The sequence below is a fragment of the Alteromonas alvinellae genome (assembly GCF_902705805.1).
Genome location: NZ_CACSIH010000229.1, coordinates 1 through 57,671 on the forward strand (window position 1 = coordinate 1; position 57,671 = coordinate 57,671).

Annotated in this window: 56 protein-coding genes (1 of these 56 running past the window's edge); 22 read left to right on the forward strand and 34 right to left on the reverse strand. The window is 44.6% G+C overall.

The window, feature by feature from the left end; all coding sequences use genetic code 11:
• Positions 1 to 200 precede the first annotated feature (200 nt).
• Both ACX5KA_RS17925 and ACX5KA_RS17930 read right to left on the reverse strand, forming a co-directional pair.
• Complete coding sequence (locus ACX5KA_RS17925; protein WP_014949251.1) at positions 201 to 503, reverse strand: 4a-hydroxytetrahydrobiopterin dehydratase; 303 nt, start codon at positions 501 to 503, stop codon at positions 201 to 203.
• 190 nt (positions 504 to 693) lie between these two features.
• Positions 694 to 3,399, reverse strand: a complete 2,706-nt coding sequence (locus ACX5KA_RS17930) for a TonB-dependent receptor plug domain-containing protein (RefSeq protein WP_202942381.1) — start codon at positions 3,397 to 3,399, stop codon at positions 694 to 696.
• 420 nt (positions 3,400 to 3,819) lie between these two features.
• Here ACX5KA_RS17930 and ACX5KA_RS17935 point away from each other — a divergent pair, with 420 nt between their 5' ends.
• Positions 3,820 to 4,803 carry a mechanosensitive ion channel family protein gene (locus ACX5KA_RS17935; protein WP_039224154.1) on the forward strand — a complete coding sequence of 328 codons (984 nt, stop codon included), beginning with the start codon at positions 3,820 to 3,822 and terminating at the stop codon, positions 4,801 to 4,803.
• 17 nt (positions 4,804 to 4,820) lie between these two features.
• A complete protein-coding gene (locus tag ACX5KA_RS17940; protein ID WP_084081973.1) occupies positions 4,821 to 4,985 on the forward strand; it encodes an entericidin A/B family lipoprotein in 165 nt (54 codons plus the stop codon).
• Between the two features lie 185 nt (positions 4,986 to 5,170).
• On the opposite strand, the gene ACX5KA_RS17945 is transcribed toward ACX5KA_RS17940, so the two are convergent.
• Positions 5,171 to 5,620, reverse strand: coding sequence for a MaoC family dehydratase (locus ACX5KA_RS17945; protein ID WP_458731794.1), 450 nt, complete (start codon positions 5,618 to 5,620; stop codon positions 5,171 to 5,173).
• A 231-nt stretch (positions 5,621 to 5,851) separates the two neighbouring features.
• Here ACX5KA_RS17945 and ACX5KA_RS17950 point away from each other — a divergent pair, with 231 nt between their 5' ends.
• Positions 5,852 to 6,754, forward strand: a complete 903-nt coding sequence (locus ACX5KA_RS17950) for a LysR family transcriptional regulator (protein WP_039224054.1) — start codon at positions 5,852 to 5,854, stop codon at positions 6,752 to 6,754.
• 159 nt (positions 6,755 to 6,913) lie between these two features.
• Positions 6,914 to 7,306 (forward strand): DUF3718 domain-containing protein, encoded by a 393-nt coding sequence (locus ACX5KA_RS17955; RefSeq protein ID WP_039224051.1) that lies wholly within the window; start codon positions 6,914 to 6,916, stop codon positions 7,304 to 7,306.
• Positions 7,307 to 7,499: 193 nt separating this feature from the next.
• Here the strand turns inward: ACX5KA_RS17955 and ACX5KA_RS17960 are convergent, their stop codons facing one another.
• Positions 7,500 to 7,694: a hypothetical protein gene (locus ACX5KA_RS17960; protein ID WP_458731795.1), complete on the reverse strand. Its 195-nt coding sequence runs from the start codon at positions 7,692 to 7,694 to the stop codon at positions 7,500 to 7,502.
• 451 nt (positions 7,695 to 8,145) lie between these two features.
• Between ACX5KA_RS17960 and ACX5KA_RS17965 the strand changes: the two genes are divergently transcribed.
• The 4 genes from ACX5KA_RS17965 (at position 8,146) to ACX5KA_RS17980 (ending at position 10,333) form a co-directional block, all read left to right on the forward strand.
• Positions 8,146 to 8,544 carry a DUF3718 domain-containing protein gene (locus ACX5KA_RS17965; RefSeq protein WP_039224045.1) on the forward strand — a complete coding sequence of 133 codons (399 nt, stop codon included), beginning with the start codon at positions 8,146 to 8,148 and terminating at the stop codon, positions 8,542 to 8,544.
• Positions 8,545 to 8,754: 210 nt separating this feature from the next.
• Positions 8,755 to 9,195 (forward strand): hypothetical protein, encoded by a 441-nt coding sequence (locus ACX5KA_RS17970; RefSeq protein WP_458731796.1) that lies wholly within the window; start codon positions 8,755 to 8,757, stop codon positions 9,193 to 9,195.
• The gene (locus tag ACX5KA_RS17975; protein WP_458731797.1) at positions 9,146 to 9,376 is read left to right on the forward strand and encodes an outer membrane protein; all 231 of its coding nucleotides are present in this window, start codon (positions 9,146 to 9,148) and stop codon (positions 9,374 to 9,376) included. The genes ACX5KA_RS17970 and ACX5KA_RS17975 overlap by 50 nt, the downstream gene beginning before the upstream one ends.
• Positions 9,377 to 9,460: 84 nt before the next feature.
• Positions 9,461 to 10,333, forward strand: a complete 873-nt coding sequence (locus tag ACX5KA_RS17980) for an amidohydrolase family protein (RefSeq protein WP_458731798.1) — start codon at positions 9,461 to 9,463, stop codon at positions 10,331 to 10,333.
• 70 nt (positions 10,334 to 10,403) lie between these two features.
• Here ACX5KA_RS17980 and ACX5KA_RS17985 read toward each other — a convergent pair whose 3' ends face one another.
• Complete coding sequence (locus tag ACX5KA_RS17985) at positions 10,404 to 11,156, reverse strand: hypothetical protein (protein WP_458731799.1); 753 nt, start codon at positions 11,154 to 11,156, stop codon at positions 10,404 to 10,406.
• Positions 11,146 to 11,547: a winged helix-turn-helix domain-containing protein gene (locus tag ACX5KA_RS17990; protein ID WP_458731800.1), complete on the reverse strand. Its 402-nt coding sequence runs from the start codon at positions 11,545 to 11,547 to the stop codon at positions 11,146 to 11,148. Before ACX5KA_RS17990 ends, ACX5KA_RS17985 begins: the two co-directional genes overlap by 11 nt.
• A gap of 253 nt (positions 11,548 to 11,800) precedes the next feature.
• Between ACX5KA_RS17990 and ACX5KA_RS17995 the strand changes: the two genes are divergently transcribed.
• A complete protein-coding gene (locus ACX5KA_RS17995) occupies positions 11,801 to 12,199 on the forward strand; it encodes a DUF3718 domain-containing protein (RefSeq protein WP_039224031.1) in 399 nt (132 codons plus the stop codon).
• Between the two features lie 94 nt (positions 12,200 to 12,293).
• On the opposite strand, the gene ACX5KA_RS18000 is transcribed toward ACX5KA_RS17995, so the two are convergent.
• The 4 genes from ACX5KA_RS18000 to ACX5KA_RS18015 form a co-directional block, all read right to left on the reverse strand.
• The gene (locus tag ACX5KA_RS18000) at positions 12,294 to 13,178 is read right to left on the reverse strand and encodes an alpha/beta fold hydrolase (RefSeq protein ID WP_458731801.1); all 885 of its coding nucleotides are present in this window, start codon (positions 13,176 to 13,178) and stop codon (positions 12,294 to 12,296) included.
• 152 nt (positions 13,179 to 13,330) lie between these two features.
• Entirely contained in the window at positions 13,331 to 15,130 is a 1,800-nt protein-coding gene (locus ACX5KA_RS18005; RefSeq protein WP_039224025.1) for an acyl-CoA dehydrogenase C-terminal domain-containing protein, read from the reverse strand.
• 9 nt (positions 15,131 to 15,139) lie between these two features.
• Positions 15,140 to 16,321 carry an acetyl-CoA C-acyltransferase gene (locus ACX5KA_RS18010; protein ID WP_039224022.1) on the reverse strand — a complete coding sequence of 394 codons (1,182 nt, stop codon included), beginning with the start codon at positions 16,319 to 16,321 and terminating at the stop codon, positions 15,140 to 15,142.
• 160 nt (positions 16,322 to 16,481) lie between these two features.
• A complete protein-coding gene (locus ACX5KA_RS18015) occupies positions 16,482 to 18,605 on the reverse strand; it encodes a 3-hydroxyacyl-CoA dehydrogenase NAD-binding domain-containing protein (RefSeq protein ID WP_458731802.1) in 2,124 nt (707 codons plus the stop codon).
• Positions 18,606 to 18,850: 245 nt separating this feature from the next.
• On the opposite strand from ACX5KA_RS18015, the gene ACX5KA_RS18020 reads away from it, so the two are divergent.
• From ACX5KA_RS18020 to ACX5KA_RS18030, 3 genes are all read left to right on the forward strand, one after another.
• On the forward strand, positions 18,851 to 19,765 hold the full coding sequence (locus ACX5KA_RS18020; RefSeq protein ID WP_458731803.1) for a haloalkane dehalogenase: 915 nt from the start codon (positions 18,851 to 18,853) through the stop codon (positions 19,763 to 19,765).
• Positions 19,766 to 19,811: 46 nt separating this feature from the next.
• Entirely contained in the window at positions 19,812 to 20,576 is a 765-nt protein-coding gene (locus ACX5KA_RS18025) for an SDR family NAD(P)-dependent oxidoreductase (RefSeq protein WP_458731804.1), read from the forward strand.
• Positions 20,577 to 20,786: 210 nt separating this feature from the next.
• On the forward strand, positions 20,787 to 21,062 hold the full coding sequence (locus tag ACX5KA_RS18030) for a hypothetical protein (protein ID WP_039224011.1): 276 nt from the start codon (positions 20,787 to 20,789) through the stop codon (positions 21,060 to 21,062).
• A gap of 91 nt (positions 21,063 to 21,153) precedes the next feature.
• On the opposite strand, the gene ACX5KA_RS18035 is transcribed toward ACX5KA_RS18030, so the two are convergent.
• The 3 genes from ACX5KA_RS18035 to ACX5KA_RS18045 form a co-directional block, all read right to left on the reverse strand.
• On the reverse strand, positions 21,154 to 21,360 hold the full coding sequence (locus ACX5KA_RS18035) for a hypothetical protein (protein ID WP_458731805.1): 207 nt from the start codon (positions 21,358 to 21,360) through the stop codon (positions 21,154 to 21,156).
• 69 nt (positions 21,361 to 21,429) lie between these two features.
• Positions 21,430 to 21,795 carry a DUF4870 domain-containing protein gene (locus ACX5KA_RS18040; RefSeq protein WP_334047969.1) on the reverse strand — a complete coding sequence of 122 codons (366 nt, stop codon included), beginning with the start codon at positions 21,793 to 21,795 and terminating at the stop codon, positions 21,430 to 21,432.
• Between the two features lie 11 nt (positions 21,796 to 21,806).
• Positions 21,807 to 22,187 carry a gamma-glutamylcyclotransferase family protein gene (locus ACX5KA_RS18045; RefSeq protein ID WP_458731806.1) on the reverse strand — a complete coding sequence of 127 codons (381 nt, stop codon included), beginning with the start codon at positions 22,185 to 22,187 and terminating at the stop codon, positions 21,807 to 21,809.
• Positions 22,188 to 22,412: 225 nt separating this feature from the next.
• Between ACX5KA_RS18045 and ACX5KA_RS18050 the strand changes: the two genes are divergently transcribed.
• The 3 genes from ACX5KA_RS18050 to ACX5KA_RS18060 all read left to right on the forward strand — a co-directional run bounded on the left by ACX5KA_RS18050 (position 22,413) and on the right by ACX5KA_RS18060 (position 28,151).
• Complete coding sequence (locus ACX5KA_RS18050) at positions 22,413 to 24,233, forward strand: M2 family metallopeptidase (protein WP_458731807.1); 1,821 nt, start codon at positions 22,413 to 22,415, stop codon at positions 24,231 to 24,233.
• Between the two features lie 160 nt (positions 24,234 to 24,393).
• Complete coding sequence (locus tag ACX5KA_RS18055; protein ID WP_039224003.1) at positions 24,394 to 27,348, forward strand: ligand-binding sensor domain-containing diguanylate cyclase; 2,955 nt, start codon at positions 24,394 to 24,396, stop codon at positions 27,346 to 27,348.
• A 170-nt stretch (positions 27,349 to 27,518) separates the two neighbouring features.
• On the forward strand, positions 27,519 to 28,151 hold the full coding sequence (locus ACX5KA_RS18060) for an SDR family oxidoreductase (RefSeq protein ID WP_458731808.1): 633 nt from the start codon (positions 27,519 to 27,521) through the stop codon (positions 28,149 to 28,151).
• Between the two features lie 185 nt (positions 28,152 to 28,336).
• On the opposite strand, the gene ACX5KA_RS18065 is transcribed toward ACX5KA_RS18060, so the two are convergent.
• The 14 genes from ACX5KA_RS18065 to yceD all read right to left on the reverse strand — a co-directional run bounded on the left by ACX5KA_RS18065 (position 28,337) and on the right by yceD (position 39,838).
• Positions 28,337 to 28,894 (reverse strand): pyridoxamine 5'-phosphate oxidase family protein, encoded by a 558-nt coding sequence (locus ACX5KA_RS18065; protein WP_458731809.1) that lies wholly within the window; start codon positions 28,892 to 28,894, stop codon positions 28,337 to 28,339.
• 35 nt (positions 28,895 to 28,929) lie between these two features.
• On the reverse strand, positions 28,930 to 29,712 hold the full coding sequence (locus tag ACX5KA_RS18070; protein WP_458731810.1) for a TatD family hydrolase: 783 nt from the start codon (positions 29,710 to 29,712) through the stop codon (positions 28,930 to 28,932).
• 63 nt (positions 29,713 to 29,775) lie between these two features.
• Positions 29,776 to 30,663, reverse strand: a complete 888-nt coding sequence (gene holB, locus ACX5KA_RS18075; RefSeq protein ID WP_014979119.1) for a DNA polymerase III subunit delta' — start codon at positions 30,661 to 30,663, stop codon at positions 29,776 to 29,778.
• Positions 30,663 to 31,313, reverse strand: coding sequence for a dTMP kinase (gene tmk, locus ACX5KA_RS18080; RefSeq protein ID WP_014949218.1), 651 nt, complete (start codon positions 31,311 to 31,313; stop codon positions 30,663 to 30,665). The genes holB and tmk overlap by 1 nt, the downstream gene beginning before the upstream one ends.
• 59 nt (positions 31,314 to 31,372) lie before the next feature.
• Positions 31,373 to 32,392 (reverse strand): endolytic transglycosylase MltG, encoded by a 1,020-nt coding sequence (mltG, locus tag ACX5KA_RS18085; RefSeq protein ID WP_283616577.1) that lies wholly within the window; start codon positions 32,390 to 32,392, stop codon positions 31,373 to 31,375.
• Positions 32,393 to 32,505: 113 nt separating this feature from the next.
• Positions 32,506 to 33,357, reverse strand: coding sequence for an aminodeoxychorismate lyase (gene pabC / locus ACX5KA_RS18090; protein ID WP_458731811.1), 852 nt, complete (start codon positions 33,355 to 33,357; stop codon positions 32,506 to 32,508).
• 233 nt (positions 33,358 to 33,590) lie between these two features.
• A complete protein-coding gene (gene fabF / locus ACX5KA_RS18095) occupies positions 33,591 to 34,829 on the reverse strand; it encodes a beta-ketoacyl-ACP synthase II (protein WP_014949215.1) in 1,239 nt (412 codons plus the stop codon).
• Positions 34,830 to 34,909: 80 nt separating this feature from the next.
• Positions 34,910 to 35,149 (reverse strand): acyl carrier protein, encoded by a 240-nt coding sequence (acpP, locus tag ACX5KA_RS18100; protein ID WP_012518211.1) that lies wholly within the window; start codon positions 35,147 to 35,149, stop codon positions 34,910 to 34,912.
• Positions 35,150 to 35,348: 199 nt separating this feature from the next.
• Positions 35,349 to 36,089 carry a 3-oxoacyl-ACP reductase FabG gene (gene fabG, locus ACX5KA_RS18105; RefSeq protein ID WP_458731812.1) on the reverse strand — a complete coding sequence of 247 codons (741 nt, stop codon included), beginning with the start codon at positions 36,087 to 36,089 and terminating at the stop codon, positions 35,349 to 35,351.
• A 9-nt stretch (positions 36,090 to 36,098) separates the two neighbouring features.
• Positions 36,099 to 37,028: an ACP S-malonyltransferase gene (fabD, locus tag ACX5KA_RS18110; RefSeq protein WP_458731813.1), complete on the reverse strand. Its 930-nt coding sequence runs from the start codon at positions 37,026 to 37,028 to the stop codon at positions 36,099 to 36,101.
• A gap of 99 nt (positions 37,029 to 37,127) precedes the next feature.
• Positions 37,128 to 38,093 (reverse strand): beta-ketoacyl-ACP synthase III, encoded by a 966-nt coding sequence (locus ACX5KA_RS18115; RefSeq protein WP_014949212.1) that lies wholly within the window; start codon positions 38,091 to 38,093, stop codon positions 37,128 to 37,130.
• The gene (gene plsX, locus ACX5KA_RS18120) at positions 38,090 to 39,115 is read right to left on the reverse strand and encodes a phosphate acyltransferase PlsX (RefSeq protein ID WP_014976325.1); all 1,026 of its coding nucleotides are present in this window, start codon (positions 39,113 to 39,115) and stop codon (positions 38,090 to 38,092) included. Before plsX ends, ACX5KA_RS18115 begins: the two co-directional genes overlap by 4 nt.
• 15 nt (positions 39,116 to 39,130) lie before the next feature.
• Positions 39,131 to 39,301 carry a 50S ribosomal protein L32 gene (rpmF, locus tag ACX5KA_RS18125; protein ID WP_012518206.1) on the reverse strand — a complete coding sequence of 57 codons (171 nt, stop codon included), beginning with the start codon at positions 39,299 to 39,301 and terminating at the stop codon, positions 39,131 to 39,133.
• Positions 39,302 to 39,304: 3 nt separating this feature from the next.
• Positions 39,305 to 39,838, reverse strand: coding sequence for a 23S rRNA accumulation protein YceD (gene yceD / locus ACX5KA_RS18130; protein WP_014976324.1), 534 nt, complete (start codon positions 39,836 to 39,838; stop codon positions 39,305 to 39,307).
• A gap of 153 nt (positions 39,839 to 39,991) precedes the next feature.
• Here yceD and ACX5KA_RS18135 point away from each other — a divergent pair, with 153 nt between their 5' ends.
• The gene (locus tag ACX5KA_RS18135) at positions 39,992 to 40,612 is read left to right on the forward strand and encodes a Maf family protein (protein ID WP_458731814.1); all 621 of its coding nucleotides are present in this window, start codon (positions 39,992 to 39,994) and stop codon (positions 40,610 to 40,612) included.
• A gap of 51 nt (positions 40,613 to 40,663) precedes the next feature.
• On the opposite strand, the gene ACX5KA_RS18140 is transcribed toward ACX5KA_RS18135, so the two are convergent.
• Positions 40,664 to 41,371, reverse strand: coding sequence for an HAD-IA family hydrolase (locus ACX5KA_RS18140; protein WP_458731815.1), 708 nt, complete (start codon positions 41,369 to 41,371; stop codon positions 40,664 to 40,666).
• Between the two features lie 3 nt (positions 41,372 to 41,374).
• Entirely contained in the window at positions 41,375 to 42,316 is a 942-nt protein-coding gene (gene rluC / locus ACX5KA_RS18145) for a 23S rRNA pseudouridine(955/2504/2580) synthase RluC (protein ID WP_014979112.1), read from the reverse strand.
• Positions 42,317 to 43,157: 841 nt separating this feature from the next.
• Here rluC and rne point away from each other — a divergent pair.
• From rne to ACX5KA_RS18170, 5 genes are all read left to right on the forward strand, one after another.
• Positions 43,158 to 46,562 carry a ribonuclease E gene (gene rne / locus ACX5KA_RS18150; RefSeq protein WP_458731816.1) on the forward strand — a complete coding sequence of 1,135 codons (3,405 nt, stop codon included), beginning with the start codon at positions 43,158 to 43,160 and terminating at the stop codon, positions 46,560 to 46,562.
• Positions 46,563 to 46,668: 106 nt separating this feature from the next.
• Complete coding sequence (locus tag ACX5KA_RS18155; protein WP_458731817.1) at positions 46,669 to 47,811, forward strand: oxidoreductase family protein; 1,143 nt, start codon at positions 46,669 to 46,671, stop codon at positions 47,809 to 47,811.
• A 232-nt stretch (positions 47,812 to 48,043) separates the two neighbouring features.
• Positions 48,044 to 49,597: a sensor histidine kinase gene (locus ACX5KA_RS18160; protein ID WP_458731818.1), complete on the forward strand. Its 1,554-nt coding sequence runs from the start codon at positions 48,044 to 48,046 to the stop codon at positions 49,595 to 49,597.
• Between the two features lie 60 nt (positions 49,598 to 49,657).
• Positions 49,658 to 50,335, forward strand: coding sequence for a response regulator transcription factor (locus ACX5KA_RS18165; protein WP_039223954.1), 678 nt, complete (start codon positions 49,658 to 49,660; stop codon positions 50,333 to 50,335).
• 81 nt (positions 50,336 to 50,416) lie between these two features.
• Positions 50,417 to 51,244 carry a haloacid dehalogenase type II gene (locus ACX5KA_RS18170; RefSeq protein WP_458731819.1) on the forward strand — a complete coding sequence of 276 codons (828 nt, stop codon included), beginning with the start codon at positions 50,417 to 50,419 and terminating at the stop codon, positions 51,242 to 51,244.
• A 136-nt stretch (positions 51,245 to 51,380) separates the two neighbouring features.
• On the opposite strand, the gene ACX5KA_RS18175 is transcribed toward ACX5KA_RS18170, so the two are convergent.
• Positions 51,381 to 51,845 (reverse strand): GNAT family N-acetyltransferase, encoded by a 465-nt coding sequence (locus tag ACX5KA_RS18175; protein WP_458731820.1) that lies wholly within the window; start codon positions 51,843 to 51,845, stop codon positions 51,381 to 51,383.
• Positions 51,846 to 52,249: 404 nt separating this feature from the next.
• On the opposite strand from ACX5KA_RS18175, the gene ACX5KA_RS18180 reads away from it, so the two are divergent.
• On the forward strand, positions 52,250 to 54,574 hold the full coding sequence (locus ACX5KA_RS18180; RefSeq protein WP_458731821.1) for an FdhF/YdeP family oxidoreductase: 2,325 nt from the start codon (positions 52,250 to 52,252) through the stop codon (positions 54,572 to 54,574).
• Between the two features lie 61 nt (positions 54,575 to 54,635).
• On the opposite strand, the gene fdhD is transcribed toward ACX5KA_RS18180, so the two are convergent.
• From fdhD to ACX5KA_RS18200, 4 genes are all read right to left on the reverse strand, one after another.
• On the reverse strand, positions 54,636 to 55,415 hold the full coding sequence (gene fdhD / locus ACX5KA_RS18185; protein WP_458731822.1) for a formate dehydrogenase accessory sulfurtransferase FdhD: 780 nt from the start codon (positions 55,413 to 55,415) through the stop codon (positions 54,636 to 54,638).
• The gene (gene mobA, locus ACX5KA_RS18190) at positions 55,405 to 56,043 is read right to left on the reverse strand and encodes a molybdenum cofactor guanylyltransferase (RefSeq protein WP_458731823.1); all 639 of its coding nucleotides are present in this window, start codon (positions 56,041 to 56,043) and stop codon (positions 55,405 to 55,407) included. The genes fdhD and mobA overlap by 11 nt, the downstream gene beginning before the upstream one ends.
• A 412-nt stretch (positions 56,044 to 56,455) precedes the next feature.
• Positions 56,456 to 57,286, reverse strand: a complete 831-nt coding sequence (locus ACX5KA_RS18195; RefSeq protein ID WP_458731824.1) for a leishmanolysin-related zinc metalloendopeptidase — start codon at positions 57,284 to 57,286, stop codon at positions 56,456 to 56,458.
• A gap of 345 nt (positions 57,287 to 57,631) precedes the next feature.
• Positions 57,632 to 57,671: the 3' end of a DUF2058 domain-containing protein gene (locus ACX5KA_RS18200; protein WP_039223931.1), read on the reverse strand. It continues 512 nt past the right edge of the window; 40 of the gene's 552 nt are visible here — the last part of the coding sequence; its start codon lies beyond the right edge, outside the window; it ends in the stop codon at positions 57,632 to 57,634.

A 57,671-nucleotide genomic window follows, 5' to 3' on the forward strand; every position in this document is an offset into this window, starting at 1 on the left:
CAGAAAATTATTGATGCAAGCGCTTCATTTAATGCCTCGCTTCAACGTGGTGCGTATTATACATAGGGACTTTCGCAACACAAGTACCAGCATGCGAAATATTTCATTTTTCTGACTGTTAGCGGTTTAATTGACCAACATGAACAAAGTTAATACGAATTAACCGATTTTTAGCTCCCATTTACACACGTTGATTCAAGCTATTTAAATTTTTCCATTTTTTCAGCTAACGAAAAATCTAATTCTGTGAGCCCACCAGCGTCGTGCGTAGTCAATGTTACCTCTACCTTATTGTAAACATTGAACCACTCCGGATGATGTTTTAGCTTTTCCGCCCAAATCGCAATTTGAGACATCCACCCAAAAGCTCGGATAAAGCTCTTAAACATAAACGTCTTTTTGATAGTGTCTCCACTTTGCTCCCATGGTGTATCATCGGAAACCAATTCGTTGAGCGCTTTCAATTTTTCGTTAATTTCATTATCAGACAGCTTCGTCGCCATTCTTGTCTCCTTCAATCACTGATGATTACGTAAAAGTCTTACCTACTACGAGATACTTTAATCGATTGGTTTAACATTAGAAGAGACTGGAGACAAAATCACAAAGAGGAGTGGAGGCTAAGGTTTACAAAAAAGCCACCCTTCAAATTTTATAGTCAAAGGGTGGCTATACTTCTACCTTATTAATAGATTAGAACTCGATAGCTAAGCGCGCATAGATTTGACGACCTCGTGGATCGTGAACCTTAGAGTCAAACCCGCTGTTAGTGAATAGCTGTGGAGGCTCTTCGTCGAACATGTTAATTGCGCCTAACGTCAATACATAACTTTGTTCTGTATCATATAAGCCACCTAAGTCGATGTTGTATTGAGCATCTACCGTCAAGTGACTATCCACTTCGTAATAGCCACCTGAACAACCACCCACGTTTGCAGTACCGTCCGCGCAATTTTGATCATCGTCATACGATGAGATGTAGCGAAGGAATATATTGGCTGCATGAATATCGTTTTGCCAAGCCAGCCCCAAGTTCGCACGTAATTCAGGTGAAGACACTCCAATGTTATTGAAGTTACGGCGTCCAGCACCATCAATGTTTCCTGCCTGTGGGTCCATCAAGTCATACTTAGTGATGTAGGTCGCATTCAACGTAGGTGTAAAGTTACCGAAGTCTGTCTCTATTTTATAACTGGTTACAAAATCAAGACCCGATGTTTCCATAGAACTCGCGTTAACATATGTGTTATTTACTTGAAGAACAGGCCCAGTCAGCGGGTCTCCAGCACGGATAACGCGGTCTGGGTTAGTCGGGTCTTCATTTAGTACCGCCTGCGCGTTCTCTTGAATGATCAGGTCTTCAAACTCGAAATTCCAATAATCAACTTCAACAGAAAAGTCTCTGAAAGGCTCGTATGAGAAGCCAATATTATAGGCTGTCGACTCTTCGGGTTTTAGCTCTTCATTACCCGATGTTCTAACAGCTACAAATGCCGTAGCACCTTGAACGGGGTCAATAAGCTGTTGCAACGACGTTGCGCCACCTTGTGCTAAGAACACTGTTGGCGCTCTAAACGACGTAGATATCGAGCCCCGAAGTGAAAACTCATCAGTCGCACGCCACGAAATCGCTAACTTTGGATCCACCGTACTTCCAATGCTACCGCCGTAATCTTCATAACGAACCGCTAGCTGAACATCTAATTCGTCATTTATTGGTAATGCAAGTTCACCGAACGCCGCCCATACATCCTGGCTACCATCAATATCAGGGTTACCGATAACGAATGTGAAACTGTCTTGGTTAGCAAGGTCATCGTAATCTTGGCTAAGCTGGTTTTCACGATATTGAACACCCAATGCTAACGCCGCAAAGCCACCGCCCATTTCGAACACATCAAACGATGTAAACGCTTCGAAAACTTCGAGGTCAGCTTTAGAGTCAATCACTTCGGTTCCCGTAAAGGAGCTAACCACGTAATCAGAGTTAGGTGCCGTTGTGTAAGACGTTGCAAATGGGTTGAAGAATTCGCAATCCCCTACCCCTGGCGTTCCAGCGATAGGGTCACAATTAGAGCCACCTAGACCGTATAGCGCAAGCTGAAACTCGGTATTTAGTACGTCAGGAACCCTATATACAAAATCGTTAACCGCACGTGTATAGCTTACTTCCCAGAACCCAGTGTCTGTTACACCTTGTAAACTGGTGCTAAAGCGAAAGGTATCTGATTCGGTATTAGCTGGGTCACCAGGGAAGCCGTTACCTTCTGCACGGCCGAAGAAAGCGACAGGCTGACCAAATGGATTCTGCGGATGATAATCCGGAACAATTGGAGAGGTTAAAATTGGGAAGCTCGGTGCTCCACCACGTTCAGCACGGTTTCTCGCTAAACTGAATTCAGCCGACCATGTAATATCGTTATCGAACTCGTAGTCTGCACGTACATAAGCATTTGTTCGGCTCTCATCGGCAACATATGAATAGAATTTACCGAAATCAAAACCACAAAAACCAATTTCTAAACCTGGCACTGTACCACTTGGCGCAAGTAAATCGGGTGCGCCACCAAACTCCTCACATCCGTACGGGTCGATAATGGGCAGTGCCCCTGCACCTGGAATATTTAAGAAGAAAGAGCCTGGGTTACCCAGAGCACTTGTATCGTCTTGGGGACGACTTAGTCGTCTATCGCTGAGAAAAAGCGGCGAACGGTTGGTATAGCTTATCGCCGCTAGTACGCTTCCGTTATCTCCGGTTGCGCCCCATAAACCTTGTAAAATGTATTCTTTGTTGTCGCCATGCGCACCATCTTGATAGTCAAGGCTTACCATTGCTCCGTCATAATTGCGTTTGGTGATAAAGTTAACGACACCTGCAACGGCATCAGAACCATACAGAGCCGACGCACCATCTTTAACCACTTCCATACGATCAATGGCAATCATCGGTACAAGAGAACTGGTATCGACGAAGTTCAGGCCTTCGTTCGTTGGTTGCGCTGTAACGACCTGACGCTTGTTGTTAAGTAAAACCAGAGTAGACGCTACGCCTAAACCACGAAGGTTAATATTCGACGTACCCGCTGTTGCGTTTTGCGTAAAAGCATCTGGGTTGTTTTCAGCACCCGTGTTAATAGTGAGTGTTTGTGTAATATCCGCAATATTCTTTGCGCCAATCGCGTCGATAGCCACGCTATCTACCACGGCTAGTGGAGAAGGAGATTCGAAGTTTTCGCTACGGCGAACAAAACTACCGGTAACCAAAATGAGTTCTACGTCTTTCTTAGCTTCTTGCTCACTTTCAACGTCTGCTTCTTGGGCTGATGCGATATAAGGAGAGCAAAATAAAGCAGTACCGACCATTGCCGCCACTGCTGTCTTACGCGTTTTAAATTTCATAGTGTGATTCCAAATCTGGGCTTATCACTACCGGCATTACTACCCACACTTTCCGCTAGCGACAGGCTGTTCGATTTCGTGTTGTTATTGTTTGGAGGTGACAGAATGTCGACCTACATGATTGATACTATGCTCGAATTTTATCTTTGTAAATTTATTGTGAATAATATGTTTACATTAATTTTACACATGGTCAGACCAGATAGACTTAAGGCTACAGAACCCAATGCCTCAGTCACAGTTTCTAAAAAGCATAGTGAGAAGATGTTTCTCTGTGTGCGTAATTTATTCACTCTTGCGTTTTCAGCACTGACCACACTAAAAAACTTAATATATAAAAATCAGTAACTTGAGAATTTTATTTTACGGTTCAATTCTTGAATCAGCTTGGTTATAACTAAGTAAATGGTAATGAGGGTTATGGATTTTCCGAAGGTAGATGAGGTATATAAGCTGCTAAGTTCGAAGCTTGAAAGCTGGATAGAAGGTGCAATTACTCTCCTTCCTAATCTTGTCGTCGCCTTTCTCATTGCCATATTGTTCGGCGTTATAGCAAAGATGGTAGGTAACGTTGTTGGCAAGTTAATGCGGCGCACGTTTGAATCGCGTCAAATTGCCGGTCTGCTCACTTCAATTATCAAATCCATTGTCCTCTTGGCGGGCATATTTATAGCGCTAGATTTTGTCGGCCTCAAAGGCACAGTTACTTCATTGCTTGCAGGTGCAGGTATTGTTGGACTGGCCGTCGGTTTTGCTTTCCAGGATATGACAGAAAATTTCATAGCTGGGATAGCAATGGGGATTAGAAAGCCCTTCGAAATCGGCGATGTCATTGAGGCAGAGGGTGTGTTTGGAAATGTGAAAGAAATTAATCTTCGAAATACTCTCGTCGAGACCTTCTACGGGCAACTTGAAGTTATCCCTAACAAAATTTTATTCCGAAATATACTGACAAATTACTCCAGTTTAGGATATCGAAGGATAGAGATCCCTGTCGGGATTTCTTATGCAGACGATATTGAGACTGCAGCTAACGTCATTACCAACGCAATGAACGATAAAGATTACGTTATCAAAAAAGATGAAACTGCCGTGTATGCAGAATCATTTGGCGACTCTAGTATTAATTTATTGCTGTGGTTTTGGATCCGCTACCCGGGCGAGCCCGGTTTTATGATGGTTAGACACGACGCCATCAATACGATTAAAACGGTGCTTGAAGACAACGATATTCTTATCCCGTTCCCAATCAGGACGTTGGACTTTAATGCCAAAGGTGGAGACAAACTTAATGCCATGCTGAAAGAGCACAATGAGCAAAGTACTAATAACAATTCAAATTCATCAAACCAGCAGTCTGATGTAAAAGCAGGTGCCCCCCCAGATCAGCCTGGGAACGAGTAATGTAAAAGGAGATAAAGATGGAAATATTAGATTCAAAATCACTTAAACACGCATTCTTAGCTATGATTATCACAGCAAGTTTTGGAGTTTTAGGCGGCTGCGCAACGATTGAAGGCGCCGGCAAAGATATTCAAAGCGCTGGTGAAGCAGTAGAAGAAGGTGCTGAAGAAGCGTCTAATTAAGCTTTGATTTACTTATGTGAGATTAGCCTGATGCTTTTTAACAGAGTTAGAACGCATCAGGCTTTTACATTTCTAAAGGTTACCTTTTACAACAGCACCTAATTTTTTAAGGTGATACTTATTCAGTCTTTTATGTAACGCAAGGTAATAGACATCCTCTCATACTGCTAAACGTTACCACGTCATTAGGGCTTGAGCACCGCTAACATGAGAAACCCTCCAACCAGTGCAGGGTTACCACTTGACTTCAACAAACAACTCGCCTCAACTTTAAACAGTTTGCCTTGCGGCTTTTCACTAACATCAACGAGTTTAAATTGATACTTAACTGCGTCGTTACTCTTGACCGGTTCAAGGAAGCGTAGCTTATCTATTCCATAGTTAATCATTGATGCGATGCGTTCACTTGGGGCAATAACCTCTGCAAACGCTTTAGGCATGAGACTGGCAGTGAGAAAGCCGTGAGCAATTGTCGTTTTAAATGGACTTTCTTTTTCGCACTTAACCGAATCTAGATGAATCCACTGATGGTCGCCTGTTGCATCTGCAAATTGATTAATCATATCCTGTGTTACTGTTAACCATTCGGGTTGCGTAAGTGACTCATCTATCGCTAAATCTAAAAGTGTCTTCATAATTCCAGTCCAATTTCCGTTTATTAACGACAAAACTACTATTATTTAGTTGAATACTTCAATTAACTTTTAATAATAGGTATTTATAAGTATTCCTGTTACACTAACGTAAATTATACGTAGATGCTATGTAGCAAGTCATCAAAGTGTTGGCCAAAAGCACTGTGGTGCAAACTAGCGCCTCTTCATCTATTGGCTATGTTCAGGGCACTCGCTCTTAAAGGATTAGTTATGAATCTCAATAGAATCGATTTGAACCTTTTTGCAGTATTCGACGCCATCTATACGGCAGGAAGCTTAACCAAGGCAGCAGATGTCTTGTGTATTACTCAACCAGCAGTAAGTAACTCTCTCGCAAGACTACGAGAAATGTTAAACGACCCCTTGTTTGTTCGTACTGGTCACAGCATGACACCAACACCTGTAGCCCAAAACATTATTGTGCCTGCGCGTCAAGCATTGGCATTGTTGCGCAAAAGCGTTCAGGAAAGCCACACGTTTGACCCTTTAACTGCCGAGAAGTCTTTCAATTTTGCAAGCAGAGATTTACTTGAGGCTAGTATTATGCCTCGATTGGTTGCTCGCCTTCAGAATCTAGCGCCCAACATTGGCTTGACCAACTATGAGATACCTAGAAGCCAAGTAGTATCTGCTATGGCAGCGGGTACATTAGATTTTTTTGCTGATGCATCTACGTTCACTGACCCTCACCTTTGCAAAGAAAAGATCGCACAAGACAGGTTTGTAGTGCTTGCTCGTAAAAACCACCCTGCTCTAAAAAACGGCTTAAACTTAGATACATTTTTGCGCTTGGGGCATATTAACGTGTCTCAACGTAAATCAGGCGCAGGCCCCATTGATGTAGCGCTAGACAAAATGGGCAAAAGAAGAAAAGAGGTAATGCGTGGTCAACACTTTTTAACGGTGCCAAGTACCATAGTTAAAACAGACTTAATAGCGTGTTTGCCGTTTCACTTGGCAAAACACTACGACCTCGCCATTTATGAAATGCCATTCGAATTACCTGCAGTAGAGTATTATCTGTATTGGCACGTCAGTGCAGACCACGACTACGCACACATGTGGATGCGCGAACAAATAATGGAAGTAGCAAGTAACTTCAAGCCGCACTAGCTTAAAAAGAACGCCCCATTGGGGCGTTCTTTTTGAATAAAGCTTGGTTATAAAACCTCATACCTAAGTATTACTCCCATCATTTCAAAAAGATATTTTTTTGCGTTTAATTAAGTCCGAACGAACAAACAAACTTTTAAAATACTTGAGGAATTAACCATGTTGAAAATCGTTAAAGCTTCTCTTGTTATCGCGGCGACACTAGGTGTATCGGGCGTTGCTCAGGCTGATGTGAGCGAGGCGCTTGCAAACATTTGTACTATTGTACAAGCAGACGACAAAGGCGAATTACGTAAAAAAATGCGTTCTGTAGAGTCAGACTACCGCATGAAGCTAAAAGACTATTACTCAGGTATTAGCTGCAGTGGAAATAGCCTTATCCGCACGGCTCTTTTGAACAATGCTGTAGAAGCAGGTGAATTGCTGGTTAAGAAAATGCCAAAGAGCGATTTACAGGCACCTGAAGCTGACGGTAAAACACTACAGGCTTGGGTTGCCGAAAACGGCTTACAGGATAACCCAATTGCAGCGGTGCTCAACGACCGACTGTAAAACAATTTCACGCCATGTGAACCTGTTCAACATGGTTGCAGAGAAATCTGCACTTTAAGAAGCGACCTTCGGGTCGCTTTTTTCTTTGGAGCAGACACAAAAAAGGGTAATGCACTACCCTCTTTTCATTCCAGCGAACTTAGATTGACTTACTCGCTTTAGTCATAAGAAAACCTGTCATTACGCCAATCACTTACGCATTGCAAGCGCCGTCATTGTACTTTTCAATCAAGGTATATAGGTTATCTTGCTCGTCGAACACTTTTTTCATGGCACGGTCATTTTCGCGAAGGCCGACACCAATGTGAACAATACCCGTATGAACATTCTCCACATCATAACCTGGACGCTTAACCTCATTGGGTAACGATAAGTTTGCTCTGTTCAACAAAATAGACGTTTGAGATTGCTGAGAACCTTACTAGCTTTGTAGCGCTTTTTGGCGACGCATCGCTCAATACGCAGTAACGAAATAGATGACCGTTCACGCAAACCCAACGTTGAAGAATTAATCTCAACATGTTTGGTGTTTTATTACCGAAATAAAGATGGGGTCACAATTGCAACCTTGACGCCATTTCAACGCAAAGAAAAAGCATAGATGCTGTTTCTTCGCACTTTTTTGATCGTTTCACAATTTCATTCTTCATTGTGCAATTAGCTCTCAATCCCTTTAATACTAAAGGCTATAGCGCCACCTCCTCCTCTACATCTTTAGTATAAGGTACAAACCAATATACTTAGTTATTTGAGTGAATGTTTTTTAATCATCTTGGTTGTTTTTTAATTAACCCCGAACAAACAAACCAATTATTAAAACAAACGAAGGAAATTTAACCATGTTGAAAATCGTTAAAACTTCACTAGTAATTGCAGCATCTTCTTTGGCTTTCTCTAACACGGCACAAGCAGATGATATAAACCAAGCGCTAGCTAACATCTGTACTATCGTTCAAGCAGATGATAAGGGTGAATTGCGCAAAAAAATGCGTAGTGTGCAATCAGACTACAAGCTTAAGCTTCGCGATTACTACTCAGGCATATCTTGTGGCGGTCAAAGCTTAATCAGAACTGCACTTTCAAACAATGCTGTTGAAGTGGGTACATTGCTTGTTAAGAAAATGCCAAGTAAAGATCTACAGGCACCAGAAGCTGACGGTAAAACATTACAAGCGTGGATTGCTGAGCAGGGTCTGCAAAGCTCACCAATTTCAGCTGAGCTAAACGATAGGATTTAATACCTCTTTCACATTGCCATGTGAATCGATTCAACATGGTAGCAGCGAATGCTGCACTGAGAGGCCCCACTGCTACGGGGCCTTTTTCTTTTTTTTCAAAAAAATATCAACCTTAGCTCAGGCTTTCTTCAGGAAAAAGAACGGTTTTGTTAGTCCTATACGTCCATGATTTTGTTGCCATTAAGGCAAATATTATTCATGGAGATTAAAATGAAAACTTCACTCAACAAAAAATTTTTAGCGCTATTCGCTTGCACGGCACTCTGTTCTTTTAATTCACTGGCAAATATAGAGATAGGACTAACTTTAGGCACAAGTAAACCTAAAAATTATGACCAGTGTGCATGTACACCGGGTGGTTCAATAGAAGACATTGAAGCAGAGGTAGATATCGATTTAGCTTTAGCTCAGATGCGTTATGTTTTCGACAATGGTATTTTTGTCGAATTGCGTCATGGAAAGGGCTTTTCAAAATCAGAAAGTCGAGTTACCCCACGAGGTGGAGAAACTGTAAGAGGTCTAGACATAGAACTTTATGGTTTAACGAATACATCTATTGGTTATAGATTTTTTTGCAGATCAGACGCTTTCCCCCTATGTAATGCTGGGCACAACGACAAACATTGTATTAACCGCATTTCTACCCGATAGGCCTGAATTTGGACGGGAAAATTACAGTAATGAATTCTCTTATGGTGCCGGAGTAAACTGGAATTTATCTGAGAACTTTTTAGTTAGACTTGAGTACTTTCAATACTCTAATGGCGATTTAGGTGATACTGGAGCAGTTGACTTATCAACATGGTCAGCATCAATAGCATACCGCTTCTAAAAGGCTTTGGAGGCGATTAATTTAATCGCCTCAGCATTTATTTGCATGATTGTTTCAATTAGGCTTCTACTTGGATAAAAGTTTATGACTATGCCAAACACGATATTCATAACTGCCCTAGTATGCACCTTTTTCTCTCTATCGGCTTATTCTGCGTCAAAATATTCGGGTCCTATCATTGATGTACATATTCACGCGTATAAAGAACAAAGTCCATTGTTTGGTCTTGAACATCCCCCAACGCTTCGAGGCAAAACCTACCGTGCAGTGAAAAACGCAGAGCATCTAAAACAAGAAGTGCTGCAACGATTTCATAAATACAATATTGTGAAAGCAGTAGTGACTGCTGGTGAATTATGGTTGGAAGATGCGCCAACTACGATTTTAGTAGCAAACGCGACAAAACCGCCATCAATACTAAAAAAGCAACATGAGCTTGGTTATTTAGATGTTATCGCTGAAGTCGCGCCGTTTTATGAGGGTAAGAGATTAGACCACCCTTCAATTGAGCGTTATTTCAAGCTTGCAGAAGAGCTCGGAGTGCCAATTGGAGTACATATTTTTCCTGGGGGCCCTAACTTTGGCTTGCACTATTTGCCAGAGATGCTGGGCTCAATGCGCGCATATAATGCATCGCCGGGTCAAATAGATAATCTGTTAGTGAAATACCCGAAATTAAAACTGTATATAATGCATGGTGGCTGGCCCTTTATCGAAGACTTAAAATCACTTTTATACATGCACCCCAATGTCTATGTTGATATTGCGGTTGTAAATTGGATCCTGCCAGAGAAAGAAGTCATCAAATATATAATAGCACTGACTGATGCGGGTTTTGGAAACCGTATCCTGTATGGGAGCGACCAGATGGTATGGCCTGATATTATTGACGATGCAATAGCAATGATAAATGACAGTGATGCACTAACCCTTACGCAGAAAGCTGATATCTTCTAAAATAACGCTGCCAGATTTTGGGGCTAACGGATACACAAATGCGCCAACATAAAGCAAAGAAAAATACGCGTTAAAGTGCCATAGCCCGTTCAATTATACTGGCCGTCTTATTGTTCTCTGAAATGGCCATCTTTAATGCTAATTTATTTTCTTCGTGTTTTTCTAGAAGCATCTTAAACCTTGGTATGTCAATCATTTTATGAAAGAAGGGTTCACTTTCAATTCCATAAAATCGCTCAAAGCTTAACGGAACAGATCTGTTATTAATCAAAGTTGCTAATATTTCGAGTGCTTCACTATATTGACCCATTTGCGTATAAAGCTGCGCTAAATAATAGTCGTAGTAGCGGCTTCTGTTATCTGTCTCTAACGCTCGCGTAATTTCTTCGACAATCTTTAGTTCATTGCTAACATCGTTTGGATAAAGCAGTTTTCTGAACAAGAGCGATTGACCGCTGGATACTTTCGACAAAGCAAGATCACCATAGCATTCTTGCTGTCCATTGAGCACTTGTGATACTGAGTACAAATAAACTTGAGGAAAGAAACCAACGTTAAAATCATATTCATTAACGCTACTTAAATATGCTTCGATGCGTTCGATTCTATTTTCGAACTCGCTGTGATTTAGCTCATGTAAAGTCAATGTTTTTGTAACGGGTGGTGCGAGTTTCTTCATTACCTCGTGAATTTGATTGAGAACTTTCTTTTCACCGGTATATTCATGAACTTCAGCTTTATGAACCCAACAGTTCATGAATCGTATGCTGCGAGCAAGGCACTCTTGAGCTTGAGTATCTGCGTCAACAATTTCATTTCTCACTACATGGATGTAAGCCAAGCCGATTTGAAAGAGTAGGCTTTTTCACACTAACAGTTTCGTTCGGGTTTGTTTTTATAATTGATTTATTGAATTTGTAGCCACGTTTGGGAATAGTCTCAACGGCTGAGCTCAGACCTGGCTCCAATAGCTCTAGCTTTTTTCTCAGATCCGAAATAACTCTAGAGAGCGATTCATCGGCTCCGAATCTATTGGGCCAAACTTCCTGAAGCAATATATCTCTTGTCACCACTTCGTCATTCGCACTCAACAACAATGCTAATACTTCAGAAACTTTATTAGTGAGTTTTACGACAACGCCACTTTTTTCGACCGTATTTTCTGTACGATTAAATTTGAACCCATTTAATTCAAAGCAAGCGGAAGCATCCATGACTATTCACTCCATTTACTGAACAGCAAACTAGAAACATAAGGATAATATAATACAACTAGACGAGATAAAAAATAGCACGACACTACGATGTATTTTCGTATAGTTGCCCTTCATTGCAACCCTTGCCCTACACGTATAGGAAACTATACCCAGTTATTTCAGTATATGTTTTTCAACAACTTAGATTAGGGTTTAATGCATTCCAACGAACAAACATAATCTTAAAAACAACAACCGAAGGAATTTAACCATGTTGAAAATCGTTAAAACTTCTCTAGTAATTGCGGCATCTACTTTAGCCTTCTCTAACGCAGCTCAAGCTGATGACATCAACGAAGCGCTAGCAAACATTTGCACAATTGTTCAAGCCGATGACAAAGGTGAACTTCGCAAGAAAATGCGTAGCGTGCAGTCAGACTACAAACTAAAGCTTCGCGATTACTACTCTGGCATTTCTTGTAACGGCCAAAGTCTTATTCGCACCGCTCTAACCAATAATGCGGTTGAAGTGGGTACGCTTCTTGTTAAGAAAATGCCAAGTAAAGATTTGGCTCAGCCAGAGTCAGACGGCAAAACTTTACAAGCCTGGATTGCTGAGCAAGGTCTACAAAGTTCACCTATTTCAGTTGAGCTTGACGGCAGAATTTAATACAACAATTTAGTCACACCATGTGATACATCGGTTCAACATGGTAGCGGCAGGACGCCGCACTGGAGGCCCCTTTTAGGGGCCTCACCCCATTCTAAGCCCTTAAAAAATCTATCATTTCTTTTCGCACCCACTCAGGCTTTTCCCTGTGTAACCAATGCGACGCACTCGGATTGAACCGCTTTGTAATCTGCGGAACATAGTGTTCAATTTTATCTATTACACTTAAATCAAATGCATCATCTTGCTCTCCCCATAATAGTAGCGTTGGGCAGTGAATAAATATCTCGGGTATACGAATGTCATCTAACACTTTTTTAGATACATTCATTTGAGGCACTTGTTGTGGCATTTGCCTATAGTAGCTGAGCATCGCGCTAAGGGTTCCAGGGTCACGCCAATCGTTGAGTAACTCTCTTGAGTAGCTCGATTTTTGCTCAAAAAGGCAGCTTCCGATCATATTTTTCAATAGCTGAAAGTCTGTATTTGAAAGAATACGTTCTGCGTTCCTATCTATGAGCGTAGCGATATACTGGCTTTTTTCTCTTTGCATAGAAGAGGTTTTAATTGCACGTGTGAAACAAGATGGATGCGCAGCATTTACAATGATCAGTTTGCTAATCAATGTTTGGTGAAAGGCTGCTAGGGGCCACGCTATTGCCCCGCCCCAATCGTGTCCCAACAAAATAACCTTTCGGCCTTTTTTAACTTTCTCGATGAAGGCGGCCATTCGACCTATCAATGATGGAACCTGGTAGTCCGTTTCACTAGGTAGTGGACTCGATAAATGATAACCAGGCAAATCTGGAGCAATGATGTCAAGTGTTGTGGGGAGTATCGCCATTAACCCCTCCCACGTATGTGCATTCTCTGGGAAGCCATGAAGCATTATAATTAAAGGGTTCTTTGCGCCCTCTTCTTCTCGGGATAAATAATGAATGGAGGCCCCATCAACCATTGCGTATTTGGAATCAACCAATGTGCTCACTTCCTCTATGTGATTTTAAGAAACAAAAAAGCCGAGCAAAATAAGGTATCCAATGATTACTGATTAAATCATTTTTCCGGCTACATTATTTTCTCGGCCTTTAGTGCGCCTTTTCTTGACGCACTTGCCTGGCTTTTATGTCTCTATTCGATGGCAAACATGCTCTCTGGCATAGACATTAAGTTGTCAGCACCTGACTGCATAGCTGAAACAAGCGAGCGAGTACGGGTTAATAAACGGTCAAAATAGAAGCCCGTTGTTAAAATTTTACTCTTATAAAACTCGGTTTCAGTGCTACCTGCATCAAGCTGCTCTTGTGCCTTCACGGCCATTTTAAGCCAGAAGTAAGCAACGGTGACATAACCTGAGTACATTAGGTAATCGACAGACGCTGCGCCTATTTCGTCAGGGTTTGACGCTGCGGCTTTACCTATATCCATAGTAATCTGCTGCCACTCGTCAAGATGAGAGTTAAGTGCATTGGTCCAAGCGCTAAACTGCGCGTTGTCGCGCAATGAATTGCAGTAATCACGCACTTCTTGCACAAATACGTTCAATAGCTCACCGTTAGAACCCATTACTTTACGGCCTAGTAAGTCAACAGCTTGAATACCCGTTGTACCCTCGTACATAGTACAAATTCGTGTATCGCGAGCCAGCTGCTCCATGCCCCATTCCTTAATGAAGCCGTGCCCGCCGTAAACCTGCATGCCGTAACTGGTCGATTCTTGCGCAGTCTCTGTTAAAAAGGCTTTTACAATAGGTGTTAAGAACGCAAGTTTTGCATCGGCAACTTGCTTTTCGGCCGCATCGTTTCCGTAGAGTGTAATATCAACCAATTGCATACAATAAGCCGCTAGCGCACGGTTACCTTCAGCGAACGCTTTTTGCGTTAACAGCATACGGCGCACATCAGGATGCACAATAATGGGATCGGCTGGGCCTTCAGGATTCTTTCGCCCCGTCAACGAACGGAACTGAATGCGGTCTTTTGCATAGCGTAACGCACCTTGGAAAGCCGCCTCAGACGCTGCTAAGCCTTCAAGGCCTGTGCCAATACGCGCGGTATTCATAAAGGTAAACATACAGTTTAGACCACGGTTAGGTGGGCCTATCAAATAACCTTTTGCGCCATCGAAATTGATCACACAGGTTGCGCTGGCTTTGATACCCATTTTGTGTTCTATGCTTCCGCAGCTTACCGCATTGCGGTCTTGCTTTTCACCGTCTTCAGATACATTAAATTTAGGCACAACAAACAAAGAAATACCCTTGGTACCTTCTGGTGCGTCAGGCAAGCGAGCTAACACAATGTGTACAATATTTTCGGACATATCATGTTCACCAGCTGAGATGAAAATCTTTGTGCCCGTTAAACTGTACGTACCATCTTCTTGCGGTTCTGCGCGGCATTTCAACATACCAAGGTCTGAACCACAATGTGCTTCAGTTAGACACATTGTGCCTGTCCACTCACCGCTGATCAGCTTCTCAAGAAACATTTTTTGCTGCAATTCAGTTCCGTGTGCTTTAAGGGTTTCCATACATCCCTGACTCAGGCCTGGATACATAGCCCAAGAATGGTTAGCACCAGAGAACCATTCTGCGATAATTGAAGACAGCGAATACGGTAGTGCCTGCCCACCAAATTCTTCTGGGTGAGACATACTTGGCCAACCACCCTCAACATAGGTTTGATAAGCTTCTTTAAACCCTTTTGGCGTGGTGACTTCACCATCAACCCACTTACACCCTTCTTCATCGCCAGACGCGTTGATAGGTGCAAGCGTATTTTCAGAAAACTTAGCCGCTTCAGCGAAAATCGCCGAAACTAGGTCTTCCGAGGCTTCATCGAAACCCAGTTTTTGATAGTGATTTTGATAATCTAGTAGCTCATGTGTTACAAACATGGCGTCACGTTGTGGAGCTTTATAACCTTCCATACCCAATACCTATATTACTTCAAATAGACCAGCAGCGCCCATGCCGCCACCGATACACATGGTGCAAACAACATATTTCGCACCGCGTCGTTTACCTTCGATGAGTGCGTGACCCACCATGCGAGCACCGCTCATGCCGTATGGGTGACCAATAGAAATGGCACCGCCGTTTACGTTTAATAATTCGTCTGGAATACCCAACTTGTCGCGGCAATACAGGACTTGTACCGCAAACGCTTCGTTAAGCTCCCATAGACCGATATCGTCCATGGTTAATCCATGCTGCTTTAATAGCTTAGGAATGGCGAACACTGGGCCAATTCCCATTTCATCTGGCTCACAGCCTGCTACTGCAATCCCGCGATAAATGCCAAGAGGTTGAGCATTGCCCTTTGCCGCAGAATGCTCATCCATAATCACTGTCGCACTTGCCCCATCAGAAAGCTGACTCGCATTACCAGCCGTAATGCAACCACCTTCTATCACAGGGTTAAGTGCTTTAAGCCCTTCTAGCGTTGTTTCGGGTCGATTTCCTTCGTCTTTCGACAAGGTCACTTCACGCTCAGAGGTTTCGCCTGTTTCTTTATTAAATAAGGTTTGCGTTGCTGTGATAGGTACAATCTCATCATCAAACTTGCCCGCTTCTTGAGCCGCTGCTGTGCGCATTTGGCTCTGGTAACCGTATTCGTCTTGTACGTCACGGCTAATGTTGTAGCGCTTACCTACCACTTCCGCAGTTTGAAGCATTGGCATATAAATATCTTTGTGCTTAGCAACCAGTGCAGGGTCTACTGCACGAAACATATTCATATTTTTGTTTTGCACTAAAGAGATAGAATCTAAGCCACCCGCAACCATAATGTTGGTATCGCCTGTACGAATTGAATTCGCTGCGGTAGCAATAGCATACATGCCAGAACTGCATTGACGGTCGAGCGTCATACCCGCTACGGTGACCGGTAAACCACCCGCTAGGCCAGCCAAGCGACCTATATTCATGCCGCCGCTGCCTTGGGTTAGCGCAGCGCCCATTACCACGTCATCGACACTGGCAGGGTCGATCCCTGCGCGTGCTACTGCGTTTTGAATAGCATGGCCACCTAATGAAGGGGCGGGTAAATTGTTCAGTGCACCTTTATAAGCGCGCCCGATTGGCGTACGTGCTGTACTTACGATAACTGCATCGCGCATTTTCATATTCCTTTCAGTTGGGCTGAAAGTTCAGCCAAAGTTTAGCTAGGCCTATGTGCTTCTTCTCGAAGTTACCTAGCTTTACCAAATTCGGATGTCGGGTAACGAGAGCTATCGTTAGCTCTCACCGTCAATTAATTCTCGCTAACGAGAGCCATGTCTACTTCGCTTTATAGCTTTTAAACGTGCCGCCGCTTTGGGCCAATTTCACCAACAAATCACTTGGTTCTAGCCACATCTTTCCGTAATCACCCAATTGATCACGATAGGTAGTCAGCTTATCTAAAATAGTGCCTAGCCCTACTTCGTCGGCATATTGCATAGGGCCGCCGCGATACACAGGGAAGCCATAACCGTAAACATAAATCACATCGATATCGCTAGATTTAGCTGCAATGCCTTCTTCTAAGATGGCAGCACCTTCGTTAATCAATGAGTACATGACGCGAACAAGAATTTCCTCATCGCTAATGTTTGAACGCTGAACCACGCCTAACCGCTCTGCTTCTTGTTTAGCAATTTCTAGTACTTCTGGATCTGGGATAGGAACTCGACTGCCAGGTTCATAGTTGTAAGCTCCGCGTCCGGTTTTAAGTCCGTTGCGCCCCTTTTCTACCAAGCGATCTGCCACCGCACCGTAAGCGGGGTCGTGTGCAATGTGCTCTTGTCTAGACTGTCGTACATAGTAGCCGATATCTAATCCAGCCATATCACCCATAGTGAACGGCCCCATTGGCATACCAAACTCGGTCAAAACGCGATCAACTTGCTCAGGTGTTGCTCCTTCAAGCAACAAGCGGTTAGCTTCACGGCCGTAAGGCTCAATCATGCGGTTACCCACGAATCCGAAGCAAACGCCTACTAACACAGCTACTTTCTTGATGCGTTTAGCCATCTTCATGCAGGTTTTAATGACCTCAGCAGATGTCTTATCAGCCTTAACCACTTCTAGCAGTCTCATCACATTCGCTGGCGAGAAAAAGTGAAGACCAATCACATCTTCAGGACGCGATGTGGCTGTCGCTATTTCGTCTATATCCAATGTTGACGTATTTGAAGCCAAAATGGCGCCTGGCTTACACACTTTATCTAGCGTCGAGAATACGGTTTTCTTTACTTCCATCTTCTCGAAAACGGCTTCGATGACGAGATCTACATCAGCTAAGTCATCATACGACGTAGTACCTGAAAGCAGTGCCATGCGGCTCTCTACCTGCTCTTGGGTTAACTTGCCTTTTTTCGCTGAGTTTTCGTAGTTCTTTCTAATAAGCGCTAATCCCTTCTCTAGCGCTTCTTCTTTGAGCTCAAGCATTGTGACTGGAATGCCGGCATTGGCGAAATTCATAGCGATACCACCGCCCATTGTTCCCGCGCCGATAATCGCAACCTTTTCAATGTTGCGCTCAGGAGTATTTCTGTCGAAATCGCTCACATGGCCTGCTGCGCGTTCAGCAAAAAAGAAATGTTGCTGGGCACGCGCCTGTGGCGTATTCATACACTCCATGAAAAGCTTGCCTTCATTTTTAAGGCCATCTTCAAAAGCGAGCGTGTAAGCACCGCGTACCGCTTCGATACATTTTAATGGAGCAAAGAAACCACGAGTCGCTTTTTTAGTTTGTGCAGTTACTGCATCAAACACCGCCTGCGTTTCGTCAGACATGGACAGCGTAATATCACTGGTGCGTTTAATCGCTTTATCTGGCGTTAATGCTTGTAAATAAGCTTTTGTATCTTCAAGTAAATGCTCAGGCTTATCAGAAATTTTGTCGAAAACACCTGGAAGTTTGACCACCGACGTAGGCTTGCCTGTTACGATCATTTCTAACGATGTTTGTGCGTCGGCTAAGCGAGGAAGGCGCTGAGTACCGCCTGCGCCCGGTAATATGCCTAGATTTACCTCTGGAAGACCCACCTTATTGTCGGCAAAGGTGATGCGATGATGGCAAGCTAACGCCACTTCTAAGCCACCGCCGAATGCTGGTCCAGGGAGAACAGCAACAACCGGCTTAGACGCATTTTCAATCTTGTCTAGTACCTCAGGCAGCATGGGAGACAAGTCGCCACCAGAGAATTCGCTGATGTCAGCTCCACCCGAAAAAATAGGTAGTGAAGAAGTAATAACAATGGCACGTACGCTGTCGTCATCTAGTGCATTGTTTATGCCTTCTATCAACCCTACTCTGATAGCGCGTGACAGCGCATTAACGGGCGCACTTTGCATTGTCAGCGTGGCAACACCCTGTTGTACTGCATATTCTACGGCTTTATTTTCCATCTCAGTCATAACCATGTCCTGTTTATCACGTTAACTGGATGTTATTGCAGTGTTGTCAATCATCCAAGTTTATTGGTGTTATAGACATTTATCATAATATTTAATAATGACCGCCAGCCCCTTTGTGAATTCATTTCTCTGCGCAGAGCTTGTTCTACCTTGCCTAAGGTTTATTTGACAGAAAATAAAACCGGTGTTTTTGTTAATCGGGCAACACTTGTAATTACATTTTATTTACAAAAGGATGATTGGCTATGCAAGTGCTTAAAACACCGGAAAGCGCCTTTAGAAAAATCACTGACTTTCCTTACCCACCCCGCTTCACTGAAATAACTGACACAGTAAGCGGTGAGATAAGAATGGCCCATTATCAATGTGGACCGAAAGATGGACATACCGTGCTATTAATACACGGCGAACCGACGTGGGCTTATTTGTACCGCAAGATGATGCCTATATTGGCTGATGCGGGATTCAATGTCATCGCGCCGGATCTCATTGGTTTTGGGCGCTCAGATAAACCAGAAAGAAAGGAGGATTACTCCTACGCTCGTCACGTGATATGGCTAAAAGACTGGTTTTCACAGGCTACTAAAGGCCCTGTTACCCTATTTTGTCAAGACTGGGGAGGTTTACTAGGCTTGCGGCTTGTTGCCGATATGCCTGAGCGTTTTTCGGGTGTCATGGTATCTAATACTGGACTGCCCACCGGCGACCATGCGCCTAGTGATGCTTTCATCAAATGGCGTCGTTTCTCTCAGGACGTGCCCGAATTCCCCACTTCGACCATTATTCAAAATGCAACAACCACAGAATTAGACGAAGCAACGTTGGATGCCTACGACGCCCCCTTCCCTGACGAAAGCTTCAAAGCGGGAGCCCGCATGTTTCCTCTTCTAGTTCCTACAAGCCCAGACAATGCTGAGGCACAGGCGAATAGACAGGCATGGGAAAAGCTAAAGCAATATAACAAACCTTTTGTTACAGCTTTCGGTGATAGCGACCCTGTCACCAAAGGTGGAGAAAAAGTATTTCAAAAGCTCGTTCCCGGCTGTAACGGCATGGCCCATACACAGATAAAAAACGGTGGTCACTTTATTCAGGAAGACCAAGGGGAACGGCTGGCCAATCTGCTTGTTCAGTTTATCCAGAATACGCAGCTTAAGTAACAAGACTTTCAACCGACATGAAACTATTAACTATTAGGAGATAACCATGGACGCTCTACTCGACTTTTCTGAACAAGTTGTATTAATTACTGGCGCAGGCAGTGGTTTTGGCCGCCTGTTATCGCTAGGTCTTGCCAACCGAGGAGCGAAACTCGTTCTTTCAGACATTAACGAAACCGCACTTGAGGAAACGAAAAAAGATGTAAAAGCACTCACCGATGTCGTGGTACTAGCCGGTAATATAGCCAGCGAGTCACTAAATAAGGCGCTTGTTGAAAAAGCCATGGAAACCTTTGGCAAACTAGACATTGCCGTAAATAATGCGGGTATAGCGCATAACCCAGCGCCAATTCATCAAATGACAGAGGAAATCATGGATTCGCAGTTTGCTGTGAATGTTAAAGGCGTTATGTTTGGAATGAAGTACCAGATACCCGTTATGCTGGCACAAAAGCAAGGTCACGTTTTAAATGTTAGCTCACTCGCGGGCCTGGGCGGAGCGCCAAAGGGCGGTGCGTATGCTGCAGCAAAACATGCCGTGTCAGGGATAACCCGCACTGCCGCGGTTGAATATGGTCGAAAAAATGTTCGCGTGAATGCAATCTGCCCATTCTATAGTCCAACCAACATATTGAACGTAGATGGGTACAACACCCCTGAAGCGCGAGAGCAATTAGGCCTTGGCAGCCCAATGAAGCGACTAGGCGAACCACAGGAAATCGTTAACACCATGATGCTAATGCTTTCCCCTGGCAACTCTTACATGAACGGACAAACCATAGCAGTAGACGGAGGCGTAACCGCATGGTGATGTACTGCTTGAGTATCAGGCACAAGGGTATATAAAAAAATACCCTTGTATAACACCTAATGTTTCGATTCCATCCTACATTCGGTTTAATGGAGGAGAACAAACAAAGCCGATGAATGAGGTGGGTGCAACCACCTCAGCCATCGACATCGAATAGTGTTTAATCAGTTTGTCTAGCGTTCACGTTGAACAAAAAAGGGAAAAAATGTGATGAACAAGCCAAATAAAAACAGTTTTTTAGCTATCGCACTTTTTCTAGCACCTTCGCTGATGAATTCTAGTTTCGCGCAAGAAGCCCGACCTACGCTTGTAAATATGAAGGAAGTGCCTTCATCCCAATTACTCAAGAAGCAACGTCAGAATAAACCGCTAGCACTAAGCACAGTGAAGCGCGGTACCAATGCCTCGCTTCAAAGTACCAAACAATCGAAAGGCCAGTACCTTATTCACAGCGTACTGCCGAATGCTCGCTTTAGTGCGAAGTAACTCCTAGTCTAGAACTCGACACTCAGCTTGCCTTCCAACAAAATCGCTCCACACTAATACCTTCATCTTAGCGCATTCATAATAATGCCAATCAAATGACACCTACGACATTTAACTCTATTACACTAATTACGTATAGCGCGACACCATTGTGAAAACTATCTTTAAGGTTAACACCGGTAGAAAAAGTCATAAGAAAAGAGGTGAGCATGTTATTAAAACCAAAACATATCGCGTTATTGTTTACGCTGGCAATTGCAGTGTCTGCTATGGGATAGGTACGAAGACGTTTCAACATAGAAACGTCCTTCGAAAGCGAGCTTAAGTCTCAGTTTTTCTTGCTAGACGTGACGTAGGGTTCTTTAGGTTAACGTTTAAAAAACTCAAAGCTTAGCGGATACACCCACAACTCCCCTTTGTTCGCTTTGACTGCTGCCACGATAGCAAAGACGATGTTCATTAATCCAAGAACGATGAAGCCTAGGGCTCCTATGATAATCAGCGTCAAGACAAAACAAATAACAGAGTATATGAGCAAGCTTATTAACCAATTCGCTGTCACCCTGCCGTGCTGATTGATGTCTTCGTTTTGATCTTTGTGAGCAATCCATAGCACGATAGGCAATATGATACCTAAGCCAGGTATAATGAAACTGGATAACTGAGAAACATGAATGAGTGTACAGTAGCTTCGAGCGTTCAAGCCCCAGTAGAGTGGTTCTTCCGTTGACATAATAGTCCTTTTTATTGTGTTGGTTTGATTTGATAAATATAGGCGTTTTCAGTGTGACCGGCATCAAGCTTAACAGGAACAATGACCCGTTCATATTGATCACCTTCAAACTCATCCAGCATGGCCCAGTTTTCGGCAAGTTGAGTAGACGTTAGCATCATGCCCTTCACCTCTTCTTTTGCTTCAGTTAGATCAGAAATAACAATTCCCGGAAACCCCATAGTTGCTCCCCACCCTTGTTGAACTGAGTGCCCTTCTACCGTACCAGACTGCCACTGGCCATCAATATGAGCGACGATATGGTGATTTGGGCAATTAGGAGCAAGGCTTCCGTAGATAAACAACCTTTCTAAATCAGGTGTAGCAGACGTTACATTGTCATTGTTTTGCATTACTTTGACCCATTATTAAAAAACTTTTCGTCAGGTGTTGAGGCAAATTTAAAAACAGGCCCAACCGTTCGCATTACTAGTTATAAATTGCCTAAAAAAGCCAGTGCCTTTGTGAGAGTAATATCGAATTTGTTTTACAAAAGCAACACAGCGTTACACAATGCAAGAGTATGTCTATGTGAACGTCGATTCACTTAAAAAAACACAATAATTAAAGGACAAAGTATGCTCAATCAAAAACGTACTCTGATAGCAGCATTGGTAAGCGTTTCGCTTATGGGATGTGGCGAAAGTACAACACAGACAGAAACTAAACCACAACTCACTGCACAAGACGCCAAGCAGTTTTTAACACAGGCGCAAAATGATATTGCAAAAATGCAAGTTCCTGCCGCGCACGCCGAGTGGAGCTACGCCACCAATATCAATTTCGATACAGCTGCAGTTAGTGCCTACTTTAACGAAGTACTTTCAACGAAAGTAGCCAAACTAGCGAAAGAAGCAGCGAAGTTTAACGATGTAGACGTAGATACCGACACCCGCAGACAGCTTGATCTACTTAAAAACAGTTTAACAATGCCGCCGCCGGCAGATGCTGCCAAAGCAGAACGCTTAGCAAAAATTGGCTCAGACTTGAGCGCTATGTACGGTTCAGGTGAGTATTGCGGCGAAGATGGAACGTGCAAAAGCCTGGTCGAAATGAGCGCAGAAATGGCTACCCTACGCGATGCCGATAAATTGTTAGAGTATTGGACAGGCTGGCGTGAAGTATCTAAACCTATGGCACCACTTTACGCCGAACAAGTGTCACTTGCCAATGAAGGTGCTGCAGAACTTGGCTTCGAAAACGTCAGCGCTTTGTGGCGAGGCAAATATGACATGCCAGCTGACGAATTTCCGAAAGAGCTAGATCGTCTATGGACACAAGTCGAACCTTTCTACGAGTCACTTCATTGTCATGTTCGAGCAAAGCTTGGTGAACATTACGGCGAAGATGTTGTACCACAAGGCAAGCCAATTCCTGCGCATTTATTAGGTAACATGTGGGCGCAGTCGTGGGGGAATATTTACGATATCGTTAAACCTCAGCAAGAAATGAAAGTGCCTGATGTTACAGGCGCACTAGCTGAACAAGGGTATGACGAAATCGCCATGGTTAAACAAGCAGAGTCATTTTTCTCATCGCTTGGCTTTGAAAAACTTCCAGATACCTTTTGGGAACGCTCTATGTTTCAAAAGCCTGAAGGCCGTGACGTACAGTGTCATGCCTCTGCGTGGGATTTAGACGACAAAGACGACCTTCGTATTAAGATGTGTATCCAGAAAACAGGGGAAGAGTTTAACGTTATTCACCACGAATTGGGTCACAATTACTACCAACGCGCTTATAAAGACCAACCACTTCTTTACCGTGGTTCGGCAAACGACGGCTTCCACGAGGCTATTGGCGACACCATCGCTTTATCAATAACACCTAAGTACCTTAAGCAAATCGAATTAATTGATGAGATCCCAGACGCATCAAACGATATCGGAATGTTAATGCAAGTCGCGTTAGACAAGATTGCCTTCATTCCCTTTGGTCTGATGGTTGACCAATGGCGCTGGAAAGTGATGTCAGGTGAAGTAACACCTGAACAATACAATCAACTATGGTGGGAATTGAGAGAAAAGTATCAGGGTGTGATGGCGCCTGTTGAGCGCAGCGCCGACGCATTTGATCCGGGTGCAAAGTATCACGTGCCTGCTAACGTACCTTATACACGCTATTTCCTAGCGCATATCCTTCAATTCCAATTCCATAAAGCACTGTGTGACATTGCAGGTGATGAGGGCCCGCTTAACCGTTGTTCTATCTACGGCAGTGAAGAAGCAGGTAAAGCACTTAACGAAATGCTAGAGATGGGTATGAGCCAACCTTGGCAAAATGCGTTAGAAACACTGACAGGCTCACCGCAAATGGATGCCAGTACTATCGCTGACTACTTTGCGCCACTAAAAACGTGGTTAGATGAGCAAAATGCTACACGCCAGTGTGGCTGGTAGCTCGCTCTGTTACTTAAATCACAACACAGTTGTGAACATTTTTAATAGACAAAGCCCCTTACCACGGGGCTTTTTTAAACAAATTAAACTATTGTTCTATTGAAAGTCCTCTGAATTAGCGTAGTTTTTATACATGAATTATTTTTAACGTTGCAGCACTATGCGCCTTCCCTCAGCGTACTTATTCTCTATCTTTGCTTTATTGGTGAGCTTTAACTTTATCGCTCGAGCTGAAATAGGAGCCCCAGCCTTTCATACCTTTGATATGGAAAGTGGTATCACACACGTTACCGTTTCTGACATTGCTGAAGATAAATATGGTTTTTTGTGGCTAGCCTCTCAATCAGGTATAGATAAATTTGACGGTTATACCTTCAGAAATTTTGGAATGTGGGGAGATGATAAATCTACAGGCCTTCAAACTTTAAGTGTGCTTCAATTAGAAGCAAGCCCGGACGGTGATTATATTTGGGTGGGCACGTTTAGCGGACTAAGTCGCTTAAATGTAGACACAGAAAAATTTAAACATTACTCACTTCCGGTATCGTCCCCCTCAAGCAAGCAAGTCATTAATAGAATAAAAACGACATCCGATGGCACCTTGTGGATAGTATCTGAGCGAAATGTATATCGCTACTATGAAAAAAATGACAGTATCGAACTCGTCAGTTACCTTCCCGATACAACGAGTACACTCACTGATATAGAGTTAATCGGCAATACTCTTTACGTAACCTCCACTTCTGGCCTTTATAAGCTCGATGCTATTAAAAATTCATTAGTACTTGTTGCGTATGAAGGTGTTAACTTCACCAGACTTGTCTCTGCAGAGCGTTCACGGTTCTGGTTAGGCACTTCTACTCATGGTATCTGCCTGTTTAACCCCAATGTTGAGCCCGAGCCAATAACTAAACAATGTACGAGTGAAATACAAGGATTGTCAGACAATTCGGTAACGGATATTTTACTACAGCGAAATGGCGATTTATGGGTTGCGACCGAACGAGGTTTAAACCTTTTAAAAGCCCACAGCCCTTATACAGTATTACACTTCCCAATAAGTGATAAAGACTCAGGAGACGAGCGCGTCTCAAGCCTTTATCAAACAAAATCCGGCCTTGTCGTAGTGGGTACGAAAGACGACGGCTTTGCCATAAGTAACCCAGAACTAAGCAACTTTTATACGACTGAAGTCGGTGGCGGTCGGATAATTGGCTCTATGGCCTCGTTTAAAGAGAATAAAGTATGGGTGGCGAATGAAAAAGGGTTGTGGATTTACGATACGGTTAACAAGACGTATGAAGGGCCATTTACCTCCAATAACGCACAGAAATCCGACAACAAAGCAAGTGATAAAATCACCAGTACTTTCTATGATTCAAATAACGATACGCTTTGGGTAACGACTCGCAGCGGACTAGCAAAGTTAAACAGGGAAACAAGCCGCCTCGAAATTGAGGGGTTACAAGGCAAGTCTGGATACAGCATTAACATTGACACCCAAGGCGATATTTGGTTCGGCGGATATAGCGATGGTGTTTTTGTGTATCGGCCTTCTGAGCGGCGGGTAATACAACAGTGGCCGCTTTCCCTTACTACTCGTATTCTTTTCGAGAATGACGAAAGTGCATGGCTAAGTACTGTAACGGGGCTGCATTTGGCCAACAAGCTCACAGGTGAATTAACAAGTATTAGTGATTATACCGACAAAATTACAGACAGTACGGTTGTAACCTGGGTTTCACGCTCTGAGCGTGGTGGCTATTGGGTAGGGACTCAAGCTGATGGCTTGTATTTTGTCACCAAAAATAACGATGACTTATCAACCATAACAGTGACGCAAATTACGCCAGAGAGTAGATTGAGCAAAGTATCAATTGGGGCAATTGTTGAAGATGATGAGTACGGGTTGTGGATTTCTACTATAGAGGGAATAACTTATCTAGCGCCTGATCTTTCCACACTTTATCACTATGGCGCAGAAAATGGCGCCCTTTCCAAGGGTTACTATATCGGCTCTGTTGCCACAACCCAAAATAACACTATTCTTTTTGGCGGTGCAGAGGGGCTCACGCAGTTTGTTCCGTCAGAAGTCGCAAACGTGAAATGGTCGCCTGCTGTTCACCTGACAAAGGTAGAGACAGTAAGTCGAGATGAACAAAATGGTACTAGCGTGCAACAACGTCTTAACTTAGGCGAAAAGATAGAACTCACTCATAATAACATTGCCCTTTCCATTAAGTTCGCAGCCACAGACTTTATGAATGCTAATGAACTGCGCTATGCATACAAGCTCGTTGATTTCGAAAATAGCTGGCGATTTACTGATTTTAAAACGCGAGTGGCAACCTATACAAACCTAGAGCCTGGGCGATACCGTTTTACGGTAAAAGCGATAAATCAGGAGAATGTATGGAGTAGCGACGAAGCTCAACTCGAAGTTATAGTGATTCCGCCTTGGTGGGACGAGCCTATATGGCGTGGCGCATTAGTTTTAAGTATTCTCTTCATCATCTCTTCAGTAATCTGGCTACGAATTTCGGCGCTGAAAAAACGCTCTGCAGAACTGGCCCTTAAAGTAGAGGAAAAAACACGAGATCTTGAAGCAATGATAGAAAAACTTACGCATTTATCGACGCAAGACTCGTTAACTGGGCTTAAAAATAGGCGTTATTTCACACAGAGAGCCAACGCAGAGTGGCAAGAATTTAAACGGCATGGTCGTACCTTTTCCTTGCTTATTGTGGATATAGACTTTTTCAAGAATATAAACGATGAATACGGCCATCATGTAGGCGATGAGGTTTTGGTAAAAATAGCCAAAACCTTGGAGAAAAACCTTCGAGAAAGCGATGTCATTGCACGTTGGGGCGGAGAAGAATTTTTGATATTGTTACCCTCTCTCAATATACAAGAAGCTTATTGGGTAGCAGAAAAGTTACGAAAGTGTGTTTCGGAACAAACTATTGAAAGCCATCCCCACTCAATTAAGGTAACCATAACGTGCGGCGTTGCTGACATTAAAGATTATGATAGCGTAGATGCCTGTATTCACGCTGTTGATAAAAAGCTGTATATGGGTAAAGAGTCAGGCCGAAACGCCGTGGTGAAATAATATCAATCCGCAAGTTTTTGGCTAACCCAATCCGGCTTTTTTGCCTTTAATCTTTTATGCAGTCAATCTCTTTGTCATGCAATCCATCGCAGTCATTGATCACTTGTTGCGTTTGCTGCTTATAAAACCTTGTAATGATAAACATTTTTAATTGCAAGGAGGATAGTGTTATGGCTAACGTATTAGTGATTGGCGCTTCGGGACAAATTGGTAAACAAGCAACAGTTAAATTGTTGGATGCTGGTCACAAAGTCGTAGCGCCAGTAAGAAGCCCAGACAAACTGTCAGATATCCAAAATGCCAACCTCACAGTGGTTGAGCAGGATTTAGAAAAAGATTTTTCAGCATACTTTGAAGGTGTGGACGTTGCGGTATTCACAGCAGGTTCAGGCGGTAGCACCGGCGCTGATAAAACACTTATGATTGATCTTTGGGCGGCTCGCAACGCGGTTAACTATGCAAAAGCGGCGGGGACACCTAAATTTGTTATGGTTAGTTCTATTGGTGCAGACGATCCTGACGCAGTGGAGTCAGCAATTAAACCATACTTGGTTGCCAAACACATGGCTGACGAGCATTTAATTAATAGCGGCTTACATCACGTAATTCTTCGACCTGGCACTTTATTAAATGAACCGGGCACGCATTTAGTACGAACCGATATGCCAAGCAATAGGGACGATGCTGTAATACCAAGAGAAGATGTTGCGACAGCTATTGTCGAAAGCGTTGCAAGAGAAAGTAATGCTGACTTGATCACCTATTTATTTAAAGGTGATACACCAATTTCCCATATTTTCTAGGTGAGCGACTTTTCTAGGTGATCGGCGCCCTCTCATTTGCCAATGCGTTATCGCGTTTGTTCAAGCTAGAGAGGGCTTACTTTTTGCTTCGGTCGCCGGTTTGTATACTGCTGACTTAGGTAGTGCCTAGAATAGGCAGTATCACGTACTCAATATTTGCCTACGCAGAGATTAGAGATAGTCACCTACGGTATCAATGACTGGCTAATCCAGTTGCCATTTCCGTCTTTGTGATGCCACTCTCGACTTTGAGGGTTACCTCTCAAATTCAGGTAATCTACGCTATCAATAGCCAGCATGATCACGCAAAAGTGATGTGGTACTACATCAAAATCCCCTTCAACCTGTAGTGCCGAACCATCGTTTCTTGGTGTGCCGGGCTCGCCCCACAAAAACTGCTTTTTGCCTGCATCTGACAATTTATTCCAGTGCTGAGTAACTAAGTCAGCATCTTGATGTAACGTTATTATTGTTGCAGTACAAGAGAAGCGATATTGCTCCCTGGTTTTAGAAAAATACCAACACACCTGCGAGTGAGGATTCTGGCCAAGCTGGTCATATTTGTCTGAGCGGGTGTCAGAAATAACCACCAGTTGATTGTCGTCGGTGATCCCTCTAAAAACCACGGTACGGCAGTACGGTACACCACTACTGTCCACAGTCGCTAACTGAAAGTAACGACTTTCTGGCATACTGCGGGTTTGGTGAAGACTCTTTGTCAATCCTTGTCGCCACTGGGGCATAACCACCTCCGGGATTAAAATCGCCTGGTTTACCGCTACGCGGCTTTCTTCTTGGCGGCTAAAGAAAACAGCGTGTAGAAGTTTTGCGTGGTAATTTCCGCGAGCTCTTTTACCGTCACGCCTTTAAGCTCAGCAATAAATTCTGCCACTTCTACCACATAACCTGGCTGGTTTTGTTTACCGCGATGAGGAACTGGCGCAAGCCATGGTGAGTCAGTTTCAATAAGTAATCGCTCTAAAGGGATCGCTTTTACCACCTCACGCAATTCATCTGCTGAATTAAAGGTTACGATGCCTGAAATAGATATATAGAAGTCCATCTCTATTGCTGCCAGCGCCATGTCTAATGACTCAGTAAAGCAATGCAAAACACCTTTGGTGTGCGCAGCTTTGTGTTGGCGGAGTAAGTTAATGGTGTCTTCCCTTGCATCCCGCGTATGAATAATTAACGGCTTTTTAGTTTCGTTAGCTACTTTGATGTGGTCGACGAAAGACGTTAGCTGGACTTCTTTACTTTCCGGACTATAAAAATAGTCCAGCCCAGTTTCGCCAATGGCTACCACTTCTTCACGCTGCGCCTTCTCTAACAGTTCTTCATAGCAACACGCTTCATCTTGATGTAGTGGGTGCACACCACAAGATACTGATACATCTTCAAACTGACTTACAGCTGCTAACATGCTGTCGTAATCACCAACAGATACGCACACACAAAGGAAGTGTTCAACACCTCGGGTTCTTGCGAAATTTAAGGTTTCAGCCAGCTCTTCTGGCCCTTGCTTAAGTCGGTCTAAGTGACAATGAGAATCTACGAACAAACTACACCTGTTTTAAAAAATTGCTGTCAGACAAAAGGGCTTCGACAAGCCAGCGTTTGCCTATTAACGTTGAAATTGCTTTAGTAACCCAAAAAGTACCATTGATTTGTTAACACCTGCGTGCTGCAGCGTTCTTACCGCATCAACACACGCTTCATAGCGTTTAAAATCAACAGCCTGTTGACGTTTTATGTATTCGTCATGGGCCATCTGTTGACACCACAATGCGATTTGAGGCGCATTGTCCTGCCACTTATTCGCAAGCGTTTGTACTTGCAAATTTGCATCGCCTGCTAAGAGCGCTTGCATACCATCGCTAAAATTGCGATAGCTAATGTCTTCTTCACCACTGAGGGCCTCTTCTACGCGAAGAGGGGCGTAACCATAAGCTGCCAGTAACGCTTCGCTTGCATCTTCTACGCCCTTAGCGTTTAAGTAGTTCAAACTGTCTGACACTGACGGGAGTGAGAGTATCTGCCGTTCACATCGACTTAATATGGTCGGCATAATTTTATTGATACTGTCAGTGATCAGCAGCAAGAAGGTATTATTTGTGGGTTCTTCCAAGGTTTTCAACAGTGCATTAGCTGCCGCTTCCGTCATGGTATCGGCACGGGGAATCAACAACACTTTATTACCCCCCATTTGCGCAGTACCTGATAGCTTGCCAATGCCCTCGCGAATTTTATCCACACCTAACTGCTTTTCACTTTCTAAAACATGAAAGTCTGGGTGGTTTCCAGCTTGCCTCAAATGGCAACTTTGACACTGTTCACATGGCCCATTTATGCTTGGCTGCTTACACAATAGCGCATTGCTTAACCCTAACGCGAGTTGGTATTTTCCAATTCCCTTTGGCCCTGTCAGCAATAAACCATGGTGTAGTTTCTTGGCCATATATCGCGACAGTAACGTAGAGAACGTTGTAGCAAACCAAGGCATTACTTGCATTAACCTTTCCCCTGCTGGCTTTCGCTACTTGTGTTCGTCACATAGTCATTGATAATCGCAATCACGTCTTGATGAACCTTTTCCATAGGCTGCATTGCACTGACAACGACGATAGATTCATCTTGCTTAGCAAGCGACAAGTATTTTGCACGAGTTCGTTCGAAAAAGGCGAGCCCCGCTTGCTCAATGCGGTCAAGCTCCCCTCGCCCACGGGCGCGCTCTAGTCCAACCGCAGGCTCGACATCCAGATATAAAGTTAAATCTGGCTTAAACCCTTTAAGGGCGATATCGCTGATGGCCGACATTGTTTTTCCACTGACGCCCCGACCACCGCCTTGATAGGCTTGAGATGACAGGTCGTGTCTGTCACCTACCACCCACGCACCAGCATCAAGTGATGGTAAGATTTTATTGGTAAGTAATTGCACACGAGCCGCATACATAAGAAGTAGTTCAGTCTCCTCACTCACGGTCTCATCCCAGTCGTGTTTTACACATTCTCGAATGGCTTCAGCCATAGGTGTGCCGCCTGGCTCACGAGTTTGCTCAACGCGCTTTCCTGCACCTTTTAATGCTTGAACAATCAGCCCAATCACTGAGCTTTTTCCTGCCCCTTCAAGGCCTTCAACTACAATAAACTTTCCGCGCATTACTTTTTAAACTCTGTTTTTATTTAGCTATAACGTATCGGTTGTCTGCATCAATACGGCTATCGTTTTAACTGGTATTTTCGCACAGCTGCATTGTGTTCAGCTAGTGTCGTAGAAAATTGATGGCTGCCATCGCCCTTCGCCACAAAATAGAGTGCATCCGTTGTCAGTGGGTGCAACGCAGCGTGAATGGCGGCCTTGCCTGCCATCGCGATAGGCGTAGGTGGGAGCCCTTTAATAACATAGGTATTGTAAGGCGTTGCTGTTCGCAAGTGCTTACGGGTAATGTTTCCGTCAAACGTAGGACCGATACCGTAAATCACGGTGGGATCAGTTTGAAGACGCATATTTCTGTTTAGCCTATTGACGAAAACGCCTGAAATCATGTCACGTTCCGCAGGCACAGCCGTTTCTTTTTCAATGATACTCGCTAAGATAAGAGCCTCGTAAGGTGTGGCTAACGGCAGTTCGGCATCCCGTAATTCCCATTCGCTAGAGACAAAGTCAATTAGCGCGCGGTGTGCTCTTTTCAATACCTCGCTTGCGGTTGTGCCTTTGGTAAAGAAATACGTATCAGCCAAATATACGCCCTCTGTCTGCGAAACGTTTTCGCAACACCAATCTACGCCATTATCCTGAGTGAGCTGGTTTAATTTCCCTTCGTTTAAATCAAACACCAAATCAGTGTTTTGTTTAAGCGCCTCAAGCCACTGTGCAAGGGTTAGGCCTTCGACTAAACTCACTGCGAAGAGATGCTCATCGCCCTCAGTAAACAAGGTAAACACATCTACTAGTGACTGCCCTGGGCGCAGCATGTAGGTGCCAGACTTAACAGACGTACTACCTGCAAAGAATTTGAGCCACACCTTAGCAACAAAGGGCGACACATCGGTCATGCCTATCTTACGCAAGTGTTTCACGGTACGATAAGCGTTACTGCCGCTCTCTATCGTAAATAAGGTTTCACTTTTTAATGCTAGTTCATCGGTAACCTTGCTCGAGACATACATTACGCCAGAGGCTGCCCCAACAACGGCAAGCATGACAAGAGATAATAGAATAACAATTACCCGCTTCATGCTTGAACTTCCCCTTTCCTCATTGCTTTACATTCCATTTTATTTCTTTTTACTACTAATCTGGTGAAGCTCGTAAAACGTTGACGAACCCCGTTGTAAGAAGTGCGTTTTAATTAATTTTGAAGCGCAGTCTGAAGCCGTGTCTTTAGCGCTACAATCGCATCGCTTCTCACATCAAAATCGACATAAGAGAAATCCGGCATTTGTATTCTCTGTACCGGCATTACGCCCATTAGTGCATTGGTAATTACCACTGCACTCGCTTTTCGCAAATAAGAAAGGTCATATTCCCCCACGTGAAGCGAATAATTGTCGTTTAACAGCGAATCAATAAGACACTGCCTGACTACGCCATTGACACCGCTTCCTTTCAAAGACGGGGTATACCATTGTTCATTAAGGTAGAAAAATACATTGCCAGCACTCGCTTCAATAATGTTATCTTGGGTATCGCAAACAATAGCATCGTGTACGCCAGCGTCATCTACTTCGTGCTTAATTAAGACTTGTTCTAGCCTGTTCATATGCTTTACACCCGCAAGCAATGGTTGAATGGCTAACCGCGTTTGAGCGCATATTACCGTTGCACCTTCATTCGCAAGACTATCGTAATGGACGGGGTACGGGTGCTGGCTAAATCTGACTAATGCTTCACTGTCTTCGCTTCGCGCATACCCCCTTCCGGCTTGACCTCCCGACACGTGAACTTTTAGCACATATTTTGGAGAAGCGTTATCACCTGAACCGCTCTTTATCGTCTTAACCTGTTCAGCAATTGCGGCTTCAAGCGCGCAAATATCAATATTGAGCTTGATGGCTGCCGCATCGTGCTCTAAACGTGAAATATGATAAGGCAATAATTGCACTTTGTGTTCGTCTACCAGCAAAGTGGTAAACACACCGTCGCCATAATTAAACGCCCTGTCACTTGATGAAATAGGCGTAGCGCTAGGAATAATTCTCACTGCCTACTCTTGTTCGCCGTTATTGTGGTTGTTGGAAGTATACCAACTTGCGTTGGTCAGACAACGTCTAGCTGAATTGATTTGGCTGTAGCTGTGCTCAAAGAGACCTTAGTTTTATGATATTTACTGCGAGATTTAACTGTATAAACAACAAAAGGCAGCCGAAGCTGCCTTTTGACTATACGTAAATTACACTTAAACAGCGATGATTACGCTATATTAGTTACGCCGTATTAGATACGCTTGAAAATCAATGAGCCGTTCGTACCGCCAAACCCGAATGAGTTGCACAGTGCGTAGTCTTCATTGAATGCTTTTGCTTTGTGTGCAACAAAGTCTAAGTCGCAGCCTTCACCTGGCTCATCCAAATTAATGGTTGGCGGCGCCATTTTGTCACGCAGTGCCAAAATAGTGAAAATTGCCTCAACTGAACCGGCGGCCCCTAGCAAATGGCCTGTCATTGACTTGGTAGAGCTAACAAGTAGCTTGTGAGCATGGTCATTGAACACGCGTTTTACTGCTGCCACTTCGGCAATATCACCTGCAGGCGTAGACGTACCATGTGCGTTAACATAGCCGATTTCGCTTGCATCCAACTTCGCATCATTTATCGCGTTTTGCATAGACGCTGCCGCACCTTCGCCATCTTCAGGTGGAGAAGTCATGTGGTATGCATCGCCGCTCATGCCAAAACCAACCAGTTCTGCATAAATGGTCGCGCCACGCGCTTTTGCTGCTTCGTATTCTTCTAGCATTACCACGCCAGCGCCCTCACCCATGACAAAACCATCGCGGTCTTTATCCCATGGGCGGCTTGCTGCTTGTGGGTTGTCGTTGCGAGATGACAACGCACGTGCTGCGGCAAAACCAGCCATGCCTAACGGCGTAATAGACGCTTCTGCGCCTCCGGCCAACATGGCATCAGCATCGCCATAAGCAATTGTTCTTGCGGCAATACCAATATTATGAACGCCTGTTGTACAAGCAGTCACAACGTTTAAATTCGGTCCTTTCAACCCTTCCATGATAGACAAAAAGCCTGAGATCATGTTGGTAATAGTTGAAGGTACAAAAAATGGCGATACGCGCTTAGGACCGCTATTTGTCAGTTTTAAATGGTTTTGTTCAATTTGTTCTAAACCACCAATACCTGAACCAATAGCTACACCTACACGATGCGCATTATCTTGTGAAATAGTTAAACCAGAATCGACCAAGGCTTGCTTGCCTGCTGCAATACCCAGCTGGATAAAGCGGTCCATTTTCTTGGTTTCTTTCTTTTCAATGTATTCCTGCGGATCAAAATCATTAATTTGACCTGCGAAACGGGTTGAATAGTTACTACAATCGAAATGGGTGATTTCACCGATGCCGCTTTCGCCCGCGAGCAATTTGCGCCATGTGTCTTCGCTATTAAGACCTAATGGTGAAAGCATTCCAAGACCAGTAACCACTACGCGACGTTTTGTCACAAAAAGCCCTCGCTTTGGAACTAAGGTAGGAGATACAAAAACGGCTCTGTTAGAAGAGCCGTTTTGTCGCTACTTAAGACTTAAGCGTCTTTGTTAGCGTTGATGTAATCAATTGCTGATTGAACAGTAGTAATTTTTTCTGCTTCTTCGTCAGGAATTTCAGTATCGAATTCTTCTTCCAAAGCCATTACTAGCTCAACAGTGTCAAGTGAATCAGCGCCTAAATCGTCAACGAATGAAGCTTCTGCTTTTACTTCTTCTTCTTTCACGCCAAGTTGTTCAACGATGATTTTCTTAACGCGTTCTTCAATGTTACTCATAATTCTAGGTTTCCCTTAAACGTCACTAGATAATAAAAGTGCCGCTAGTTTATTTTGCAAGGTGCATCCTTGCAAGCACCAGTTTAAACAAATTTTCTGGTCAAACCAGCGACATTCGAAATTCGTAAAATACTATTTTTACATCCAAGTTCGGGTAAATACCACCCCAAACTAAGGAAAATTCGCAATTTTTGCGAATTTACCCCATATACATACCACCATTTACATGGATAGTTTCGCCTGTAATATAGGCTGCACCATCGCTTACTAAAAAGGCAACAGTGGCTGCAATTTCATCAGGCTCGCCTAATCGGTTAGCCGGAATATCTTTGAAAATGGCTTCTTTTTGGTCATCGGTCAGCGCTTTTGTCATATCGGTATCGATAAAACCAGGCGCTACAACGTTGATGGTAATACCACGAGAAGCCACTTCACGAGCCATTGATTTAGAAAAACCAATGACCCCTGCTTTCGCTGCAGCGTAGTTTGCCTGTCCGGCATTACCTGCACTGCCCACCACTGAACCAATGTTCACGATGCGACCAAAACGCTTCTTCATCATACCGCGAAGTACCGCTTTTGACAGTGTGAAAATTGAGGTTAAGTTGGTGTCGATAATGTCCTGCCACTCGTCATCTTTCATGCGCATTAGCAGATTATCACGTGTGATACCGGCATTATTGACCAAGATATCGATACCACCATGAGCTTCATTGATCGCTTTAATCGTGGTATCTACGTTTTCTTTGTCGGTGACATTTAGTGCAAAGCCTTTGCCGCCGAATTCAGAAAGATAATCGCTGATCGCTTGCGCACCATTTTCACTGGTTGCGGTTCCGATAACCGTAGCACCTTGCTGAGCAAGCTGCGTGGCAATCGCTTTGCCTATACCTCGGCTTGCGCCGGTAACAAGCGCAATTTTACCGTCTAATTGACTCATTGCGTTTCCTTATTGTTTTAATGCTTCAACACCATCAGGTGTATTAACTGCAAGAGATTCTAGGCTCTTGTCGATACGTTTGTTCAATCCAGTAAGTACTTTACCAGGACCTACTTCGATAACGCGCTCAACGCCCGCTGCCGCCAAATATTCAACAGTGCGTGTCCATTGAACGGGGCAATATAGTTGTCTCACTAATGCGTTCTTGATTGCATCACCTTGGGTTTCTATAGTGACATCAACATTGTTCACAATATTGATTGCAGGCTCATTAACGTTCAATGACGATAATGCGTCTTCTAACTTATCTGCTGCAGGACGCATTAACTCACAGTGTGAAGGAACGCTTACCGCAAGAGGAAGTGCGCGCTTGGCGCCCGCTTCTTTACACGCATTAGCAGCTTGCTCTGCGGCGTTCTTTTCCCCTGCAATAACCACTTGGCCTGGAGAGTTAAAGTTAACTGGTGCAACTACATCGCCTGTAGCAATAGCAGTTTGCTGACAAATATCAGCAATGGCGGCATCGTCTAACCCGATAATGGCATACATGGCACCTGCACCTGCTGGTACAGCTTCTTGCATATATTTACCACGGGCTTCTACGAGCTTGATAGCATCAGCAAAATCCATGGCGCCGCCACATACTAATGCTGAGTACTCACCAAGGCTGTGACCCGCTAGGTAATCTACGTCTATGCCCTGCTCGCGAATAACACGCCAAATTGCTACGCTAGCAGCAAGCAACGCTGGCTGAGTGATATGCGTTTCGTTAAGTTTACCGTCTGCATCGTTTTGGACTAAATCCCACAGATCGTAGCCGAGCGCGTCAGAGGCTTCTTCAAACGTTGCTTCGATAATAGGAGAAGTCTCAGCAAGTTCCTTTAGCATACCTACGCTTTGAGAACCTTGTCCTGGAAATACACAGGCTGTCTTTGTCATGTCGATTCCTTATTATTTTTAATTTACTAGAAGCGAGAAAACGTCGGAGTTGGAGTGCCCCTATCGAGGCAAAAATCACCAAGGCAAATATCTGCAAGGCTAGTAGCGTACAAGCGCCGATGCCCAAGCAAATCCGCCTCCGAATGCTTCTAGTAATAAATGCTGTCCGCGTTGAATGCGCCCGTCTCTGATAGCGGTATCAAGCGCTGTAGGCACAGTAGCAGCAGAGGTATTACCATACTGCTCTAACGTAAGCACTACTTGATCAAGAGACATGTTCAGCTTCTTAGCTGTCGCTTTAATAATTCTAAAGTTTGCTTGGTGAGGTACTAACCAGTCAAGATCAGATTTTTGCATACCGTTGGCAGCAAGGGTTTGTTCAACCACTTCTGAAAGCTTGGTTACCGCAACCTTAAAGACTTCATTACCACGCATCACACCCCAGTTCTCGTGAACCGACTGCTCGTCTCCACGGGTTGGATTACCCACGTACAGCAAATCACCGTGAGAGCCTGATGCGTTTATATGTGTGGAAAGAATCCCAGGTTCATCACTCGCTTCAATAATCGTTGCGCCTGCCGCATCGCCAAACAAGATAACCATGGTTCTGTCTTCAGGGTTTATCAAGCGGCTCAAACAGTCGGTACCGACTACAAGAATACGCTTCGCCATGCCAGACTTAATGTATTGATCGGCAACACTTAATGCGTAGCAGTAACCTGCACATGCAGCAGCTACGTCAAAGGCAGGGATACCGTCAATATCAAGAATGCGTTGAATTTCACATGCTGTGCTTGGAAGCGCATAGCGACCACTCGTGGTGGCACACACAATCATGTCGATAGATTTCGGGTCAATGCCAGCCATCTCAATGGCTTTCTTACTGGCTTCTGCCCCCATGGTAGCAGCAGTTTCATCTGCTCCAATAATACGTCGCTCTTTTATCCCGGTACGGTCAGTGATCCATTCGTCACTGGTGTCCACCATTTGCTCTAAATCTGCGTTTGTACGCACGTCGCTGGGATAATAGCTACCTGTTCCTATAAAGCGTGAATATTTGCTCAAAGCTGCTCCAACAATACCGTTTCTATCTTTGTCTTTATCTTTTCAGGTAAATGCATCTTTGCTTCTTTCATTGCTTGCACGATGGCGTAATAAAAGGCGTCTTTTTGTGCATTTCCGTGACTCTTGATAACAATGCCGCGCAATCCTATCAGACTCGCACCGTTATACTGGTCGGGGTTCACGCTGTTATAGATAGATTTCAGTAATGGGAAGGCAATTTTTGCCAATAATCGGGTATAAAAGTTCTTCTGTGACTGGCGTTTTACCTCGTTTATCACTAACTTAGCCAGCCCTTCGCTCGATTTAAGCGCTACATTTCCAGTAAAACCGTCTGTTACCACTACATCGGCATGATCGGTGAAAATGTCGTCGCCTTCTACATAACCAATATAGTTTATGCCTGGCGCATCTTTAAAAAGCTGGTCGGCAGATTTTACCTGTGCGTTACCTTTAATATCTTCTTCGCCTACGTTCAATAAGGCAACCCGTGGCGATGCTATGCCCGCCACCTCTTGCGCAAGCACTGAGCCCATAACGCCGTATTGGAAAAGAATTTCAGGCGTACAGTTCACGTTTGCGCCTAAATCTAAAAGAAATACGTTATGGTGCCCTGTTGTAGGCATCATATTAATGAGTGCGGGCCTATCAATGCCTGATAAGGTTTTAAGCAAATAGAATGATAAGGTAAGCAGTGCACCGGTATTACCTGCGCTTACGCACGCGTTTGCCTCGCCACTTTCGACAAGTTCAATAACGCGACGCATAGAAGAATCTTTTTTGTTTCGTAGCGCTGACGTTGGCGCTTCGCCCATCTCAACCACTTGTGAGCAGTGCACAATAGTAACGCGGTTGCGTTCAGCGTTGGTAAGGGGCTGTATACCTGCTTTGATGGTATCTTCATCACCGCATAACGTGAAGTGCACGTCTGGGTGAAGTTGAATAGCCTTTACGGCTGCGGGAAGGATAACAGGGGGACCATGATCGCCCCCCATGATATCTAACGCGATGGTTAGTTTAGACAAAATGTAGCCGCCGTATTACGCGCCGATTACTTTCTTGCCTTTGTAATAACCGTCAGCGGTCACGTGGTGACGACGGTGAGTTTCGCCCGACGTTGAATCGACAGACAAAGTCGCGCCTGTCAATGCATCGTGTGAGCGACGCATACCGCGCTTAGAACGCGTTTTACGATTTTGTTGTACTGCCATAACTTACTCCTGGTCTCGCTTAAGTTCTTTCAAAACCGCGAAAGGGTTTTGTCGCTCTTGTTCCGGTTCAATCTTTCCAAACGACATATCGTCTTGCTTCACTGTACACTCCGACTCTGCATGAAGGGGCACAATTGGCAAAGATAACAGTAGTTCGTCTTCAAAAATTTGAAGCAGATTAACTTCTCCGTGGTCGTTGACCTCTACCGGTTCGTAAGCCTCGGGAATGATGTCATCGCTTTCCTGCTCTTCTCCCTGCACTGGAGTAAAACAGAATTCCGCTTCCACGGGATAATCGAGTTCACCATTACACCTTTGACAGATAAGTGTTACCTGCGTGGCTAAATGGCCGTGAAAGACAGTAAGACCCTGCGCGTCTTTTTCGAACTGTACTTCTGCGTCCACATAGTCATTGCATCGGACAACTGCTTCACTCAATCGTTCCATATCTTTAGACGCAATCACGCCCCGGTAATCGGAACGTTTCATGGCACTTTTAGTCGGTTCAACCGAATGAGGGAGTTTCACTTTCTGCATAGGGCGCGCATGATATAGGGTCAACCCCTTCCTGTCAAAGCAAAATTGCGTTTTAACTTACAATAAAACGCTGTATGTGGTGCGTAGTGATAATGTAACATTGGACTACTAACTGAAAGTACGCAACATATTGATTTCATAAAAGGAGTAACTGTGGCCTCCCTTGTTCTTGCCTCATCATCGCAATACCGAAAAATGTTGCTCGCCAACATTGGTATTCAGGTAGACACCCACGCACCAGATATTGACGAAACGCCCTTTGCAAACGAAAGCCCTACTGCATTGAGTTTACGTTTGGCTGAACAAAAGGCGCACAAGGTTGCCGCTGAATTAGAAAAGGTAAATAGCGACACCATTATTATTGGTAGCGATCAAGTAGCTTTGGTACAAACCGATGCAGGCCCGCGGCTACTTGGCAAGCCTGGCACGTCAGAAAATGCTGTAAACCAGCTGATCGCATGCCAAGGTAAGCAAGTGTCATTTTATACTGCACTTTGCCTTCACCAGCCTAGCGCCAATAAAACGATAACACAGGTAGATGAAACACGCGTTTTCTTTCGCCATAACAGTGAAACTGCCCTTCGCGCCTATGTAGATAAAGAGCAGCCACTTGATTGTGCTGGCAGTTTCAAAAGCGAAGGCATGGGAATATTACTGTTTGATAAAATAGAGAGCCGTGACCCTAACAGTTTAATCGGCCTTCCTATAATGCTGTTAAATGAACTACTGGGCGCGCACTTCAATGTCGATTTATTAGCAATGGCTGCACAGTAAGCCACTAATTCTGTCAGAGCAGCTCTATGAAAGCAGTGCTACAGACCAGCGCTATTTGAATAGCGCTGTCTCTAATTCACTTATGGAGTGTACAAGTGCCACAGGTGACAGCGCTTCTAAATGAACCTGCGCATGAACGCCGTATGAGACCCCTATCCTATCCATACCGATAGTTTTCGCCATTTGCATGTCGTAGGTCGTGTCACCAATCATTACGGCATCTTCTATTTTTACACTAAGTTCATCAAGCAACTGTAGGAGCATGTCGGGCGAAGGCTTGGATTCTGCCTCATCGGCGGTACGTGACGCACTAAAGAAAGGTCCCGTCCCTGTTTGTGCCCACGCTCTATCAAGACCGCGACGCGCTTTACCTGTCGCAACGGCCAATGTACATCCCGTTTCTTTCAAATTGCTAAGTAACCGTTCAACGCCATCGAACAAAGGACTCGGCGTTGTATCCCGAGTGACAAACGCCTCTTTATAGGCAGCGACTAAACGCTCGGCTAACTCATCGTCTTTGATATTAAAAAGCTGTTTAATGGCAGGCTTTAAACTTATACCAATAATGTGACCTACTTCGTCGTAGGTGGGAACAGGCACATCACACTGCTTTGCAGCAAGCTGCATGCAGCTAACAATTTTTGCCGCCGAATCCATAAGCGTTCCATCCCAATCGAAGATAACAAGTTTGTACTTAGGCAGTGTTTTATCTAACGAAATGAAAGGCTGTGTTTCCACAGCCTGTTTTTTTGAATGCATAACTTACAGCGCTTTAAGTGTATTTGAGAGAGTGTCGTCTAATGGCGCGGTAAATGTTACGCGCTCTTCAGTCGCTGGGTGCAGCAGTGAAATACTGCGAGCGTGAAGGAACAGTCTGTTCAGTCCTTTTTGGCGCATTGCCGCGTCGAAATCCGCATCACCGTATTTTGGGTCACAAGCAATAGGATGACCCGCATGCAAACAGTGAACGCGAATTTGGTGGGTTCTACCTGTAATAGGCGACGCTTCAACCAAGGTTGCACCTGCGTATTCCTCTAATATGCGGTAGCGAGTTTCTGACGGTTTACCATCGTCGCTTACACTTACCATGCGCTCACCCGATTGCAGCACATTTTTACGAAGCGGTGCTTTAACTTTAAATCGAGTTTTAGGCCACTCACCTGCAACTAGCGCATTATATCGCTTGTCCATTTTACCTGTGCGAAGTTGTTCGTGCATGTGGCGAAGGGCAGAACGCTTCTTGGCTATCAAAATACAGCCTGACGTGTCACGGTCTAATCGATGTACCAATTCCATAAATTTGGCATCGGGACGCAAGGCTCTTAAGCCTTCGATTAATCCAAAGCTTAAGCCGCTTCCACCGTGAACTGCCATTCCAGATGGTTTGTTTATAACAAGTATACGGTCGTCCTCGAAAAGGATATGCGACTCTAATGATGCAATTTTATCGAGCTTGGGCGATGGCGCAGGCGCACCTTCCGACACGCGAACCGGTGGAATTCTGATTAAATCGTCAGCTTGTAACTTGTATTCAGGCTTAACACGACCTTTATTCACTCGCACTTCACCTTTACGTAAAATGCGGTAAATCATGCTTTTCGGCACGCCTTTTAATTGGGTGCGTAAAAAATTATCGATACGTTGACCAGCCAAGTCGGCTTCAACCGTTACAAAACGTACTTTTTGGGGAGCTTCTTCTTTCATAGAAGCATTATACCCTATTGCAAAGTGCCCAACATACTGAAAGTTACGTTTTACTAAATAATTATTATATCAGCGCTTAGCTAGGACTTAGAAAACCCACCTTTGCGCATACTTTTTATCCAAAGCGCATGTTTTCTGTATTTAACATCTCAATTTATGGGATTTATTCATTCGCTTTCCTTGCTAAAATTTGACTTTTAGTGCGATAATTATCGATGTTTTTAACACGATTAAATTCACGTAAAAAGAAAGGTGTGGAACAGGCATTTCGTTGCCGCACTTTAACAATGTGAAACACAGCGTTATAAAAACAACAACAAGACCGAAAATCAGCACGCATCTGAGTGTGTTGTTTTAACTTGTAAACGATAAAAGCATGGTTTGAGCGTCGGTGACATCAGCAATGATAAGTGTTCGATGAAATAACACATTCATACCGACCCCGCGAGAGAGGCAACGACTACACTGCCGTAAAAAGCGAGGCCATGCTTGCGAACATAAAATAAGTTTGCCGTTTAGCTAACAGAATTAAATGACAATTGAGTGGCAAAAATGATGCCGCTTGAAAAAATGAAATGAGTAATAAGGGCTAGTCGCTCCCGACATCCTTAAAGCAGTGTGAACATGAATGCATCTGTACGATTATACGTGTCAATTCACGATCGTATGGGTTTGCGCTTAAGATAAAGGCGCTTGTTTATTCGCGTGAGTGTTTGCCCACCAGGGATAATGCGACGTTACAACAAGGTCCCCGTCCAGCCGTGAGGTTGCGCGGTGAGGGTTTGCACATGTCACTTTAATTTTGTGTCTTAACGGCTGTACGAAAACAGAGTTAGATACAATGAAAAGAATGTTAATTAATGCAACTCAGCAAGAAGAGTTGCGCGTTGCTCTTGTCGATGGGCAACGGTTGTATGATTTAGATATAGAAAGTCCAGGACACGAGCAGAAAAAAGCGAACATCTACAAAGGTAAAATTACCCGCGTTGAACCCAGCTTAGAAGCTGCTTTTGTTGACTACGGTGCAGAGCGCCATGGCTTCCTACCCCTCAAAGAAATTGCCCGCACTTACTTCCCTAAAGGTTACAAATTCGAAGGCCGCCCTAACATCAAAGATGTGATTAAAGAAGGCCAAGAAGTAATTGTTCAAATTGATAAAGAAGAGCGCGGCCAAAAAGGCGCTGCATTAACTACATTCTTATCGCTCGCAGGCAGTTACCTAGTACTTATGCCAAACAACCCTCGCGCTGGCGGTATTTCACGCCGAATAGAGGGCGATGAGCGTACAGAGCTTAAAGAGTCACTAAGCAAATTGGACCTTCCTGAAGGTATGGGTTTGATTGTTCGCACTGCGGGGGTTGGCAAATCTTACGAAGAGCTAGAATGGGATTTAAAAGTCTTGCTTACCCATTGGGAAGCTATCTCTAGCGTTGCTGAAGAACGTGAAGCCCCTTTCTTAATTCACCAGGAAAGTAACGTAATTGTTCGTGCTATCCGCGACTACCTACGTCGCGATATTGGCGAAATCCTTATCGATAAAACCAGTATTTATGAGCAAGCTTTACAGCACATTCAATTAGTGCGCCCTGACTTTGCAAATCGCGTAAAGCTCTATCGTGGTGAAGTGCCGTTATTTAGTCACTACCAAATCGAAAGCCAAATTGAGTCTGCATTCCAACGCGAAGTGCGTTTGCCTTCTGGCGGCTCAATTGTTATCGACCCAACAGAAGCACTAACCTCTATAGATATTAACTCTGCCCGTGCAACAAAAGGTGGTGATATTGAAGAGACAGCGCTTAACACAAACCTAGAAGCGGCAGACGAGATTGCCCGTCAACTGCGTCTTCGTGATCTAGGTGGATTGGTTGTAATCGACTTCATTGATATGACGCCAGTACGTCACCAACGTGAAGTTGAAAACCGCATGAAAGACGCGGTGAGAAGCGACAGAGCACGAGTGCAATTGGGTCGCATTTCTCGCTTTGGCCTTTTGGAAATGTCTCGCCAGCGTTTACGCCCTTCTTTAGGCGAATCAGCGCATCACGTGTGTCCTCGCTGTTCTGGTCACGGTACCATTCGTGGCACTGAGTCTTTGGCACTGTCTATTCTTCGTATTTTGGAAGAAGAGAGCATTAAAGAAAACACAGGGCAAATTGAAGCACAGTTGCCTGTTCCAGTTGCGACCTATCTACTTAACGAAAAGCGTAAGTCAATTCAGCTTCTCGAAAAGCGTCACGGCGTAGATTTACTGCTTATTCCTAATGCAAACCTAGATACACCGCACTACCAGGTATTACGCAGACGTCCAGATGACGTTATATCTGAAGCGAGTTACGACGTAGAGTTAATGCCTGCGGTAGAAGCTGAGACGGAAACAACGACTTCTGCACCGGTTAAGCGCGAAGAGCCAGCACTGAAAGGCCTTGTTGCACCAACGGCTGCACCTGTAGTTGCGCCAAAAGAAGAAACAGCAAAGAAAGCCGACGATGTACCTTCACTATTTGCCCGATTTGGCAAATGGATTAGTGATTTATTCGGTAGCGAAAGCGAAGAAGAAACCAATAAAGACAAGAAGCCACAGTCTGGTAATAAAAATAGAAACAACCGCAGCCGCAATAATGACGACCGTCGCCGCAAGCCGCGCAACAAGAACAATCGTCGTGGCAATCAGTCTCAAGGTAAAGACCAGAACCGCGATGGTGAGCAGCAGGATAATCGCAAACCGCGCGGCGAGCAGCAGCGAGACCAGCGTCAAGATCAAGATGATAAGCGCAATAACAAAGGTCGTAAGCCTCGTAAGGCACAGCAACCACGCGATGAGCAACAAAAGCCTAAGCACGAAAAGCAAGATGGCGAGCAGCAAGAAAACCAAGCGCAGAAGAAGCGTGAAGTTGCTGAACGTAGAAAACGTCGTGATAAACGCCGCAGCGTTCGTGTGAAGAAAGATGACAACGCGGTGAATACTGCTGAACAAAGCGAAGCGCAGGCCACACCAGTAGCCAAAGAAGCGCCAGTGCAGCACAAAGCTAAAGCTGACACCAAGCCTAAAGCGCCGAAAGCAGAGTCACCGGTTGAAAACACTGCTGAACAGAAGAAGGATGAGCAAAAGCCAGCAGTCAAAGCCGCGCAAAAGCCAGCGGATAAACATGCTGAAGCGAAGCCAGTATCGGATGCTGTTAAGGGTGAAGATGACTCATCAGCGATAACTAGTGATGCCGTTGACGGCACTGATGCGAATACCGACGCTAACAGTGAAGAGCATGGTCAAAAACGTGAAGGCCGTGGCCGTTCACGCCGCTCTCCACGTCACGTTCGTGCGGCTGGTCAACGTCGTAAGAAAGAGTCGCAGCAAGTTGACGATTCAGACACGCAAGCTAAACAGCCTGGTGAGTTGTCACCGCAGCAGCCAGAAGCAGAAGTTGAAGCGACAGCTAAGACAGATGCACCTGTTGTCGAAGAAACACAAGCAAAAGCGCCTGGGCAACTAGCGCCAGCTGAAGAGCAACCTGTTGCTAAGCAAGAGAAAGCAAAGCTTGACGTTGAAGCCGTTCAGGACGAACTTCAGTTTGATGCAGAGCCTTTAGCGGGTAAAGAGCCTTCAGCGGGTAAAGAGCCTTCAGCGGGTAAAGAACCTTCAGCGGATGCAGAGCCGTCAGCGAACGATAAACCTTCGGAAGCTGTAGACTCAACTGATGAAGTAACGTCAGCAGACGATAACGCGACAACTGAAGCTAAACCGGCTAAAGAAGCTCAAACTTCAGTGCAAGAAAGCAACGTTGAAGAAACGGCTCCGGCAGCACAGACGGAACCGGCAGTTGAAGCTAAAACAACGCAAGCTGATACGGCGCCAGAAGCTAAAGACGAAGCAACAGCATCGCCAGAGCAAGTTGAAATAAACTTGGCTGACGCACCTGTAGTTGCAGAACCAGAAGCACAGGTACAAGAAGCGAAAGCAGATACGCCAGCGGCTAAAGAAAAAGCTGAAACAACAGCAGCGCCTTCTTCGAGCCTAGCAGCGAGTGGCAAAGGAAAGCGTGGTGCATCGCACCCTATGGCATTGCCTGCAGCAGTAAACGACGCATTTGTTGATGTAGCGCTTACCGCTAAAGCTGACGACACACGACCTGCACTCGCAGTATCGGGTAAAACTGCAGCGATGTCGCACGTAACGTCACGTGCATCAGCAGTAACAACGCTTCCTCAGTCGGTAGATGACGTTGCCGAAGTAGCAGCAGTGGCTGAATAATTTTCAGTCGCTAGTGCGCTACTAGCTAATTGACGTAAAAGCCGCTTTCGAGCGGCTTTTTTGTTTGTTAGTGTACGTTTAACATCGAGTCCGAGTTGAGAATAAAATGTCAGATACGGTAAACCAGCAGTATATAGATTGGTTAAGCCAAGTATGTAACGCGCAAGTATTAGACACACAAATGATTCAACCTCTTTGGAGTGGCTACGGAGCGTGCTTTCGTGCCACTTTGGGCTATCCTAATAATACTTTTTCAAAGAACCAGGACGAGAGAAGCCCTTTCCAAGAAAGCCAGTATCACCAAGCTCAACTAAACCCACTTGGCGCGCAACAAGGTGGAGACGAAGCAGCGCTAAAAGTAGTCGTGAAATGCGCCACTCCGCCACACAGACTCTCACACCCTAAAGGCTGGAATGGTGAAGCTAGCCACAACCGTAAGTGCCAATCTTTTAAGGTAGAGAACTGTTTTTATAGCGACGTTAAAGTCCAAACTGATGCGTCGTGCCGTACAGCAAAATACTTAGGGCACAGCCAACAGGGCGAAGCCTCCCTTCTTGTTATGGAAGACTTAGCACACAGTGGCTATTCTCGCACGGCCTCTTCACTTACCGCTGAGCAATGCATCACTGTTCTAAAATGGCTTGCCAATTTTCATGCACGCTTTGTCAATGTAAGAGATGAAATTAATAGCCGAAATATACAGTTATGGCCAGAGGGCACGTATTGGCACTTGGCAACCCGTGAAGATGAGTTCAACGCCATGTCGGATGGATTACTAAAGCAACATGCTGTCGCTATAGCTAACACGTTAAGCAACGCTCACTATCACACTTTGGTGCACGGCGATGCTAAAGTGGCTAACTATTGTTTTACCGACGATTTTTCTGACTGTGCAGCCGTCGACTTTCAGTATGTAGGTTATGGCGCGGGCATAAAAGACGTGGCGTATTTTTTGGGCAGTGCCCTATCAACCCAAACCCACATGAAACATCGTGATGCATTGCTCGATAACTACTTTCAAGCGCTCGAGGATGCGTTACACACTCGATTGGCTAACAATGATAGTTCGGCTTGTTTTAAGCGTGCTGATATTGCGCTTATCATTGCTGAATGGAAGTACCTGTACCCCTTCGCCTGCGCTGACTTTTATCGGTTCTTAGCGGGTTGGAGCCCCGAACACTGGAAAATAGATGAAGAGCTCCAATATCAAACAGATATTGCCTTGTCCGTGCTAGCGCGTAACGGCTAAACGTTCACGTTTTCATTTTACGCCTAATCAAGCTCGTACTTTTATAAATACACTCTTTTTTCGCGGTCTTTTTTCCGTGCATCGCCCTTTTCAACCTTCTGTTTGTCATGTACTAAACGACTAGCAGCTTATTGTTTAACTCCCTAGCGCTTGCCGTTTTTAATTAGTACGAAACTGCACCATTACACAAAACTTAGCGTATACACCGATAAATAATCATAATGTCACTGCCATGTACAAACGTAAGCTTTACCTGTTTGGGTTACTGTCCACATTTATCTTATTAATTGCATTGGCCAGCGCAGCCGTTTCGGCCCATTTAACACGCACTAACTTAGCGCAAGCTCAACTCGCTCAATCGCTATTGTCAGAGCACCAACAATTATCAAGTATTTCCTACAGGCTTTTTAAGCAGCTTACCGACGAGCTTATTTTTGGAAAGAATGCGAACCAGGCGAAAGTGCGCAACAAGCAGCAACAAATTGAAAACTCGCTGAACCGAATAAAGTCGCTAGAACTTGATCAACGCGAAGCATTAGGGCTTGAGGCAACATTAGGAAGTGTAGAAGATACCGATGAACTTGAAGCACTGATTCAAGGCATTGTGGAAGAGTTTAGAGCAATTGCCCTAAGCAACGACCGTACTCCGCTAAATCAACAGCAGCGCCTTCAAACATTACTAGAAGTAACTATAGACAACCAGTTCAGGGAAGCCATCAACTCTGCAGTAAACCGCCAAACAGGCGTTGTATCGCGCATTAACGCTAGCATTGAAACGCTAAACACCAGCATTGTGTGGTTTACTATTAGTTTAGGTCTGATTACCTGCCCTTTTATTCTGCTGGGTTGCTATTGGCTATTCAATGCCCTTTATCAGCCGCTAACGGTAATTCGCACGGGTACCGATGCCATTGCATCGGGTAACTATCACTATCGATTGCCTGAAACCTTAGATAGCGAATTCACTGACTTGGTCAAAGCCCTAAACTCCATGATTGCGCGTTTACAGGAACACGAAGATCAAGCTGATGCCCATCGCAAGCACTTAGAGTTTGAAGTGGAGAGCCGAACACGGGCGTTAAAAGAAGCCAACAATAAACTCACTCAACTGGACGCAAAGCGACGGCAATTTATGGCTGATGTTAGTCACGAATTGCGCACGCCGTTAACCATTATTCGTGGCGAAGCGCAGGTAACCCTTAGGCAGGCTGCGGCTAGCAACGAGATTTATAAAGAAACGCTAGAAACCATACTTGAGCAAGCCGTGAACTTAAGTAAGTTGGTTGATGATTTGCTGCTGCTAGCGCGTGCCGAGATGCACGAATTTACTGTAGATCTGGTTAAATCTGACTTACATAACCTGCTTACACAAAATATGGCGTTATGGCAAAAGCTCACAAAGCCAAGAGACTTAGATCTTAAATGGCTTGCCAATAATGAGGTCCAAGTGCTCATCGACAAAGACAGAATTGCGCAGGTACTGACCATCCTTATCGAAAACGCGCACAAATATTCTTATCCCGATACGCCCATTGTGCTGCGCGTTGAGAGCGAAAGCCCGAATATCAACGTATCGGTCATTGATAGCGGTGAAGGCATTTCTTCAAGTGATTTGCAGCACGTTTTTGAACGCTTCGTTAGGTTAAAGCGCAAAGGCAATGGAATGGGGCTAGGTTTGTCTATCGCTAAAGCGATAGCAGAAGCCCACCACGGTATATTGAGTGCGCATTCCACATTGGGTAAAGGCTCGCAGTTCACGTTGACGCTGCCAGTTTTAGATGATTAAGGGCCCAGTTGGATCGATTCCAATATTACACAACATCGAACGGTTAGGATTATAACAACAATGAAAATTCTTATTGCTGATGACGAAGCCCCCTTACTACGCTTTCTTTCACGAGGCCTAAGCGCTGAAGGTTTTGAGTGCATTGAAGAGCCGGCATTACACAACTTAGTCACGCGCATTCGCCATGAAGCCCCTGCTATTATTGTACTTGATCGCATGTTTGGTGATGAAGATAGCGTAGAGCTGCTGCCCGCAATCAAGTCGCTTCCCCATGCCCCAATGGTTTTGTTGCTAACCGCGGTGGACGAAGTACGCGAGCGTGTGAATGGTTTAAAACAAGGCGCGGATGACTATTTGTGCAAGCCATTTGACTTTGACGAACTACTTGCGCGCATAACGGCCTTAAGCCGAAGAGTGACGAATACACCGGTTACTCAATTAGGCCTCACCATCGGACCGTTAAACATCGATGACGAGTCACGTATTGCGACATTGTCTGGGGAAGAGATTTCACTCACCAAACTAGAATACGACATGCTCTACTACTTCGCAGAAAATGCTGAAAAAGTGCTGTCTCGAGAACGCATATTAAGTCGAGTATGGCGAAGTCACAGCGATCCGTTAACTAATGTTGTTGATGTGTATATCAGTAGGCTGCGACAAAAGCTTCACAGCAGTGATGCCATATTTATTGAAACTCTGAGAGGCAACGGCTATCGGTTGACCACTAGAAAATAGTCGTTTGGTCTCATTAGCTATTGCATTCATGTGTTATCCCGCCCAACTTGAACACTCGTTCAAATTTTGTAAAGGATAATTATGGCTCGCTCACCTTCTTCATTACTCTCAAGGCTATGTTGCGCAACCGCTGTAGGCATTAGTCTATTGTCATCACCAGTCTTCGCTCAGACAGACACCAGAGATGCCGCGCAGCCTGATAAGAATACAGCAATGTCTGCACGGGAATTGCGAGCACCAAAGGTTATCTTTTTCGACGTTAATGAGACCTTGCTAGACCTCACCGCCATGCGCAGTTCGGTAGGTGAAGCCTTGGGCGGTAGAGATGATTTATTGCCGCTGTGGTTTTCTACCATGCTGCATCATTCACTGGTCGATTCAACAACAGGTCGCTTCCATACCTTTGGAGAAATTGGCGTTGCCTCATTGCTGATGGTGGCTGAAATTGAAGGTATTGAATTGACCAAAGCGCCAGCCAAAACGGCAATTGTCACGCCATTGCGAAGCCTTCCACCCCATCCTGACGTGCGCGATGGCTCACAGGCACTTAAAAACAAGGGTTATAAACTCGTAAGCCTTACCAACTCGTCTAATCAAGGCGTATATACTCAATTTAAGAATGCTGATCTTTTGTCTTATTTCGACGAGCGACTAAGTGTAGAAGACATTAACTTATATAAGCCCGATACACGCACGTATGAGTGGGCTATTGAAAAAATGGGTATAGCAGCAGAAGACGCTATGTTAGTGGCGGCCCACGGTTGGGATATTGCTGGTGCTAAACAGGCAGGCTGGCAAGCCGCGTTCATTGCACGCTCCGGTAAGGTACTATACCCGTTAGCAATAGCGCCTGACACGGTGGTAAGCGGACTAGATGAATTAGTCTCCCAATTACCCGATGCCAAATAAGCGTTAGGATCGGTGGTATCAAGGTAGTATCTAGGTGCACATAAAAGCACAGCTTATCGGTTAGCGCGCATAAGTGACTTGGCTTATTACTCAGGCTAAATGTTGTGCCAACCGATTTTTGGAGCTAGGCAGTTGGCTACGCTTGTGCTGCGCCTTTTCTTTTCATATCGATGTGGGGAATACCGTCTTCTAAATACATAGTGGAGGTAGCTGCAAAACCAAAGCTTTCATAAAAGCGTTTTAAATATTCTTGCGCACCAATTTCAATATCACAGCCTGGCCATAGCGCCTCACAATGATTAATTGCTTCACGCATAAGCGCTCTACCAGTCCCCTTCCCTCTAAAGGCTTCGCTGGTAGCTACTCGACCGATACTTACCGACGGATAACTCACCCCTTCGCCAAGTAATCGTGCACACGCTACCAATTTGTTATCTTGAAACCCCATTAAATGATGAGTTTTTGGATGGCGGTCTTTTTCATCTAGTTCCGGATAGGGGCAGTTTTGTTCAACAACAAAAACATCGACACGCAGCTTGAGCAAATCGAAGAGTTGATGATTAGTCAGCTCATTAAATGTAAGTGATTGCCAGGAAACCATGTTGCCTCGATGATTTTTTATTATTAATGTTTGCGTGGCGCCTTGAAAAGCGCTTCGAAAGACCTTTGTTGGTTTAAACGAATTTTAAAGCCGTTGTTATTAACAATCCTAATTTTAGGACCGTAGCGAAGATAACGATTGGATTAATGTAACGCAACCCATTTGCACAGAATGCGCTTCAATTTTCTGCTGCTTTGACGGTTGACGCTCCCTGCATAAAACGCTTAACGCCCACTTATAGCAGACTCTAAGCTGGAAATATGCGGTTAATTGATGAACCCTATCAAATAGTTAGCGTAAATAATGGAACACCAAAAGAAGAATGGTTATTGTGTATGGAGACAATGAATTGGCAAGTGTAACTGTTTTCTATGATCAAAACCGCGCAGGCACAGGGGCAAAAAATGAGTGATAAGCGCAACATCAAAACCTATGACAAACCCGCTGGCGGATGGGGAGCATTAAAGAGCGTCACCCAAAGCTGGCTGCAGAGTGAAAAACCACTCAAAAATTTACGGGCCATGCTTAAAACCAACCAAGATAAAGGGTTTGACTGTCCGGGATGTGCGTGGGGTGAGTCGCCAGAAAGCGGATTAGTGAAGTTTTGTGAAAATGGTGCTAAAGCGGTGAACTGGGAATCTACAGGGCGTTACGTCGACCCAGAGTTTTTTTCAAACCACTCTGTAAGTTCGCTAAAAAAACACACTGACTACTGGCTTGAGTCACAAGGGAGACTCACCCACCCTATGCGCTACAATGCTCAAGCAGACCATTACGAACCAGTATCATGGGACGATGCCTTCGCACTCATTGCCAAACACTTGAAGGGTTTACCTTCACCTCACCAAGCAGAGTTTTATACTTCTGGTCGGGCGAGTAACGAAGCCGCCTATTTATATCAGTTATTCGTGCGCGCATTTGGCACAAATAATTTTCCCGACTGTTCCAATATGTGTCACGAAGCGTCAGGCCAAGGGATGAAACCAACCATAGGAGTGGGTAAAGGTACGGTCACGTTTAACGACTTTGAAAAGGCAGATACCATATTTGTGATAGGTCAAAACCCCGGGACTAACCACCCTCGCATGCTTGAGCCGCTGCGCGACGCCGTTAGAAGAGGCGCTCAGGTAGTTTGCTTTAACCCGTTAAAAGAGCGCGGGTTAGAAAAATTCCAGCACCCTCAACATCCCATAGAAATGCTAACTAATGGCTCAACGCCAACCAATACCGCCTATTTCAGGCCTGCTCTTGGTGGTGACATGGCGGTTATGCGTGGCATTGCGAAATGGTTATTAACCTGGGAACAAGAAGCCAAAGCGAACAATGCCCCTCCTGTATTCGACCACGATTTTATTAATGCGCATACCAACGGCATGGACAACTATTTGAGTGCCGTTGAAGCGACTAGCTGGGAGCATATTGAAGCGCAGAGCGGTTTAGCAAAAGACGAAATACGTCACGCGGCAACCATGTACAGACGTGGAGAACGGGTGATCATGTGCTGGGCAATGGGGATCACCCAACACAAGCACTCAGTAGCTACGGTTCAGGAAATAGTGAACGTTCAACTACTACGGGGAAACGTGGGCAAGCCTGGTGCAGGGCTTTCTCCCGTTCGTGGCCACAGCAATGTGCAGGGGGATAGAACTGTGGGTATTAACGAAGTCCCCCCCAAAGCATTGCTTGACGCACTAGAGAACAAGTTTAACTTCGCCGTTCCACGAGAAAGAGGTCACAATACCATTCAAGCAATTCAGGCTATGGAAAGTGGTGAATCCAAAGTTTTCATCGGCTTAGGCGGTAATTTCGCTCAGGCGACGCCAGATACGCCGCGCACCCATGCCGCGCTATCACAATGCGACTTAACCGTTCATATCGCCACCAAATTAAATCGTTCTCACCTAACCACAGGTAAAGACGCACTTATTTTACCCTGCTTGGGGCGCACTGAAATCGATATGCAGGCTAACGGCCAGCAGGGTGTAACCGTTGAAGATACGTTTTCTATGGTCCATATTTCTTATGGCCAACTTCCGCCAAGCTCGCCCGAACTTCGCTCTGAACCCGCTATTATTGCTGGTATCGCGAAGGCGACGTTAGGCAACACGCCGGTAGACTGGGACTTCTTAATAAGCGATTACGACAATATTCGTGAGCTCATTGCCGACACCATAGACGGTTTTAAAGACTTTAACACCAAACTCGCTCAACCGGGTGGTTTTCATTTAGGTAATGCAGCAGGTGAGAGACGCTGGTTAACACCATCGGGCAAAGCCGAGTTTGCTGCTAACGCCCTGCCTGATTCACTGTTAAATGCTGACCTCGTTGCGAAAGGTGAAGAGCCGGACCTCATTTTACAAACACTGCGCTCTCACGATCAGTACAACACAACTATCTATGGTATGGATGACCGCTACAGAAACGTGTTTGGCGCGCGGGACGTGCTGTTTGTCAATGAACGTGATATTCAGAAACTGGGATTTAACGATGGCGATAAAGTCGATATTACGTCAATGTGGAACGACGGCAAAACACGTCAAGTTAGACAGTTTATGTTGGTGGCTTACGACATCCCGCAAGGTCAAGCGGCAGCATATTACCCCGAAACCAATCCGTTAGTACCACTAGAAAGTTACGGTGATGGCACGTTCACACCAACATCGAAATTTATCGCGATCAAACTTTCAAAATCAGAGGCAGATGGACGAATCGCGGTTTCTGCAGTTTAAGCTTATTAAATTTGGCCCCGAGCGCGGGGCCATTTAAATGCTCTTTGAGCCTTACGCCCCTTTAAACTTGTGGTGAATAAGCTCTTGGTGGATCATATTTAGGCACGTGGATAAGGGAAACGCCATAGCGGTTAGCCCACTTAACTGATAATGCAGTAGGTGCTGAAAGCGTGACGACCAAAGGTAATTTAGCTCTTATCGCTTTTTGTACTAGTTCTAAGCTACAGCGGCTGGTTAGTACAACGAGGCATTCCTTCTGATATAGTTTATTAGCTGCGATTGCCCCAATTAACTTATCAAATGCGTTATGCCTTCCTATATCTTCTCGGCATGCCAGCACATTGCGCATTGCATCAATATAAAGCGCTCCATGTACTGCACCGCTCTGTTGAGCTAATGCTTGCGCATTAGATATAAGGCTTCGCAATCCTTTAAACCAGCTCACATCAGGCAACGGCGATACTTCAATAGGCGTTAATTGAGGCAAAGCGTTATCTAATGCCTCAACGCCGCAGAGCCCACAACCCGACGCACCCGCCAATTGCCGCTTATTTTCCTTTAACTTCCAGAACGCCTGATTGGCAATTTCAACTTCAGCATTGATGTGTTCTTTGTGATGCGTCAGTTCAATACCGTAAAGCTGACGAGGATGTTCGATAATGTCGTTGCTTAAACTGAAGCCCATGATGAAATCTTCAATGTCGTTAGGGGTTATCAGCATTACGGCGTAATTAATACCGTTATAACTAATGCTTAAAGCGACTTCTTCGGCAAGGGCAAACTTTTGAGTATAGGGTGTAGCATCTAAAACTAATGCGCGCTGTTCAGTGTTACTTTTCACGTGGCCAATCACCTGGAGTATTCACATTCAACCACTCTATGTCATCTTCATTGGACATTTTTGCGAGACGCTTTTTGTTATCGGCTTCATCTTTTCCTAACGTTTTTTTGAGGTCAGCTTCTTTAAGAGATACCGCATTGAGAATTTCTAAAAATCCTACCACTCGTCTCTTACTTTGCTCAACTAGATAGTTGGCTAAGAGGGCTTGGGTGTTCTGCGCAACGGGTAGAAAGAAAGGCAAAAAGCGGTTTTCCACATAACATGCCTTTTCAGCCTCTCGCCCTCGCGAAACTAATATTCTCAAAAGCTCGGGCGTCATCTGCGGCATGTCAACGGGAAGAACAAGCAGTTCATAAGGATTGTCAGTGTGATTATCAGATTGGGATAGTGCGTCTAAAACAGCGTGTACTCCGCCAAGCGGACCTGCATCTTCAATTTTGTCATTCAAAAAGCCTGGCCCGTTACGACTAATTAACACTTTATCGCAACTCGCTGCCTGTAAAAGTAACGAAGCATTATCGATGAGAGTACGGCCCTGATAACGCATAAGTGCTTTATCTTGCCCCATTCTGCGCGATTGACCACCCGCAAGCACTAAACCGATGAGTGTCGCATTCACTTTAGGCACTGCATTCGCCTCCTTTATTAAAAATCTTCTCATATCCTTTTAAAAACTCAAAGCAATGCGTGGAAAAGGGAGAAGTGGGCTCGCCGATATATTGGAATGTTTGATGAAAATGAAGCTGTGCCGCATTGCACAATTTAGCCGCTTTGGTAAAGAGCTGCGTGTCTCCTAACCCAACCAGAAAACAGCGTTGGCAAATATCCAAAAATCAATACCCTTAACGTGATAGATAGGTTCAAATGCGATTCTACCAATGGACTACAAAACTTGTAACTACGCTAAACTTATGATTTGAAGTTAGGTGAAAATACTGGAGTAAAAACAGGCCCATGTTGATTATATCCATTGCCTAAAGATTAAATGCAAATCAGAAATGTAACACCGACATTACATGAGCATTTACTCGCCTATTCGGCTAAGTTTTCATCGACGACATTTCTGTTAAACAACCTACATCACTTCGCTGGCGGTGTCGCCTAGCAACGAGTCCAATAGAAAGTAGGAACAGCCATACTGTCGATGCTTCACTCACCGCATGAGTTACCGTAGTTAAATAGCCAATATCAGCAAAAGAAGCAATCGTAGTATCACTTAATGTAATTGCATATGGTCCCAAATAGCCGGTCATTAAGTCAGAAGAACCACCAGGCCAAGGCTCATCCCAATGGCTGTTAGCAGTACCCTCTCCACCGCCGAGTTCAACCGGAATAAATTCAGCATCTTTTACAAACTCTTGGCGGTATATTTCTAATGCATACTCTCCCGTGTATCGCCCCGAATTCATGACGTAATTCGACTGGCTACCTGGTCTGATAAAATCGGTTGTCCACAAAATTCCAAATCCGATAGCATGAGCCATCTCGTGCACAATAACATCGAAAAGTGTGCCGTTTCGCTCCATATTACTGAGATCTGCCGTATCAAACTGCATGCTGCCCCGATTTGCATAAACAAACGCACTATCGGAGAACTGTATGATACTAGATGGACCAGCGCTACCCAATATTCTTCCCACTCCATCAATCGGCGCTCCACTCGCGTCAATAACAATACTGTGATCGAATACGCTCTGAACACCTGTTAAGTAAGTTTCCCAAAACGCGACTGCACCATCGAATGCACTGGATTGTGAAGGCGTTAACCCTCCAAGATTATTAATAGATATGTTGAACAGCCCCGCATTTGCAGGCAGTGACACGCACATTGCAACTGCAACACTTAAAACCAGTTTTGGTAAACCTTTCATGGCTTCCCTCCATAATTGAGAAACAACGTCCACTGAAAATAACTATGGTCCGCGACACTAATATGCTGTAACAACTATAGTTGAGAATGTAGAAGTGCGCTGCTTTCTTAGCATTTTATATTTAGCGGCCTAGACGGTAATTTCTGAAGAAAGCTTTTTAAAAGTTGCAATGAATACAGTATGTTAGAATTGCAAGAGCAATGCCGCTGGAGGGCTTTAATGACAACAGCTGAGTTTGAAAAAAGACAGGGAACGGGAAACGTTTTTTAAACGTTAAGTGGATTAAATTATGAGGGATATACTTGCTCACCACCTTAAAGAGTAAAGGTGGTGAGTTTAAAAAGACTACCAGGTCAAATCATCTGGGATTTCGTAATCGGCATAC

Coding starts and splice junctions, on each gene's coding strand:
- ACX5KA_RS17925 (WP_014949251.1), bottom strand. CDS start 503: ATGGCGACGAAGCTGTCTGATAATGAAATTAACGAAAAATTGAAAGCG.
- ACX5KA_RS17930 (WP_202942381.1), bottom strand. CDS start 3,399: ATGAAATTTAAAACGCGTAAGACAGCAGTGGCGGCAATGGTCGGTACT.
- ACX5KA_RS17935 (WP_039224154.1), top strand. CDS start 3,820: ATGGATTTTCCGAAGGTAGATGAGGTATATAAGCTGCTAAGTTCGAAG.
- ACX5KA_RS17940 (WP_084081973.1), top strand. CDS start 4,821: ATGGAAATATTAGATTCAAAATCACTTAAACACGCATTCTTAGCTATG.
- ACX5KA_RS17945 (WP_458731794.1), bottom strand. CDS start 5,620: ATGAAGACACTTTTAGATTTAGCGATAGATGAGTCACTTACGCAACCC.
- ACX5KA_RS17950 (WP_039224054.1), top strand. CDS start 5,852: ATGAATCTCAATAGAATCGATTTGAACCTTTTTGCAGTATTCGACGCC.
- ACX5KA_RS17955 (WP_039224051.1), top strand. CDS start 6,914: ATGTTGAAAATCGTTAAAGCTTCTCTTGTTATCGCGGCGACACTAGGT.
- ACX5KA_RS17965 (WP_039224045.1), top strand. CDS start 8,146: ATGTTGAAAATCGTTAAAACTTCACTAGTAATTGCAGCATCTTCTTTG.
- ACX5KA_RS17970 (WP_458731796.1), top strand. CDS start 8,755: ATGAAAACTTCACTCAACAAAAAATTTTTAGCGCTATTCGCTTGCACG.
- ACX5KA_RS17975 (WP_458731797.1), top strand. CDS start 9,146: ATGCTGGGCACAACGACAAACATTGTATTAACCGCATTTCTACCCGAT.
- ACX5KA_RS17980 (WP_458731798.1), top strand. CDS start 9,461: ATGACTATGCCAAACACGATATTCATAACTGCCCTAGTATGCACCTTT.
- ACX5KA_RS17990 (WP_458731800.1), bottom strand. CDS start 11,547: ATGGATGCTTCCGCTTGCTTTGAATTAAATGGGTTCAAATTTAATCGT.
- ACX5KA_RS17995 (WP_039224031.1), top strand. CDS start 11,801: ATGTTGAAAATCGTTAAAACTTCTCTAGTAATTGCGGCATCTACTTTA.
- ACX5KA_RS18005 (WP_039224025.1), bottom strand. CDS start 15,130: ATGGAAGGTTATAAAGCTCCACAACGTGACGCCATGTTTGTAACACAT.
- ACX5KA_RS18010 (WP_039224022.1), bottom strand. CDS start 16,321: ATGCGCGATGCAGTTATCGTAAGTACAGCACGTACGCCAATCGGGCGC.
- ACX5KA_RS18015 (WP_458731802.1), bottom strand. CDS start 18,605: ATGACTGAGATGGAAAATAAAGCCGTAGAATATGCAGTACAACAGGGT.
- ACX5KA_RS18020 (WP_458731803.1), top strand. CDS start 18,851: ATGCAAGTGCTTAAAACACCGGAAAGCGCCTTTAGAAAAATCACTGAC.
- ACX5KA_RS18025 (WP_458731804.1), top strand. CDS start 19,812: ATGGACGCTCTACTCGACTTTTCTGAACAAGTTGTATTAATTACTGGC.
- ACX5KA_RS18030 (WP_039224011.1), top strand. CDS start 20,787: ATGAACAAGCCAAATAAAAACAGTTTTTTAGCTATCGCACTTTTTCTA.
- ACX5KA_RS18035 (WP_458731805.1), bottom strand. CDS start 21,360: ATGTTGAAACGTCTTCGTACCTATCCCATAGCAGACACTGCAATTGCC.
- ACX5KA_RS18040 (WP_334047969.1), bottom strand. CDS start 21,795: ATGTCAACGGAAGAACCACTCTACTGGGGCTTGAACGCTCGAAGCTAC.
- ACX5KA_RS18045 (WP_458731806.1), bottom strand. CDS start 22,187: ATGCAAAACAATGACAATGTAACGTCTGCTACACCTGATTTAGAAAGG.
- ACX5KA_RS18050 (WP_458731807.1), top strand. CDS start 22,413: ATGCTCAATCAAAAACGTACTCTGATAGCAGCATTGGTAAGCGTTTCG.
- ACX5KA_RS18055 (WP_039224003.1), top strand. CDS start 24,394: ATGCGCCTTCCCTCAGCGTACTTATTCTCTATCTTTGCTTTATTGGTG.
- ACX5KA_RS18060 (WP_458731808.1), top strand. CDS start 27,519: ATGGCTAACGTATTAGTGATTGGCGCTTCGGGACAAATTGGTAAACAA.
- ACX5KA_RS18065 (WP_458731809.1), bottom strand. CDS start 28,894: ATGCCCCAGTGGCGACAAGGATTGACAAAGAGTCTTCACCAAACCCGC.
- holB (WP_014979119.1), bottom strand. CDS start 30,663: ATGCAAGTAATGCCTTGGTTTGCTACAACGTTCTCTACGTTACTGTCG.
- tmk (WP_014949218.1), bottom strand. CDS start 31,313: ATGCGCGGAAAGTTTATTGTAGTTGAAGGCCTTGAAGGGGCAGGAAAA.
- mltG (WP_283616577.1), bottom strand. CDS start 32,392: ATGAAGCGGGTAATTGTTATTCTATTATCTCTTGTCATGCTTGCCGTT.
- acpP (WP_012518211.1), bottom strand. CDS start 35,149: ATGAGTAACATTGAAGAACGCGTTAAGAAAATCATCGTTGAACAACTT.
- fabG (WP_458731812.1), bottom strand. CDS start 36,089: ATGAGTCAATTAGACGGTAAAATTGCGCTTGTTACCGGCGCAAGCCGA.
- fabD (WP_458731813.1), bottom strand. CDS start 37,028: ATGACAAAGACAGCCTGTGTATTTCCAGGACAAGGTTCTCAAAGCGTA.
- rpmF (WP_012518206.1), bottom strand. CDS start 39,301: ATGGCAGTACAACAAAATCGTAAAACGCGTTCTAAGCGCGGTATGCGT.
- yceD (WP_014976324.1), bottom strand. CDS start 39,838: ATGCAGAAAGTGAAACTCCCTCATTCGGTTGAACCGACTAAAAGTGCC.
- ACX5KA_RS18140 (WP_458731815.1), bottom strand. CDS start 41,371: ATGCATTCAAAAAAACAGGCTGTGGAAACACAGCCTTTCATTTCGTTA.
- rluC (WP_014979112.1), bottom strand. CDS start 42,316: ATGAAAGAAGAAGCTCCCCAAAAAGTACGTTTTGTAACGGTTGAAGCC.
- rne (WP_458731816.1), top strand. CDS start 43,158: ATGAAAAGAATGTTAATTAATGCAACTCAGCAAGAAGAGTTGCGCGTT.
- ACX5KA_RS18155 (WP_458731817.1), top strand. CDS start 46,669: ATGTCAGATACGGTAAACCAGCAGTATATAGATTGGTTAAGCCAAGTA.
- ACX5KA_RS18160 (WP_458731818.1), top strand. CDS start 48,044: ATGTACAAACGTAAGCTTTACCTGTTTGGGTTACTGTCCACATTTATC.
- ACX5KA_RS18165 (WP_039223954.1), top strand. CDS start 49,658: ATGAAAATTCTTATTGCTGATGACGAAGCCCCCTTACTACGCTTTCTT.
- ACX5KA_RS18170 (WP_458731819.1), top strand. CDS start 50,417: ATGGCTCGCTCACCTTCTTCATTACTCTCAAGGCTATGTTGCGCAACC.
- ACX5KA_RS18175 (WP_458731820.1), bottom strand. CDS start 51,845: ATGGTTTCCTGGCAATCACTTACATTTAATGAGCTGACTAATCATCAA.
- ACX5KA_RS18180 (WP_458731821.1), top strand. CDS start 52,250: ATGAGTGATAAGCGCAACATCAAAACCTATGACAAACCCGCTGGCGGA.
- ACX5KA_RS18195 (WP_458731824.1), bottom strand. CDS start 57,286: ATGAAAGGTTTACCAAAACTGGTTTTAAGTGTTGCAGTTGCAATGTGC.